The following is a 47,222-nucleotide window of genomic DNA, read 5'->3' as shown; positions in this document are numbered from 1 at the left end:
TACGAGCTTTTTGCGTCCTGAAGTCACTTTGAATTCGCTTTTCTCTTCCAACTCGCTCACAAAAGCCGAAGCATCTTCTAAAACTTCTTTTTCCAGCAAAGAATCCATACTCGCATTGGCTTTTATAAAGGCCGAGTCTACCGCCTGACGTTTTCCTTGAACCATGCCTTTCGCTACACAAAGCGACAATATTTTCCTGAAAAGTTCCAGAAAAACTTCTTCTCCGTACAACTGGCGGGTTCTGCTGATGGTACTGTGCCAAGGCAAAGTCTCGTCAATGTCATAACGGATAAACAATCGTACATCCAGACAATTGGAACAATATTCGATCAATTTGCGGTCCGAATTAATATTGTTCAGATAACCCACCAGGCAGATTTTGAAGAAAACCACCGGGTCAATACTCTCCTGACCTTCTGCTCCGTAATAGGGTGACGTGGCTTTGTATAAAAAATGAAAATCGATGGATTTGTCGAGTAATCTGTAAAAATTATCTTCTGCAATCAGATCCTGAAGTTGTACCTGATACAATATTTTTGGGCTGAGTTCCTTTCTTCCTTGCATACTTAAAAATACCAAAAATCATATTTTTAAACAACGTTTTTTATATATTTGAACAGTTGTGCAACAAGCACACACGCTACAAGCAATTTGGGTTTTAGGCTTAATTTTAAGTTAGTCTTGTGTCGGATAAATTTATGTTTATCCGAAGATTTGGCTTCCTTAATCCCAAACTGCTTGTAGCGCCGGAACGTTAGCAACCATAAAAAAATGGAAGATAAACCTGAGTATATAGAATTTTCTATTGGGAACGAAGTAAAATTCAATGACATGAAAAATGTTTATGAATTAATTGCTCAAGCTAAAAATTCTGGGCAGCCAAAACCTGAAGGATACTGGCTGAAAGTCTTTCCTGAATATTCATTAAAGCATTTTTACTTTCTTGATAGTGACATTAAGCCAGAATTTGTTACCGCTAAGAGGGATAATAATAATTGGCATTTTGCTGCAATGATTAATCTGCTACAGACCGATTTAGAAGTTGAACTAATTGAATGTAAAAGAATTGGAAATAAAGGACGAATCGAATTTTCAGCATATTCATATCCTTATGGTGGAATTACCGGATTGACCATGTTTCTTAACTCCTTTGATTGCAAAGCCTTTGAGATTGATGAAGGTGGAGGTGTATATTCAGTGCATTGGAATTCAGATTGTGATTTCAAATTGAATGAAATCGTTACACCTGTTAATAGCAGCTTGCCAAAATCGGGGCGGATTTGGTGGCAGAAACTTTTCGGTGTCAATAAACTTTAAATAATTATAGCTTGACAAGTGGTAATTTGAAAGGGCGCCTTGGCATTATTAGTACTCCCTTCATTAATGACAATCAGGTCATTCAATGACAATCAGGATTCCCCTGTACAAACAAACTCATATTCGATGGAGAAACATACGGAATTCCTAATCCTAAACCTCTTAGGATAAACAAAACCCCCTCTGGTACTCGTTTGCAACGAGTGCTTACATAAATTAAAAAGATAAATTGTAGCATTTGTAATGCGGTTATTAAAACAAAAGTTCATTATAAATTTGTAGGGAATTGATGTAAACAGCCGCGTTGCAAACGCTTTATTTAGTTTCTATAAGTAAACAGGTACTCGTTACAAACGAGCACCAGATTGAGAAATTTAACAAAGCATCTCAAGAAACCTCTTAACTATTTTGTACTTTTGAATATTAAAATTTCAGACTATGAAACTTGAATTAAACATACAGAACAAAAAATTGGAATTAATACAATGGCTTTCTACACTGGAGGATTCAACGATTATAGAAAAAATTATTGCTTTGAGAAATAATGAATCCAAAGATTGGTGGGATTCTATTTCGGAGACTGAAAAAGAATCTATCGAGAAGGGTCTGAATGATGCTAATTCCGGAAAATTAAATTCTCATTCAAGCGCAAGAAAGCTATATGAAAAATGGCTATAAAATACTTTGGACAGACTTTGCTCTAAAGGAATTAGAAAAAACAATTGAATACTTAGAAGAGAACTGGACCGAGAAAGAATTACATCAACTCGCTATTAAAATTGAGGAAACATTAAGTTTCATTTCAGAAAATCCAAATTTATTCCAAATCTCTGATGTCAAAAAAAGTATTCGCAGGGTTATAATATTAAATCATAATACACTTTATTATAGATTTCAGAATAATCAAGTTGAAATAATCTCATTTTTTTCTAATAGACAAAGCCCTAAGAAAAGAAGGTTGAAATAACCTTAACCCAGAAACAAGTAACTGTGGAACAAATTCATATAAATTCAACATTTGCCTAATGACAATCAGGATTCCCCTGTACAAACAAACTCATATTAGATGGAGAAACATACGGAATTCCTAATCCTAAACCTCTTAGGATAAACAAAATTCCAATCACAACAGCTACATAAGGAATTGCTTTTTGAATTTTATTTCGAAAGGGCAATTTTAGTAAAGAATGAAGGTAAACCACAATTGTCATTAAAGGCATAGTTCCCAATCCGAACAAAAGCATGTATAAAATGCCAAAAGAAGCACTTTGCATCGCTATGGCTCCAAATAAAGCCACATAGACCATTCCGCAGGGCAGGAAACCGTTTAATAAACCAATTGTGAAAAGAGATTTGTAGCTTTTCTTTTTAAACTGGCTTCCTAAAGTCGATTTTATATTTGAAATAATTTTATAAACTGGTTTTGAGAAATTGTATTTTGAAAAGATTCTTTCCGGAATCAAAACTGCAGCAATCATGGCCAGTCCAATAAAAATGGACATGCTCTGTTGTAATCCGGCCAGGAAAAAGCCTCTTCCCAATAATCCGAAAATAAGTCCGATGGTGGCGTAAGCAGTTAATCTGCCTAAGTGATAGGTAATGATTTGCGTTACTTTTTTAGCTTCATTCTGATGATCTACAGGAAGCATCATAGCAATTGGACCACACATCCCAACGCAATGCAAACTGCTGATAAGTCCTAATATGAAAGCGGAATAGAGCATTTATTTTTTATTTTTTGCCACAGATTTAACAATTAAAATGTTTTTTAAAATCTGCTGAATCTGCCAAATCTGCGTGAAAATTTTGGCACGCAGATTTTGCAGATTTTGCAGATTCAAAAACTAAAAACAACTTCCGTTTTGACCTGCTTATCTTTTTAATTAACATAAATCACTTCTTTCGAAAGGTATTTTTTGCCTTCGTACTGCCATTCCATATTGACATCCCAGCGTCCTTTTACCAATTTCTTTTGCGGAATAAGCAAAGATGAATTAGTCAGGACAATCTGAGTATTAAAATCAAACTTTTTGTTTGAAGGGCGATACAGCAAAACGTTTCCTTTTAGTTTATCATTTTCAAAAGTGTCAGGGAAAGTGATTTTTACTCCGTCTTCCACATACTTAATTGAAGGTTTATACTGTAAATCATGTGCATTCTGAATCCGAGCCATTTCTTCCTGAAAATGCGAATCGTGTTTGTAATATTCTTCTACAACCAAATCGTTGTCGTATTTACTGTTTGACTGCACTTCAAAAACAAAATATAATATGAATGTCATAAACAATCCGAATGCAATAACAATTCCTGTTCCCCAATTGATTTTCATATTTGTAGATTTTTTAATTAAAACTTCTCGGCCCTAAAAAGTTGGTAGTAGTAGTTTCCAGCAATTCATTACCGTTGTACACACCAATTTTAACTTTGGTTTTATCGCTTTCCAAAAGGACTTCATTGATTTCTATGAATAATGTTCCCTGCGAAATTCCTTCTTTTGCTACTTTAAAATGCTGTTCTCCAACTTTACTGATTTCACCTTTCTGATCAATTAGCTCAAAATGAATATCGCTGTAATCTTTCATTGTTTTGTTTACGATTTTATAGGTGTAAACATTACTGATTTTATCGCCTTTATGCTGGAAAAGCTGTCCCGGGAGACGTAAAATAATGGCTTCGACATTGGTTCTTAAAAATAACATTCCGACAAAAACACTCAACAAAATGAATAAGACTGCCGTATATCCTTTCATTCGGGCTGTGAATTTAAAAGGCTCTTTTTTCTCTATTTCATCTTCAGACGCATATCGAATCAATCCTTTTGGCAGACCTACTGAATCCATTATCGAATCGCATTCATCGATACAGGCGGTACAATTGGTACATTCTAACTGCGTTCCGTTTCGAATGTCGATTCCCATCGGGCAAACATACACACATTGATGGCAATCGATACAATCGCCTTTTCCGGTTAAAGCCCTGTCTTCTTTTTTATTGAATTTGGCACGACCTTCCTTTTTTTCACCGCGAACAAAATCATAGGCTACATTTATCGATTTATTATCTAAAAGTACCCCCTGCAATCTGCCGTAAGGACAGGCAATAATACAAACCTGCTCGCGAAACCATACAAAAACAAAATAGAAAACACCTGTAAAAATCAACAGTGCCGTAAAATTACCTGCTTGTTCAATCGGTCCCTGCTCTATCATTAAAAACAAAGTATCACTGCCCACTAAATAGGCCAGAAAAACATTGGCAATTCCGAAAGAAATCAGGAAGAAAACAAACCATTTTGTGAGCCTTTTTCGGATTTTCTCCGCATTCCATTCCTGCCTTGCCAAGCGTGATTGCGCGCCACGGTCACCGTCAATCCAATATTCGATCCGGCGAAAAACCATTTCGAGAAATATAGTTTGAGGACAAATCCATCCGCAAAATATCCTTCCGAAAACAACGGTAAACAGAATGATAAACACAACACCAACGATCATTGAAATCACAAAAAGATAAAAATCCTGCGGCCAGAAAGGGAAACCAAAAATATTAAAACGACGTTCCATAATATTGAACATCATAAATTGGTTTCCGTTGACTTTTATAAACGGATTTGCAATCAGTATCCCCAATAAAACATAACTGACTATTTTGCGATACTCATAAAACTTACCAGACGGTTTTTTAGGGAAAATAAACTTTCGTTTTCCGCCTTCATCAATAGTTCCGATGGTATCTCTAAAAGCTTCGTCTGGTAAATTTGACATGGTAATTATTTTTTAACTGCTGTACTATCTGTTGTTTTATTGGCTGGGGCATCATTTTTTGGAGCACTTTCATCTACCCAAATTTCTCCTTCAGCTTCTTTGGCGTCTTTTGGATTACTTCCCTGTAAAGACAAAATGTAACTTGCTACTTTTTGAATTTCTTTTGGTTTCATCCCGTTCGTTTTCCAGGAAACCATTCCTTTTCCGTCACGTCCTCCATTGGTTATCGTGTGGAAGATTTCCTTAATTCCGCCACCTAAAATCCAATGATTATCTGTTAAGTTCGGTCCAATTTGTCCACCTCCGTCTGCTCTGTGACAGGCTGCGCAATTCGTCATGAAAATTTCTTTTCCGGCAGCTAAACTTGGTTCATCAGTAAGTAAAACCACTGTTTTTTCATCCATCAGATCCGGAGCTGTTTTCAGGTATTCTTCTACCTCAATTTTTGCCTGAGCCATTTCTTTCTTCAATTCCATTTCCTGATTGTCTCCGCCAAAAACATCAAAATAAAAGACATAAGCAACACCAAAAACAATACAGATATAGAATAAATATACCCACCATGGCGGTAAATTGTTATCCAATTCTTTGATTCCGTCATAATCATGATCCATCAACAGGTCACCTTCTTTTTCAATTGGTTCTGTTTTGGTAAGCTTGTGCATCAGGTTTTTAAACCAGGTACTTTCCTTTAAACTCAGACTTTCTTCGTATGCCAGTTTTTCTTTTTCTTCAGGAGATAATAATTGATACATCACCCTATTGACGGCACTAAGTGTAATTTCGATAGCAATCAGAATAAACAAAAAGACAAACAAAAAGACAGAAACCATCGGGTATTTGATAAAAGCAGGTTTGTCGCCTGAGTCAATAAAATACTCCATTAAAGCAAATCCGAAGAAGAAAATCAACGGTACTCTTACATATACTGGAAAAAACTTTTTCATTTTAGCTATCTTTTGAAATTATACCTTGTCCTTCATTTAAAGGAATCTCACTCATTTCCTTAATTTTATCTTTTGTGTATGAAAACACCCAAAAACCTAACCCCACAAAAAAGATGAAGAAAATCAGGAGGGAAAGAATCGGGTAAATTTCTATACCCGATATCGTTTCCATATTGTGTTTTATCTGTTCAAACATAATGCTGTTATTTTGAAGTTTCTTTTACTTTAATATCAGTTCCGAGTCTTTGTATGTAAGCGATTAATGCTACAATTTCCCTTTCGTTCATCGGAACAAATTTTTCCCCTTTTGCTGCTGCTCTCTTTTTGCTTTCCTCATAACTTTTCACATAATCAGGATCGTTTTCTAAGCTTTTTTCAATAGTAAGAGCCTGATTTCTCAAGGTTTTCTGCGCATTGGCAACTTCTGCCTCTGAATAAGGAACACCTAACGACTGCATTGCCTTCATTTTCTTTTCAAGCAATGAAATATCCAGTGGTTTATTATCAAACAACCATTTATAACCCGGCATAATAGATCCTGCTGATGTACTTTGCGGATTCCACATGTGATTAAAGTGCCAGTTGTCATTGTACTTTCCTCCTACTCGCTGCAAATCAGGACCTGTACGTTTTGACCCCCACAAAAATGGATGATCGTATACAAACTCTCCTGCTTTGGCCTGAGACCCATAACGCTCTACTTCGCTTCTAAACGGACGAACCGATTGTGAGTGACAGCCCACACAGCCTTCACGAATGTACAAATCACGTCCCTCCAATTCTAACGGCGTGTATGGTTTTACACTTGAAATGGTTGGAATATTCGATTTCACCATAATCGTTGGAACAATCTGAATAATACCTCCAATTAAAATAGCAATTGTAGCCAAAATTGATAATTGGATCGGTTTTCTCTCCAACCATGAATGAAATTTTTCACCGCTAATTCTGCCGCTTTTAATTGTCTGCAATGCAGGAGCCTGAGCCAACTCGTCTTCTACCGGTTCACCAGCTCTGACAGTCATGATGATATTATAAACTAATGTCAACATTCCGATAAGGTATAAACTACCTCCGATAGCTCTCATCCAATACATTGGCATAATGGCCGTAACGGTTTCAAGGAAGTTTCCATAAGTCAAAGTACCATCAGGATTAAATTGTTTCCACATCGACGCTTGTTGAAAACCTGCCACATACATTGGTAAAGCGTATAATATGATTCCTAAAGTTCCAATCCAGAAATGAAAATTGGCTAATTTGGTTGAGAATAATGTGCTTTTTGTCATTCGAGGAATCAGCCAGTAAATGATACCAAAAGACATGAATCCGTTCCAGGCCAAAGCTCCTACGTGTACGTGTGCTACGATCCAGTCTGTATAATGTGCAATAGCGTTTACGTTTTTAAAAGAAAGCATTGGACCTTCAAAAGTCGCCATTCCGTAACCTGTAATCGCTACCACAAAGAATTTCAACACCGGTTCTACACGCACTTTATCCCATGCTCCTCTTAAGGTCAACAATCCGTTGATCATACCTCCCCAGGACGGCGCTATCAGCATAACTGAAAATGCTACACCTAAATTCTGTGCCCAGTTTGGCAAAGCAGAATATAATAAGTGGTGTGGTCCGGCCCAGATATAAATAAAGATTAAAGACCAAAAGTGAATAATCGATAATCGATAAGAATAAACTGGTCGGTTGGCCACTTTAGGAATAAAGTAATACATCAATCCTAAGAATGGAGTCGTTAAGAAAAATGCCACCGCATTATGTCCGTACCACCATTGTACCAGGGCATCCTGAACACCTGCGTAAACAGAATAACTTTTTAATCCTGAAACCGGAATTTCGATGTTATTAAAAATATGCAAAACCGCCACCGTAACAAATGTCGCAATGTAAAACCAGATAGCCACATACAAATGACGCTCTCTTCTTCGCAGCATTGTACCTATCATATTGATTCCCATTACTACCCAGATTAATGCAATGGCAATATCAATAGGCCATTCTAATTCTGCATACTCTTTTGAGGAAGTATATCCTAACGGTAATGTAATGGCTGCGGCGACAATAATAAGCTGCCATCCCCAGAAATGAAGGTTACTCAAAAAGTCACTGAACATTCTGGCTTTCAGCAATCTTTGCAGCGAATAATACATTCCCGCGAAAAAAGCATTCCCTACAAAGGCAAAAATTACCGCATTGGTATGCAAAGGTCTCAAACGGCCGTAACTAAGCCACGAAATCCCATCGGTCATGTTGGGAAAAAGGTACATAACCGCCAGGGTCAGTCCCACTAACATACCTACCACTCCAAAAAGAATGGTGGCATAAATGAATTTTTTTACGATTTTGTTGTCGTAGTAAAATTGTTCCATTTCCATAATTAAACTTGTTTTTCTTCTGTTGGTGAATTATTATTTTGAGAGGTAATTTTGGTTTCATCATCGAAGAGGATTCTGACCGAGGGTGTATAATCGTCGTCGTACTGTCCGGATTTAACAGCAACTATAAAAGCGATAAAGAAGCAGATTGCGACGAAAATACTGACTGAAATTAATAGATAAATGACACTCATACCTTAAATTTATATTATCAAAATTACTCGGTTGCAACCTATTAAAACATGATATTTATCATAGTCAAAGACTTATGTTAAATTTATAAAAAAATTACCATAAAACTTACATAAAATTATTTTAAATCACTGCTACTAAAATAGTTAGACATAATTGTAACAAAACTCACAATTGTTATTGTACTCAATGGCATAATGATCGCAGCGACCAGCGGAAGTAAATTGCCAGTAACAGCAAATGCAAGCCCAACAACATTATAAAGGAGCGATAAACCAAAACTCATTTTGATAATTGAAATTGCCTTATGAGAAAGTTTCAAAAAGTAATTTAAACGAGAAAAATCTGTTGCGTCTAAAATTGCGTCACAAGCTGGAGAAAAGACATTGACATTTTCAGAAATTGAAACCCCAACGTTGCTTTGTGCAAGCGCACCGGCATCATTTAAACCATCGCCAACCATCATTACATTTTGTCCTTTTTCCTGTAGCTTTTTTATAAATTCCAGTTTCTGTTCTGGTTTCTGATTAAAGACAAGTTCTGTCCCTTTCGGCAGAATGGCTTCCAGATTGGCTCTTTCCCCATCATTGTCTCCGGAAAGCACTTTTATTTCGTAGTTTTTATTCAGCGTGTTAAATAACGTAGCAAGACCATCTCTGTACTGATTTTGAAAACTAAAACGGCCAAAATAAACGTTATCAATCTTAATATGAAGCGCAGTTTTTTCTATCTCCTCAGTATAATTAGTTTCAATAAAAGATCCCGAACCAATTTTGATCGTTTTATTTTCAAAAGAAGCCAAAATACCTTTTCCGGTAATTTCTTCAAATTCATCAATTTTGATTCTCTTCACTTCAGGTAGAAAATCATATAACATACGGCTTAAAGGATGATTTGATGCCCGAAGTACATTTTTAATGAGTACATAATCTTCATCAGAAAGCATACTTCCTTCATAAACGATATTCGATTTTTTATTGGTCGTAATCGTTCCCGTTTTATCGAAAACTATGGTATCTACTTTTGCCAGCTGCTCAATCACCAAAGCATTTTTAAGATACATTTTTTGTTTCCCCATTATTCTGAGAATGTTACCAAAAGTAAACGGTGCCGTAAGCGCCAATGCACAAGGACAGGCAACGATTAAAACTGCTGTAAAAACATTAAAAGCGGTATTGGCATCAATAAATATCCAGTAACCAAAACCAGCAAATGCAATAAGCAGCAAGATTGGGGTGAAATACCGGCTTATTGCATCTGTTATGGTTTTGTGTTTTTGATCTACTTTTTTCTGAAAAATTTCATTACTCCAAAGCTGCGTTAAGTAACTTTGTGAAACTGAATGCAAAACTTCCATTTCGATTACTTTCCCAATCTGTTTTCCTCCTGCAAATACTTTGTCTCCTGATTTTTTAGTAATCGGAACAGCTTCTCCGGTAACAAAACTATAGTCAATTTCGGCTTTTTCGCTAATCAGAATTCCATCTACCGGAATTAATTCCTGATTTCGAATTAATAATCTGTCTCCTTTTAAAACATCATAAATCGGTACACTTTCTTCAGATGTATTCAAATTAACTTTAGTAACTGCGATAGGGAAATACGATTTAAAATCCCTTTCGAAACTCAGGAAACTATAGGTTTTGGTCTGAAACATTTTTCCGAGCAGCATGAAGAAAACCAAACTCGCCAGGCTATCAAAAAAACCAGGACCATGATCCATAAGCATGTCATAAGTACTTCGAATAAACATTACGATAATTCCCAAAGCGATTGGGATATCAATATTCAGCATCTTCGTTTTGATACTGTGATAAGCCGAAATATAATAACCACTGGCTGAATAAAGAAAACTTGGCAATGCCAAAAGAAAAATTAAAAGTCTGAAAAACGGTTTGTAACTATCTAACCAAAATTCCTTCAGTTCAAAATATTCCGGAAACGACAATAACATGATGTTTCCAAAACAGAAAAAAGCAACCCCTAATTTATAAGTCAGACTTCGGTCTACTTTTGTTTTTCCCGTTTCATAATTTTCTAAACTTATATAAGGTTCATAACCAATTGACCCCAGTAAATACACAATTGATTTGAGGGAAACCGTTTCGGAATTAAAAGTAATACGAACTTTTTTCTCCGGAAAATTAACCTGAGAAGCACTTATTCCGGGTTGTAAACGATTAAGATTCTCAAGAATCCAGATACATGAACTGCAATGAATATGCGGAATATTTAAAGAAACAATTGAAGTATTTCCTTCCTGAAATTCTAAAACTTTTGAAAGAATGGCTTCATTGTCCAAAAAATCATATTTGCCCTGAATGTCCTGAGGAGTAGTTCCCGGGGCTTTTTCAAAATCATAATAGCAGGTCAAATCATTAAGACTAAAAATTTCGTAAACGGTTTTACAGCCGGCACAACAAAACTTTTTTTCATCAAAATTGATTACTTCATTTTTAGGAATTGTAAGTCCACAATGAAAACAACTCTGCTCACTCATAATTTGTTTCTTTTTTAATGTAACAAATATTCAAAATAATAAGCCACTATAAATATGACATTTATCATATGAAAATGAAATAGGATTTTAAATTTAAGAAAATAAAACAGCTAAATTACTACAACTGATTTTCCAGATGTTTTTTCGAAATATTTTAACCTAACAAAGCGATTATTGGTTAATTTTGCAGCAAATACTTTTGCTATGAATAAATGTGACCAATGTATCGTACGCCAGCTTTCTTCTTTAAAAGCCCTTAATAAAGAAGAAGTTATAAAATTAGCAAATAGTAAAACTACTCACAAAATAAAAAAAGGAGAAGCTATTTTTGAGGAAGGAGAAGTTACCAATGGTGTTTTTTGTGTAAAAGACGGTATCGGAAAACTTTCCAAATTAAGCTCCAATGGAAAAGACCAGATTATAAAACTGGTAAAATCGGGAGAACTTTTAGGACAGCGCTCCATGATTAGCAATGAACCTGCAAATTTATCGGCAAAAGCAATTGCAGATATGGAAGTTTGTTTTATTCCAAAATCTGAAATCATAAACTTCTTTAATAATAACAATCAGTTTTCATTAAATCTGATGCAATCAGTTTGTGAAGATTTGAAAGAATCTGAAAACGATAAAATTGCACTGGTACAAAAAACCGTAAAGCAAAGACTTGCAGAAACTTTACTGCATTTGCACGAAGAATTTGGCGAAAACACAGATAAAACACTGAAAGTTCAGCTCACCAGAGAAGAGCTGGCCGGTATGATCGGTACAGCCACAGAAAGCTGTATTCGCTTACTATCTGATTTTAACAAACTGGAATTAATAGAGTTAGTAGGTAAAAAAATCGTACTTAAAAACGTAAAAGCCTTAAAAAAAATGGCGGAACAATTATAGTTTTTTGGCTTCGTTCCAAAACACATCCATTTCTGCCAGGGTCATATCCATTAACGGTTTTCCTAATTCATTTGCTTTATTTTCTAAATACTGAAAGCGTTTAATGAATTTTTTATTGGTACGCTCTAAAGCATCTTCAGGATTCACATTTAAGAATCTTGCATAATTTATCATCGAGAATAAAACATCTCCAAATTCGGCTTCAATTTTATCCTGATCGCCTGATTTAATTTCGTCCTGAAGTTCCTCAAGTTCTTCCTGTACTTTATCCCAAACCTGATGTGGTTCTTCCCAGTCAAAACCAACTCCCTTTACTTTGTCCTGAATTCGGCTTGCTTTTACCAACGCAGGCAAACTTCTAGGAACCCCTTCCAAAACCGATTTTTTACCTTCTTTAAGTTTTAATTTTTCCCAGTTTTGTTTGACTTCCTCTTCATCTTTCACAACAGTATCACTATAAATGTGAGGATGACGGTGAATTAGTTTCTCACAGATTTCATTACACACATCGGCTATATCAAAATCATTTGTTTCTGAACCTATTTTGGCATAAAAGACAATATGAAGTAATAAATCACCAAGTTCTTTTTTAATTTCACTTAAATCATTATCTAAAATAGCATCTCCTAATTCGTAAGTTTCTTCTATAGTCAGATGCCTCAATGTCTGCAAAGTTTGTTTTTTATCCCAAGGGCATTGCTCACGAAGCTCATCCATGATAATTAATAATCTTTCGAAAGCTTTAAGCTGAAGTTCTTTGCTCATTTTGTAATGTTTTTTTGTGATAATGGAATACTGTAAAAGTAAAAAATCCTGCCAAGAATGTCTTAACAGGATTAATATATTTTGGAAGTAAAAATTACTATTCTTCTTTTTTAACTTTTGCTTTTTTTGCAGGAGCTTTTTTTACAGGCTCTTCTACAGCAATTTCTTCTGATGTTGAAGTTGCAGCCGGAGCTTCATCAGTTACCAGACCTTTTGCCTGAAGGATATTGTACCAGTTTAATACTTTTTTAATATCAGAAGGATATACTCTTTCTTCATCATATTCAGGTAAAATTTCTTTAAAATAAGCTGTCAATGTTGCATTATCTTCTTTGTGAGAGATTGCCTGACCTTTGTTTTCTTTAACAGCAATGCGCTGCATAACTTCTGTTAAAGGTTTTTCACCTTCGTAAGTATAAATTGAGATTTCAGATAGTAAACTTACATTACTTTTTAAGTTTACAGTGATTTTTTTTCCGTCTAATAATGATTCTGCCACAAAACCTGTACGCGTTTGTACTTTCAATACATATAAACCAGGTTTTCCTGAAATGGCTAAAATTTTGTCTAAATTCATGTTTATTAAATTAGTATTAAGAATTTTGGGTGTATTATATTATCTTGCTTTTTTAGGAGATGCAAATTTCATTCTATACTCTTGTGATGTCTTCCCTTCAGTAATATTTTTTAATTTTTTCTGAATCAGACGTTTCTTCAAAGAGGATATTTTATCCGTAAAAAGGATTCCTTCAATATGATCGTATTCATGCTGAATTACCCTTGCTACCAAACCCTCAAAAACTTCTGTTTTCATTACAAAATCCTCTTCACAATATTCAATTGTAACAGTAGGTTTTCTGTATACATCCTCACGTACATCAGGAATACTAAGACATCCTTCGTTAAAACTCCACTCCTCGCCTTCTTCTTTTACAATTTTAGCATTGATAAAAGTTTTTTTGAAACCTTTTAATTCTTTCTGCTCATTAGAAGACAAATCTTCATCATCGCTAAACGGTGCCGTATCAATCACAAATAATCTCAAAGCCAAACCAACCTGCGGTGCAGCAAGTCCTACGCCGTAGGCATTGTACATGGTCTCGTACATGTTTGCAATTGTTTCTTTTAAATTTGGATAATCTGGTGTCACTGACTCTCCCACTTTTCTTAAAACAGGATCCCCATATCCTACAATTGGTAAAATCATTTATTGTTTTTTTTATATTTTTTTTATGTTTTAAAGCCTCTTCCGATTCATCGAAAATCAGGACGCAAAAATAGTAAAAATTAGTCAATGACAGTTTGAAAATATATATTAATGTCATTTTGCCGGCTCATCAAAATCTCAGCTATAATTATGCCAAATTAACTCTTACAATTCTTACCTTTGTCTGTAAACCAGTTTCTATGCTAGACCGTATTGTAAAATTCACCAATAGTACTTCATTTTTAAATGCCACAAAAGTAACGATAGCCTCAGTTATTCCTGTATTAATTTTGAATTTTTTAGACCTTTTTGAAATTGGTTTTACCATAGCGCTGGGTGCCTTTTACACGTATCCAAGTGATATTCCAAGTACACTGAGCCATAAAATAAAAGGATTAATCGTTGCTTCATTTATTGTATCTGGGGTCAACCTTTTAGTCAATCTTGCTTATCCATACCCTGTTCTATTTTATCCTTTTTTAGTTTTTTTGCTTTTTGTATGTTCCATGATCTCGGTCTATGGGCAAAGAGCCACTTTAGTTTCTTTTTCTGCCTTAATCTCAATTTCATTATCATTCGGACACATACATGAAGGCTGGGAAGCTTTTGCTTATTCCGGTTATATTTTCATCGGAGGGATTCTATATTTAATTGTTTCCCTTGTCTTTCATTTTATACAGCCTTATAAATATATTGAACTTGAAATTGCCCAGGGAATTAAATTAACTGCAAAGTATTTAAAACTAAGAGGCGATTTATGGAGTCCTGAAGCCAACCGAAAAACAATTATTGAAAAGCAGTTAAATATTCAGGTAGAACTCAATCAGATTCACGAAGATTTGAGGAAAGTACTTATTGGAAACCAGAGCAGTTCTGCAACCAGCCAAAACCGAAAGATGTTATTGGTATTTATTACGCTGGTTGAAATTCAGGAGCTGGCTTTGTATACTTCTTTTGACCACAGTAAAATTCATGAAAAATTTGCCAAACATCCTGATGTAATAAGAACTTATCAGAATGTAGCATATAAGCTTGCGTCGACCTTAAAAAAACTTTCTAAAAACGTACATCATATCGCAGTGTATGTGGATAAGAATGATTTGAAAAATGAGCTCGATGCTCTTGAATTTGCTATTTTTGACTACGAAAAAACTTTAGGAAAGGAAGAAGCCGCTGAAGGTGTCCTGATGCTGACAAATATGCTGAAATATGCTAAAAATCAGGTTGGAAAAATTAAGATTATACAAAGGGCATTTTCATTGGCAATGCAGTCTTACAAGCTCAAGGATAAAGATAAGGAACTCGAAAAATTCCTTACGCCACAATATTATCCTTTACGCACACTTATTGAAAACCTAAGTTTTTCATCATCAATTTTCAGACATTCCGTACGATTAACAATTACTATTTTGATCGGATTTATAGTCGGAAAATTTCTTCCTTTTCAAAATGTATACTGGATTTTATTAACCATTGTTGTTATCATGCGTCCTGGCTACGGTTTAACAAAAGAACGTTCCTATAATCGTATTTTTGGAACAATTCTGGGTGGCTTACTGGCTTTTGGAATCGTCTCTTTGGTACAAAACCACGTGATTTTGAGTGTTTTTTCAATTATCTGCATGCTTTTGGGGATTTCTTTCGCACAAAGCAATTATAAAATCAGTGCGACTTTCGTTACAATGTATGTTGTTTTTATTTACGGAATTTTAGTTCCGAATGTTGTAGAGGTAATTCAGTTCAGAATACTTGATTCACTTGTAGGAGCAATTTTAGCCTTTCTTGCCAATCAGTTTTTATGGCCGGCCTGGGAATTTATCAACACCCCCATACATATCGAAAATTCGATTCATGCCAATCGGACATATCTCAAGGAAATTGCAGATTTTTATAACAAAAAAGGAGAAGTCCCAACTTCTTACCGACTGGCGAGAAAAAATGTTTTTATCGAAATCGGTAATTTAATGACATCTTTCCAGCGTATGATGCAGGAACCTAAATCAAAGCAAAAAACACTTCCATTGGTCAACAAACTGGTGGTTTTGAATCACTCTCTGCTTTCAGCTTTAGCTTCTTTATCAACTTATATTCAGTCCCATCAAACCACATCAGCATCAGAATCATTCAATTACATCATCAAAACTATTTTGCTGAATTTAGACCATTCTATTTCAATTTTAAAAAATGAAGCCATCTTAACCGATACTTTTTTTGACAAAGAAGATGTGACTTTGCAATTTGAAGAACTGAAACGCAAAAACTTTACTCGTCTGGCAACTGATGAAGATCTGGATAAAGAAACCCGACAAGCCAAAATGCAGGAAGCTCAATTGGTTATTGAACAATTAATCTGGATGAGTAATCTGTCCGAAAAAATATTAAAAATCACAAAAGACTTTAAAGCAACAAATCCGGATTAATTCATCCGGATTTGTTTTATATAATGAAGATTACTTCTAAATATTAATTTCTGTTCAGTTTTAAAACTTCAGCAGTCTGTTTTCTAAGATCTTCCAAAAGTTCTGGTTTATCATTTAAAGTCTGTTTATAAGAAGGAATCATATTTTTCAGTTTCGCTTCCCATTCAGGTGTATTAATCTGATCTTTAAAACATCTTCCAATCAAATCAACCATAATTGAAACCGCTGTAGAAGCTCCCGGAGATGCTCCTAATAAAACAGCCAGAGTTCCGTCTTGTGTATTAATTACTTCGGTACCAAATTCTAAAACACCACCTCCGTTTTCACCTTTTTTGATTACCTGAACACGCTGACCTGCTTTCTCTAAAACCCAGTCTTTAGATCTAGCACTTGGTAAATATTCACGTAAAGCTTTTATTCTGTCTTTTGGAGACTGACGAACCTGCTCTATTAAATATTTGGTTAACGGAATATTGTTATATCCGGCAGATAACATCGGGATAAGGTTGTTTGCTTTTATAGATAACGGTAAATCTAAATATGATCCATTTTTTAGGAATCGGGTTGAGAAACCTGCAAAAGGTCCAAAAAGTAATGCTTTTTCACCATCAATAACACGGGTATCAATATGAGGAACCGACATTGGCGGAGCTCCAACACTCGCTTTTCCGTATACTTTCGCCTGATGTTTAGCAATAACCTCCGGATTTGTACATTTTAACCACTGACCACTTACCGGAAACCCTCCATAGCCATGCCCTTCCGGTACATTTGCTTTTTCTAACAATGGCAATGAACCTCCTCCAGCACCAATAAATACAAACTTAGTATAAGCCTTTCTTTTTTGACCAGTCTCTAAATCTGTAATTTTAATTCTCCATGATTTATCATCACGCTGTCTTAATTTCTTAACCTCATGATTAAAATATAAAGACACACCGTCTAATTTTTGTAAATAATTAAACATACTTCTGGTCAAAGCGCCAAAATTTACATCCGTACCAATTGCCATTGTGGTTGCTGCGAGTTTTTCGTCAGGCTGTCTTCCTTCCATCACAAGAGGCATCCACTGCTTTAATTGTTCAAAATCAGAACTAAAAAGCATATCTGCAAATAATGGATTGGCTTGTAAAGCTTCAAAACGGGTTTTAAGGTACTGAACATTTTTATCACCCCAAACAAAACTCATGTGAGGTACGCTTTTAATAAAATTTTCAGGCGAAGGAACCTTATTTTCTTTTACTAAATAAGACCAAAACTGGCGTGAAACCTCAAAAGCTTCAGCAATATTGATGGCTTTTTTAATTTCTACTGAACCATCCGCTTTTTCAGGAGTGTAGTTTAATTCGCAAAAAGCAGAATGTCCTGTTCCTGCGTTATTCCATGCATCAGAACTTTCGGCTGCTGCAACATCTAATCTTTCGTAAATTTCAATCTTGATATCAGGTTGTAATTCTTTCAAAATTACTCCGAGTGTAGCACTCATAATTCCAGCTCCAATAAGCACTACTTCACTATTGGAACGTATTGTATTGTCAGGCATAACAGTATTTTATTTTAAAATGCAAAGGTACTTTTTATAATCCCAAAAAAAAACTAATTTTTGAAAGATAATAGTTAGATAATTACATTTTTTTCTAAATAAAGTGAAATTTATAAGCGTAAAACCTAAAAACGATTAGAAGAAAGATAGTCCTGAAGCATAATCGTTGCGGAAATTTCATCAATCAGTCCTTTGTTCTGACGTTGCTTTTTGCTCAGTCCGCTGTCGATCATGGTCTGAAAAGCCATTTTTGAAGTAAAACGTTCGTCTACACGAACGACTTTCATTTCCGGAAAAATATTAGAAAAATGAGTTACGAAACCTTTAATCACAGAAGCACTTTCAGATGGCTGTCCATTCATTTGTTTAGGCTCACCAATCAACACAGCTTCGACTTTTTCTTTGGCAAAATAATCCTTCAGAAAATCAATTAAAGTATTGGTTGGAATTGTCGTTAAACCAGAAGCTATAATTTGCATTTCGTCGGTAACAGCAATTCCGGTACGTTTTTGTCCGTAGTCTATAGAGAGAATTCTGGGCATTTTTATTTTTCTTTCAAATATAAAAAACTTAAAGGGAATCCTTGTATTTTACAAACCCAAAAATAGAAATGAAATTTTCTGACTCATTAACAAAATAAACACACACATAACCTTTAAACACATAATCTCTTATCATTTCATTGTTGAAATATTGAGATTTCTTAAAGTGGAAAGGATTTTTAAGATCTTTTCTAATATTTCGCAGTAAATCATTTTTAAATTTTCTGGCTGCTACTGGTTTATCTTTTGAAATATAGTCAACTTGTAAATCTAAGGCAAACAAAAATTCTTCCTGCAGCCTAATTTTCATATTTTGAAATCGTTTCTTCGAGCATAGCGTCTACTTCTTCCAAAGTATAGAATTTTGCCGTTCCATTTTTAATCTTCGCATACGCAACATCTAATTTCTTTTTGTTTTCTTCAAAATTAGGATCAGAAAAGATATCTTCTTCAACAATTTTTAACTCATCAGAAGAAAACGAACTCAAGAGTTTTAAAATTTTCTCTTTAATTTCAGGCTGAAATTCTAATCTAATTGTTTCCATAATACTTTCATTTACAATACAAATATAAAACTTTTCAAACTTTATTCCCTTTATTTAATCTCCCAATTCTTAGTAATAATGGAAATGTAACTTTCTTATCACTATTTCCCCAGGAAAATTTCAATTCATCATAAATCAGGTCAATTGGATTTTGATTGTTCTTTGAAATATAATGCTGTACAGACGACCAGGTTTGGAGATATCCGATAAGTGCTTCAAAAGACCAAATAAATTGATTTTGAAATTTCTCTGTCGGAATTTCTTCAAACGGAAAAGGAATTGTTTCGTAATTTTCATCCAGATACTTTCGTTCCGCATCCCAGTAAGGATCTACAATATCATAATAAAATTGACGCAAAATTTTATCTGAATCCGGATTGGTAGAAAATAATCCGTAACCCATGGCAGCAAAAATACCTTCTGGTTTTAATATTCTGTAAATTTCTTTATAAAACGCTTCAAAATCAAACCAGTGTACAGCTTGTGCCACAACAATCAAATCAAATTGCTGGTTTTTGAAAGAAGTTTTCTCTGCAGATTCTTTACTGTAAATTATATTTGTAGCCCGAATTGCGTTATCCAGTTGCTTTTGACTTATATCTGTTGCAAATACTTTTTTAAAATGAGCAGAAAGTTTATGGGCGACCTGACCGTTTCCTGTAGCCAGATCCAGAGCTGTCGATTTGTTATCAACAAATGAAATCAGATATTGAATCATTTCTTCCGGATATTGCGGACGAAATTTAGAATAGTCAGCTGCCTGTTTTGAAAAATTGTCTTTCATGATACCTCTTTTAAATGAATATTTTAAAGGTATGACTTTTTATTTTTAATCATCCTTTACCAAATATCTAAACAGCAAAAAAAATCCGCTCTGAAAAATTCAAAACGGATTTTTAACCAAATTTAAAACAACTAAAAAACTTTTTACTAAAAGTATTATTATCTACCGAATAGCCTGCTAAAGAAGCCTTTCTCTACTTCTTCATCTTCTGCCTTCATTTCGTAATTGGCAAATTTTGACTGTGCTTTTTCATGCTCATAAATCAGTTCCTTGATATACTCGATATAACTTCTCTTTTTTTCTTCGAGAAATCCGATTAAATATTTTTCACTAAACTCAACACCGCTGGCAGCTTCAATTTGCAGTAACTTTTTATAAAGAGGCTCAATATGCAATGAAACAACTTCCTGCGGTACAGCCTGTCTTCTGGCAAAATAATTTACAATTACACCGTTTTCATCCCTTGCAATATCAAAATCGGTAATTACCCAGTAATATCTTCCGGATTTTGCTAAGTTTTTTACAATCGCATGAAAGTTTTTTCCTTGTTTCAGATTTTCCCAAAGTACTTTAAAAATCACTTTTGGCATATCCGGATGGCGAATAATATTATGTGGCTGCCCCATTAGTTCATAATCTTCATAACCACAAACGTCAACAAAAACTTCATTGGCATATTCTATAATACCAAAAGCATTTGTTTTACTCATAATTACTTGTGTTTTGTCCCACGTGACTTCTTTATCAACGATTGGTACTCGGGTTTGAAACTGATTGTCCTGATTCATTTTTGGCTTGATTAATTTAATACGTTCAATTCCTTAATTATTGCAGGAATTATGAAGCAAAATTAATTCGAATAAAAATCATGAAATCTGATTTTTATCATGAAATAATAGTAAAGAAATTACATTTTTCAGAAATATTGAAATTGATTATAATTTCTCAAATTAAAAACAAAAAGTTATATTTATAACATTTTCAAATTGATTTGCCTTTTTGATTTTACTCAAATGCGCTATCTTTGCCAAAAATTTAAACATATGAGTTCTTTACAAACTATAATTGAACAAGCTTGGGAAAACAGAGCTTTATTACAGGAAACAGCAACTACTGATGCTATCAGAGAAGTTATCGAATTACTGGATGCCGGAAAACTTCGTGTTGCCGAGCCAAAAGGTGACGGATGGCAGGTAAACGAATGGGTAAAAAAAGCGGTTGTAATGTACTTCCCTATTCAAAAAATGGAAACTTGGGAAGCAGGAGTTTTTGAATACCATGACAAAATGGAATTGAAAAAAGACTATGCTGCCAAAGGAGTTCGTGTAGTTCCCGGAGCTTCTGCTCGTTACGGTTCATTTATTTCAAGTGGTGTAATCATGATGCCTAGCTACGTAAATATCGGGGCTTATGTTGATGCCGGAACTATGGTTGATACCTGGGCTACTGTTGGTAGTTGTGCTCAGATTGGTAAAGACGTTCACTTAAGCGGTGGTGTTGGTATCGGAGGTGTTTTAGAGCCATTACAAGCTGCTCCGGTTATCATCGAAGACGGTGCCTTTATCGGTTCTCGTTGTATTGTCGTAGAAGGAGTTCACGTAGGTAAAGAAGCTGTTTTGGGAGCAAATGTATGTTTGACTGCTTCAACAAAAATTATCGATGTTACAGGTGACGAGCCAGTTGAAATGAAAGGTTTTGTTCCTGCACGTTCAGTAGTAATTCCTGGAAGTTATACAAAAAAATTCGCTGCAGGTGAATATCAGGTTCCATGTGCCTTAATTATCGGTACACGTAAACCATCTACAGATTTGAAAACTTCATTAAATAATGCGTTACGCGAGTACGACGTAGCAGTATAATTTATATTTCAATATTTTAAATTCCAAATTCCAAATTATCCTGGAATTTGGAATTTTTTATTTTAAAACTAATCTTAATTGATTTTTTTTCCTTCAATTTGTACACTCTTAAAAGATTCGATTTCTATATGAAGATACTTGTAATTCAACAAAAAATGATTGGCGATGTGCTGGCGAGTTCAACAATTTGTAATACTTTGAAAAATGAGTATCCAACTGCACAAATAGATTACTTAATTTATCCATTTACGAGTCCGGTTGTTGAAAATAATCCCAATATTGATAATCTTATCCTTTTTACTGATGAGGCCAAAAAAAGTAAAATCGAACTTTTAAAGTTTTGTCTTAAGATTAGAAAATCAAAATACGATATTATTGTAGATGCTTACGGAAAGCTAGAAAGTAATATGATTGTTGCTTTTTCGGGAGCTAAGACTAAAATCGGATTTTATAAATCGTATACCAATTTATTTTATACTCATACTGTTAAAGAACTTTCTGTACCTAAAACAACAGCAGGGTTAGCTCTCGAAAACAGAATGCTTTTATTAGAGTCATTTGGCCTGAAAAAACCGCTAAAAATTAAACCTGAAATTTTCCTCAAAGAATCTGAAATTGAAAATGGAAAACAAGTTTTGATTCAAAACCAAATTGATTTTTCTAAAAAAATATATATGATTGGAGTTTTAGGAAGCGGAAAAACGAAAACCTATCCAAACAAATATATGGCTGAACTTTTGGATAAAATTGTTTTGGATACGAATGCTACATTATTATTCAATTACATTCCATCTCAATTAAAAGAAGCACAGGAAATTTTTGATTTATGTAAGCCTGAGACACAAAAAAACATCAAAATTGATATTGTACCTAAATCCATCAGGGAGTTTTTATCGATTACCTATCATTGTGATGCCTTGATTGGTAATGAAGGTGGAGCCGTAAATATGGCAAAAGCATTAAACAAGCCTACATTTACTATATTTTCGACCTGGATTAAAAAAGAAGCCTGGAATAGTTTTGATGACGGAATAAAAAACGTTTCAGTACATTTAAAAGACTTAAAACCTGAATTATACGGCGAAAAATCTGCTAAAGAAATGAAAAGCCAGGCTATGGATTTGTATCAGGCTTTTACACCTGATTTAATTATTCCGAGTTTAGAAGAATATCTGAAAACTAATTAGAATCGATACCAATTGTAGTTTTTACAACTTTATTCTTTTTTGTGTTTTCTCTGATTGCGAAGTTTTTCTTCCAGGTTGCCTCATTCACATAACCTCTTGCATGGTCTAAATGTACGACTATGGCGCTATAGCGAATTTGTTTCGATTTCAGTCCTTTATTAAAAAGTCTTTCACCCAATTCCCTGTCTTGTCCTCCGTATTGCATTTCCTGATTAAAGCCATTGATAAAAACCAGATCATCTTTCCAGCCTGATGCATTATGTCCGTTCCAGGTTGCTTTTGTAGGAGTTACAGCATTTAGAAATTTAGCTAAAAATCCTGAAGCTGATAATTTAGAATTTTTAAATGATTTTTTTAAACCGTGCTGAATAAGCCATTTTACATCAAAACAATTTTGTGATAAAATATCGTTTTTGGTAATTGCTTTTGAAATATCCATCGGAAGCATAAAATACCCTCCTGATAGAAAATATCCTTTTTCTCTATAATCCAGATGTGTTGCTACAAAATCTTTTCTCGGAATGCAGTCACCATCCGTAAAAATAAGATAATCCGAATTGGAAGCCATAATTGCTTTATTCAGAATCTGAGATTTCTGGAAACCATTGTCTTCCTGCCAAACATGTATCAAAGGCATAGAAATTTGAGTTCTTAGAGAATCCAGTAATTCTTTAGTTTTAGGCTTTGATCCATCATCCGCAATAATAATTTCGAAATCAGTTTCGGTTTGAACACTCAATCCCCAAATAACTTTTTCAAGCCATTCTTCGGCATTATAGGTACTCATTATTACAGATGCTTTTATATTTTTAGTAGTATCGGCCATTATTTTTTCCAAAATTTTAATGCTTTTTTAATGCGCTTTTTGCGATGAAACTTATCTCTGAAAGCTTCAGCTCCTGTTATCATTATTTTTAAAACCTCGTTGTAAGAAGCACCGTAAAGTTTAGCATATTCGTCACTCATCACTTCAACAATCTTTCTGTTTGGAGTCAATTTGGAGAAGTTCAGAATTCTTTGGTTCAGACTCATTTCTTTATGAAATTTCATTCTGTTCAAGTCAACCAGAAAAAAGGAATAAGAACCTGCAGGATTTTTTTTAATTAACGTATTTCCGGGAGTGTGATCTAGAAACTCAATTCCGTTTTGATGCAGGTTAAATGTAAATTTGGTAAACTGCCTTAAAATAATTTCATGATCGGGATAATCAAAATCATTGGTCAGTTCCCTAAAAGTCAAATCCGGATAAATTTGTTCACAAACATAATAGCTATCGAGCAGAACCCCCTTAAAATTTTCAAAATACGCAATAGGTACCGGAGTGCCTATTTCTTTTTCGACAAGAATATTTGCGAATTCATAAGAACGGCGCGCTTTGGAAGGTCTGAAAAAAGCATAAACTATTTTATTGATAAAATTCGGAACCTTAAACGATTTTACATTTAGTGTTATTTCCCCTAAATCAAATGTTTTGATTTTGTTCCTTTTCCCATCAACAAACAGCGTTCCTTTTGTTTCATAATTTTCAATCGCATCCTTTATTTCTTCCTTTTTGCTTAGAAAATTATGATGATAAACTTCATGCATTTGATCCCTTTTTATGATTTTTACAAAAGTAGCGATTTGAATTTTACCCTTCAAATAATTAATTTAATTTTACAGACAAAGTTATTTAGTATCTCATAAAAATTCACAGATGTTCGAACACTATCTCATTACCCGATTTAATCTTAAAAATCCTAATTGGGATGTAACCAAAAACAACGAAGAACTCCTTACAGACGCATGGATGGAAGACAGAATGTGGCTCTTTGAAAATTTTTGCCTGCCATCGATTAAATCACAAACTAACAAAAATTTTACATGGTTAATTTATCTCGATACTACAACTGCAGAAAAGTATAAAAACAAAATGACCGATTTGACTTCGGATTCAGATAATATCAAACTGTTTTTCATTAACGGAATGAATGCATTTTATCCTGAGATTCAAAAAGCGGTTTCCAACGATAAACCTTACCTCATTTCTACCCGAATAGACAATGACGATGTTATCAGCCGTTTTTTTATTGATGAAATTCAGAAAAAATTTGCTTCTCAGGATTTCCTTGCCATCGATGTTATCAAAGGATATTCGCTTCAAATAAAACCAACTTATATTTTAGGCAAAAAAGAACATGTTTTCAATCCTTTTATCAGTTTAATTGAAAAAAATGAAAATCCAAAAACAGTCTGGTTTAACGACCATACCCAATGGAAAAAAGAAAGCAGAATTATTCAGGTAACTGATAAAAGACTTTGGATGTCCATCATTCATGAAAAAAACAAAGTCAATGAATTTGATGGTTATGATAATGTAAAATGGCCGGATGTAAAAAATGAATTTATTGTTTCTAAAGAATTAGATCATTTGATAACCCAAAAAATCATCCCCTACAAAGACTGGTATTTTTTGAGTTTAAAGAATATGCTGTATGTTAAAATGGTTTTATTTAGTAAAACATTAAAGAAATCAATTGGGCTCTATAAAGTAAAGTAAAAGATTTAATTACTTGCTCTATAACCTATTTTTCAACAAAAAGCCATTGCTAAATGCAATGGCTTTTTGTTGAAAATCAATTTCATAAAATTATTACTTTATAACAATTTGGAAATTATATTATTTAATCCGACTACTATCAAATTTGGTAAAGACAGCTTAAAATGAATTTCTAAATCTCTTTCTGGTCAGACATATAAAACTGTGTAATTCTATAATTAAGCTTATCAAAAAAATGAGTCCTAAAATAAAGTTCCAACCGTATATCTTTATTTTTCCATAAAAACTTAAACCATTGACCGAAATTTTTGCACATCAAATATTGTTTTGAGATTTGAAGGTTAGATTTTAGATTAACATTCATTTTTATATCTTCAAATCTTTTGGTAGGCAAATAATTTAATTTTTTCCAACGTTTTGGATTTATATAATAAAAGTCTTCAAGCTGATGATAATTTGTTTCATTTACCATCAACCACTTATTTAGAAAATTCTCATTTACTTCGTGATTGTGTCCCCAATTCTTGAGTTTACAAACAAGTTGTTCTTCGGTTCGGGCAATGGATTCATGCAAAACTAAATTATCAAAATAAATTGTCCTTTCATTAGTTCGTCTGGCGCATTTATAATTAGGATAATTAGTCGCAAAAACAGATTTCATTGGTTTGTCTACAAAAAGGGTTCCTTCTTTGGTATATTTATAAATAATCAGCCAAAAACAAGCGAATTGAACCTTCTTTTTTTCGGGTTCATCAAGATAGTGATCGTACTTTCTTAGATTCGAAACAAAACCCTTAAAATCAATAAAATATTCGTCACTATCAATCTGAATTAGCCAATTTCCAATTCCCATTTTTAAAGAAAGTAAATGTCGTTCTCTTGTGTCATTTTCTATTGCTGTTAATTCCGGAACATAGAAATTATCTCTATAAAACTCAATTTTATTATCTACATCAAATTCTTTTAACCACTCATAGAAAGAATCATCAACAACAAATTCATTTCCAGACCAAGTCTTTTTATTACTATCTTCTGCAATAAAAATCTTATCAGCGGAATTGTAAACAGGCGGAATTGATAGTTTTAGCTTTTCATAATCATAAGACAACAAAAAACCTACATGAATTTTCTTCATATTAGTTATTTTTTTTATACACAAATTGAGAATATCAAAAAATTATTTCACAACTCTAAATTATAAATTTGTAAATAACAACTTGCAATCTAATTTAACTAAACGTTCTTTTAATCAAATTTGTTGTAATATGCATGTTATAATTAACAGTAATTGCTGATAATTTAATTGACCTTAACAAAATTATTAATATTTGCACTACAAACGACTTAAACAACAAAATTTCTTTTTAAAAAGAAGGACGTGTTTTATATAAGAGCCTTATTTGTCTAAATGGTTGCGCAAATAATATTATTTTTTTTGCTAATCAATATCGTATTTATTTTTTTGTTAAGAGTGCGAAGAAATTAATAATCCCTTTAAATAATTTCCATGGAATTCGGAATGTTTTGATGTAAAGAATCTGCTGCATTCTTTTTGATTTGATCATACTTACTAATTTATAATCTTCGACAAAGAGAGAGAAATACTCATCAAACACTATTTGTTTTTCTGAATCAGCAATAGATTTATTATCTTTTTTGGATGAAATACCTGTAAAATCATAATTACAAATAGTCATTTTCAAATACTTAGTGGGTCTGTTTTCTACGCAAATAGTATAGATAAAAAACTCCCAATCTGCTACTATTTTGAATTTTTCATTATAAAAGAAATAATCAAAAAAAAGCTGTCTTCTTATAAAGGTTGCCTGATGATTTATACAGCTATTGTAAAAAAAAGAAAAAGATAATTTTTCGGGATATGTTTTCTTTCTCTTAGAGTTTTGTTTTACCTTATAATTATCCCCGTAATAAATATCAAAGTCGTCTATCAATAAAGGATTTACTTTTTCTAAAACCGTATTTTCATAAAAAGTATCGCCACTATTCATAAAAATAATAAAATCCCCTGTTGCAGCTTTTATACCTTTATTCATGGCATTATAAACTCCAGAATCCGGTTCTGACACCCAATAATTTATTTTATCAGAATATGTTTCAATTAATTCTTTACCGCCATCTGTACTTCCGCCATCAATAACAATAAATTCATAATTGCGTTGAGTTTGATGTATAATACTATTAATGGTTTTTTCTAAACCTTTTGTGTTATTATAATTTATTGTAATTATGGAAATTTTTGGAGGCATTGCTTAAGGTGATTTTATTTAAACAAGTTTTTTTTTAGGCAGGATAAAAATAAAAACTGAGATAAAAAACTTCATGACACTCCATAATACTTTATTGTTCTGTATTCTTAAAACTTTTCGTATTCTTCTGTCAATTACAGTATTGTAATATCCTAAATCTTCATAAAAACATGAAAAATGTTTTTTCATTATTGCATCTCTTTCCTCGTGATATATATGCAAATTTTCAGGCACTGCTGATATTCCGGAGAAATCATAATAACAAATCGTTTTTTGCAAATGTTCATATGGTTCATTTTTTTTACATAACACATAAATAAAAAATTCCCAGTCTGAAGAAATTTTATATTCCACGTTGTACATAAAATACTTAAAAAACAAATCCCGTTTAATAAAGCTTGCCTGATGATTGATTCCTGAATTAACAAAATGCGAAAATGTTAATTTTGAAGGTGTTTTCTCTATACTTTCATGACCTGTTTCATTAAAATAAAATGAATCCCCATACAATATCCCTATATCGCTTTTAAATTTATGATGAATTTCTTTAAGAATTGTATTGCTGTAAAAATAAGAACCACTATTCATGAAATTCACAAAGCTTCCTTTAGCTAATTGAATGCCTTTATTCATAGCATCATAAACTCCTTCATCCTTTTCTAAAACCCAATGGGTAATATATTTTTCGTATTTTTTTATGGTTGAAAGGCTTTCATCAGTACTTTTCCTATCAATAACAATAAATTCAAATTCAGTCCACGTTTGATTAATAATGCTTTCAATAGTTTTAATCAATCCTAGGTTATTGTTATAATTTACAGTAATGATAGTCAGCTTAACCATTTATTGCTTTTTTATAAAGTTCAAGACACTGTGATGCAGCAATTTCCCAATCAAATTTTTTCGCCTGTTCTATTCCTTTTAAAATATGCTTATTCCTTAATTTTTCATCATTTAGTACCAAAACAATCTTGTTCATTAAATCTTCTTTGCTAGAAACATCAAAATAAATCCCGGCATCACCAGCTACTTCAGGAAAAGAACTACTATTAGACAACACAATTGGACACCCACAGGCCATGGATTCTAAAACCGGAATTCCAAAACCTTCATACATGGAAGGAAAAACAAAACATCTGGCATTTTTATAAAACAAACCTAATTGCTCCTCTTCAAAATATTTTTGCTCAACCTTATCCAGAACACCATTTTTCGTTAAAAACTCAATTTCTTCATCTTTAAACCGACCACCACCTGCACAGATTATTTTTAATGTAGTATCCTTAATTAATAAATCTTTTATTGATTCGACTAAAAAATAAAAATTTTTATAATAATCCCTGGAACCAACAAATAAGATATAATTTTCCGGTAAATCTACCACTACATTTTCATTTACCTGAATTGAATTTCCGTGGTAAATGACTTCTATTTTGGATTCATCTATATTAGGATAAAATTTAATAATATCTTTTTTAGTGTTTTTTGAAACAGCAATGATTTTTGTGGCTTTTTCTAATAATTCCTTTTTATTTTCAATCACATTCCAGGGATCATCAGTAAAATATTGAGGCATTAACTCATGAACCATATCATAAACAGTCAAAACAAAAGGCGTATCATCAATAGCTGCTAAAAAATAGGGATCGTAATAAGTAGGTATCACCAAATCATATTTGGCATTCTTCAAAGACTCTTTGATTTTTTTTTTGTTGATTTTTCTATTTAACGAACGAGTACTAATTCCTAAAGCATTTAAAGTACTTATAAAATATGTAATAAGTTCCTTTTGTTTCAACAAACCGCTATTGATAATATAAAAATTGTTTGTAGTATGGATAGGGAGTATAATAGAAAGCTCTTTATTTGTTTTAAGACGACTAAAAATTTCAGTATAATATCTTGAAATTCCGCCATAAGTTTGCATATTAAAAATCTGGGGATCAATAAGTATTTTAATCATAAATAATGTTTAACAATCCGTAACCTTAAAATCTAATGTTAATACTCTATAAGATCAGCTATATTTGTTTTAAAGTTAGACAAGTTTTAAGAGAATTTCTTTTTTGAATTAAAAAAGAGAGAAATAGTTATAAATGCTTTTATTATTTTGTAAGAAAACCTATTGTTTTGACTAATAAATAACAATTGATTTAATCTCTTTTCACTTACATATCCTTTATTAGTAATTGAAGCGCTTTTTTTAAGATCTTTTATCAGCGGCTTATTATGTTCTGCTAATTTTTCAATAGTTTTTTCGTAATCATCAATAAATGCTCCAAAGTGTTTTTCCAGAACAATCTTCCTTTCGTTATGATCGGATTCTTTTTGATGATGCGAAACTCCATCTAAATAATAATCACAAATAATTACATTAATATGCTTATAACTTTTGTTTTTTAAGCATATATTCCTAATATTAAATTCCCAATCTGACACAATCTTTAAATCTTCATTATATAAATTACCATCAAAAATTTCTCTTTTATAAAAAGTAGACTGATGGCACAATGAATTTGTATAAAAAAACGAAAAATTTAATTTATCCGGGTATTCAACTTCAAATCTTTTATTTGTAGTTACAAAAAAAGCATTTCCGAATAATATATCAATATTATTATCAAATTCGTTCTTTATAGTATCTAAAACATTTATAGAATAAAAGCAATCACCACTGTTCATGAAAATTATATAGTCACCTGTAGCTGCCTTAATACCTTTGTTCATTGCATTATAGATTCCTGAATCTTTTTCCGAAATCCAATAATCAACTCTATCACAATTTTCTATTATTTGTTTTGAACCATCTGTACTTCCTCCATCAACAATAATAAATTCAAAATCCTGAAATTTTTGGTCTAAGACACTATATATCGTTTTTTGTAAACCTTCACGATTGTTATAATTAACAGTAATTATTGTAATCTTCTTCGCAACCATAATTCCGATTATTTTTTTTATCTAATTGATCTACTATACAATTCGAGCGTTATAATACTTTTAGCTTAACTTAAAAAGACTTTATCCAACTTATCATATGTTTTATTTTTCTCGTGATTATCTAAAAAATAATCCTTTGCTAAAACCGAATGATAATTATAAAACTCTTTATCGGAAATCAATTTTTCAATATGTGAAGCAAATGTCTTTTCATCATTAGTAACTAAACATCCGTTATTAGTCTTATTCAACAAACCGTCAACACCTCTTTCATTACATACAATTGGTAACCCATAAGACAAAGCTTCAATTACTTTGATTTTAACACCTGTACCTGACAACATCGGGCAAATAGCTATTTTAGAAACACTATATACATCTTCAAGATTATCTACATAATCAATATTGTAAACATTTTCTAAAGCTGCCGGCACATTATCATTTATTTTTCCGACAACACAAATTTTAATATCCTTCGATAATAATGGATAAACTTTTTGAAAAAACCATTTTACAGACTTCACATTATGTACGTTATTACTAGCGACGTAAATCACATCATAAAGTTCTTTTTCCGATTTCTGTTTAATTTCTTCAGGATGGCTGATTAGATGTATTTCTTTGTCTAAGAACTGATCAAAAATATATTTCTCTTCAATTGAAACAACTAAAATTTTATCAAAAAAAGATAAACTTCTAATCTCTTCTTCAAAATACTTTCCTAATTTAAATTCCTTATCATTCTTAAAATGAGGCGTAATAAAATCATGTGTGTCAATAATTAATTTTGCATTTTTTATATGCTTATTATTTTCAACAAGTCTTGTCCAAAAAACATATGATATTACAATATAATCGTATTCATTATTTTTAAGAATTTCATCAAAACTTTCCTGATGATTAGCTCTCAATCTGTCTAAAACTTTAGTCTTTTCAATTATTTTGAGCAAACCTAACTTTTTAAATATTTTTTGGATTTTCTTTTTCTTTTTACGAAGTTCTTTTAATAAAAAACCATTCGTAATAAGTTTTTGATTTTTTAATTCATCAAAATGCAAATTATTAATATAAATAGGATCCCCTACAAAATCTACTGAAATATCTTTACTCTTAAAATACTTCAACAAACCCATAGCACGAGTATTATTTCCCTGCGTCAGAAACAAAGGGTTTTCGGAATAAAAATAAAGTACTTTTGTCATTCTGCTATTGTGTTATAATATTTATTCTAATTCACCTCCAAAGACTGCAAACTCACTAAATTAGCATAATTCCCATTCATATTCAATAGTTCTTCATGAGTTCCCTGTTCTACAATTCGTCCTTTACTCATTACCACAATCAAATCGGCATTTTGGATAGTAGACAAACGGTGCGCAATAACTATTGAAGTTCTGTTCTCCATCATGTTTTCTAATCCAACCTGTACTAATTTTTCAGATTCAGTATCTAATGCAGATGTTGCCTCGTCCAAAATCATGATAGGAGGATTTTTCATCACAGCACGAGCAATAGCCACCCTCTGTCGTTGCCCTCCTGACAGCATTCCTCCGCCATCTCCTACCGGACTGTTATATTGCTCCGGAAATTCTGAAATAAAATTATGCGCATTAGCCACTTTTGCTGCACTTATAATGGCATCCATATTTGGATTATCTATGCTTAAAGAAATATTATTTGCAATAGAATCATTAAATAAAATAGAATCCTGAGCAACAATTCCCATTTGTTTTCTTAGCGAATTTGAAGTAACATCCTTGATATTCACACCATCAAAAGTGATACTTCCCTCTGTAACATCATACAGTCTGGTAATCAAATTTGCTAAAGTTGATTTTCCGCTTCCGGATTCTCCAACCAATGCTACTCTTTTTCCTTTTGGAACTGTTAGATTAAAATCTTTCAAAACATATTCAGAATCATATTTAAACGAAACATTGGTAAACTTAATTTCATTTTTAAATTCAGTAAGCTCTATAGCATCAAGATTGTCTTTTAGCGGATTGGTTGCGTCTAAAATAAAGGCAACTCTTTCATAAGCTGCATTTCCTCCCATTAAGGCCTGATTTGCTTTTGTTATCGCTTTTGCCGGTGTTAATATTTGATATGCCAATCCCATATAAGCAATAAAGGCACTTCCGCTCATAGACCCGTCAATGAGCACCAGTGATCCACCATAAACTAATAAAATAGAGATTACCAAAATCCCTAAAAACTCACTCATAGGACCCGCCAAACTCATTCTAACCCCAATTCTGTTATTCAGATTATTGATAAACTCTGTTGAATTGAAATAGCGTCGTATGAAAAAATTCTCTGATGTAAAGTTTTTAATTACTTTAATTCCGCCCAGTGTTTCTTCTATATCAGACAACAAATGTCCTTCTAATGAAAAAATATCTCCCGATTGACTTTTGATCGATTTACTCATTCTTGATATTAAAACCCCAGAAACAGGAAGAAAAAGAAACACAAAAATGGTTAGTTTCCAACTTATCAAAACCATTGATATCAAAGTAAATACAATAGTCAGTGGTTCACTTACCATCATTAAAATACTCATAAAAGCAGTTTTTATTGTATTAATATCTGAAGTCATTCTTGATATTAAATCACCTTTTCTTTCGTTGGAGAAAAAAGAAACCGGCAGGCTAATTACTTTTTGATAAACGTCATTTCTCAAATCTTTCAAAATTCCATTATTCAAATACGTCATATATACAATTGAAATAAAGTTGAAAAGGTTTTTCAGCAAGAAAGTAGTCAAAACAAATACAACCATCCATATTAATGTACTTAAAGCGCCTTTTGTTTCCGTATTATGAGTTATAAAGTAATTTAAAGAATCTTCTAAATAACGTTTATCGATACTTTTGAATCCTTCGTATACTGGCCTAACATGTACTTTTTCTCCATCGGAAAACAGTACTTTCATTAATGGAAAAAGGGAAAGCATTGAGATAGCCGAAAAAAGCGCATACAAAACATTGAAGATGATACTTATTATTAAATTTTTCTTATGAGGGGTTAAATACTTTAAAAAACGCTTAAAATTTTTCATTGAATGACTTTAAAATAAAGGCTAAATTATAATTAATACTGTTATTTTTTTGCAAAGTTAAAACTAAAATAGTTTTAAAACTAACAAACAAAAAATGAGTAAACTTACAAAAAACTACACCAGAGTGCTATTATTTAATAATATCAAATGCATACTATTAAAATTCTTTTTAAAAGAAAGTAAACCCAAAAAAATCGAAAGGAAACGATAAAAAATTGATCAAAGTACTTGAAACAGATAACACGAAATTAACCTGAGGGAATTTTACCCGTCAATAAGCTTAATAGTTACTTTAATAAGAAAAAATATTTTGGTAAAAACCTTATCCAAAAAAAATTACATTGAATATTAAGGTTCGAAGATTAGTATTTTTATAGTTGATACATTATCTATTTAAAGGAAAATTTAAACCATTGTCCAAAATTCCTAAAAAGTAATCTTTTTTTAGAAATATTTAAGCTCTTAGATATTTCGACAATTTCTTTAATCTTATTCATATCTTTTGTTGGAAAATAATCCAGTTTTTTCCATCTTTCGGGTTCAATATAATAGAAATCGCTATACTCTTTATAGTTATTTTGATTGACCTTAATCCACTTTTTCAGGAAATCATTGTTTATATCTGTATTATGTCCCCAGTTTTCAAATTTAAAACGCAATTCTTCTTCTGTTCTCGACAATGATTCATGCAAAACTATATTATTAGTGTAAATGACTTGTCCTTTTATCCTTCTCCCTCCTACATACTGAGGATTGTTTGTTGCAAAAATGGCTTTGGCTGGCTGATCCACATACAAAATTCCATCTGGAGTATACTTATATAAAATAAGCCAAAAAGCAGCAATCTGAATAGGTTTTTTCAGCGGGTTCTCAATATAGAAATTGTACTTACGTAAATCTTTTACAAATTTTTTAAAATCAACGAAATATTCATCACAATCAATTTGAATAAGCCAGTTTCCAATGCCCATTTTCTCAGAAAGCATTTTTCGTTCTCTAATTTCACATTGCATTGTTGTTAGCCCCTTAATATAAAAACAATCTTCATAAAGTACTACTTTTTTATCAACATCAAAATCCCTTAGCCATTTAAAAAAACAATCCTTGATTGTAAAATTACCCCCATTCCATGTATTTCTGTTTATATCAATGGCCAAAAAAACCGTATCAGCATGATTATATATTGTTGGTAATGAAATTTTTAACATTTCATAATCATACGAAACCAAATAACCAACCTGAATTTTTCCTGTCATGATGCTTTATAAATTTATTGCAGCTTATTTATTTAACAGATTTTAACAATTATTAAACACAAATTTAAGTTTTTATTAAGAGCAAATATAGTATAATAGAAGAAGAAACCTAAAAGATTATAGTTAATTAAAAAGCTGATGACAGTAAATTATTTTAGACACAGATAAAGCACTGGAATTTCACTTTTTTTATTCGTTTATTTGCACTTTAAAATATTCAATTCTAATATAAAATGGAAAATCTTAACGAAGAAGTACATAAAGCTTTCGAAGTAATCAAAGACGGCGGCATCATTCTTTATCCTACGGACACAGTTTGGGGAATTGGCTGTGATGCTACAAATCCGGAAGCGGTTTCCAAAATATATAAACTAAAACAACGTGCAGAAACACAAAGCATGATTGTATTGATGAATGGCGAAAAAATGATGTACAATGTTTTTAAAAACATTCCCGAAGTAGCCTGGCAAATTCTCGATTTGTCTGAAAAACCAACAACTTTAATACTAGATGAACCACGCAATGTAGCTCCAAATATTGTGGCCTCGGATAATTCTTTAGCAATACGCCTGGTAAAGGAACCTTTTTGTTTTAAATTACTGGAAAGAATGAAAAAACCATTGGTTTCTACTTCTGCTAATATTTCAGGACAACCTACACCACTTGCTTTCAAAGACATTAATCCTGAAATTGTAAAAGGAGTCGACTATGTCGTAAACTTATATCACGATAAAATTGCCGGAAAACCGTCTACAATTATAAAACTAACAAATGATTCACAGGTAAAAGTAATTCGCAAATAGTTTTTTTGTTTCAGGTTTCAGGTTTCAAGTTTTCGGGTTAAACCCTTAAACAAAAACTTATGACCTCACCAACTTAGTATCTTAGCAGCTTTTAAATAGTTTTCAAACTCTCAATCATCCAGTCAATATCTTCCTGATTATTGTAATGACTAAATGAAATTCGGAGATTCGGTAATTTCAAATCGGTCTCCGAAAGCATTTCTTTCAACACATGCGAAGGCTTTATACTTCCTGACTGACAAGCACTCCCTCTGGAAACAGCAATTCCTTTCATATCCAGACTAAAGAGCAGCATGGAGGTTTTATCCTTCGAAAAAGGAAGAATGATATTGATAATATTATAAAAATCATCCTTTTTCCCCACAATCCTGAAGTCAGGAAAATGAACTTCCAGCTGATTTATCAGATATTTTTTTAAACCGGAAATATACTCTCTTTCTGTTTCTAAATTTTCATACGATACACTCAAAGCTTTTGCCATTCCGGCAATTTGATGTACAGCTTCAGTTCCGGCACGCAATCCTTTTTCCTGCTCTCCCCCAAAAAGCAAAGGCTGCAGTCCTGAATTTTTTCGAACAAATGCAAAGCCAATTCCTTTAGGACCATGAAATTTATGAGCACTGGCAACAATAAAATCAGGAGATATTTTTTGCAGATCAATTTCAGTTTTTCCGACAGACTGCACTGTATCCGAATGAAACAAAGCATTATATTGTTTACAAATAACACCAACTCTGTCCAAACTTAAAATTGTTCCTGTTTCATTATTTACATGCATCAGGCTTACCAGAGTCTTTTTTTCATCGGATAACAAATTAGACAAATGTGTCAAATCGATACTCCCATCGGTATTGATTTTAACATAATCTACCTGAATATTATAATCTGACTGTAAGGCCAAAACGGTATACAAAACGGCGTGGTGTTCTGTTTTGGAAGTAATAATTCGTTCCACTTTCAAATCTTCAACAGCCGAACGAAGGATCCAGTTATTTGCCTCGGTTCCTCCTGAAACAAAAATAATTTCCTGTGCAGAGCAATTTAAATGTTTAGCGATGTTTTTTCTGGAAAGCTCAATAATAGTTTTTGCATTTCTCCCAAAACTATGCGTTGATGACGGATTCCCAAAATCATCAGTCATCGTTTTTATCATTTCCTGAATAACTTCAGGTCTCATGGCTGTTGTAGAAGCGTTATCGAGGTATACTTTTTTCATTGTGGCAAAGTTATGAAATATCGATTGTCTAAATATCATTTGCGAAATTTTTCACTATTTTTGACGCAAATAAAATTACGATGAAAAAATATGCATGCCTGCTTTTATTCGCACTTTTGCTAAATGGATGCGACGATGGTGATTTAACTCCTGAAATAATTGATTTTAGTGACCCTAGTATAAAAATACAAAACTGCACAGATACCTACGAATTGCTTTATAAGTTAAAGAATCAGGAAAGTTTATTGCTGCAAATGCCTGAAAACACTCTTAAAAACGAAGTTGGAGAACAGGTATTCGACATTAACAATACTACTTTCAAATTAGTGTACAGGGCTTATGACGGACCGGTTGCTACGGCCAACATTTGTGATGCTATCCGACCTTCGACTCCAAACACAACCAATGAATGGTATGCTCTGGGAGGAAAAATTACAATAAGCACAAAAACAGTAACTAATCTTAACCAGACAGATAACAGTACCAGAATAACAGCCTATGCCCACACGATCACTATTACGGGTATTACCTATTCTAAACCAGCTGGCGATCAAGTGCAGCAAGAAATTGTTTTTGGTACTTTTGAAACAGATGCTACCGACTTAAATCTTACTTTTACCGAAGCTCCTAAACAATGCCCTGTTTCTAAACAAATCTACACGTATAACAGTGGAAACATGACCTCTCTTACAATAGACAACATAGACTCTGGTCTTATTGTAAACGAAGCCACACCTGTAGGTCAGCCAAGAACAGGATTAATTAATGCACCTACCAGCAATTCTGTAACCTATACTGTTTATGGTGGTTTTATTAATGACGCTTATTTCTGCAATACAACTGCTCCGACCACACCTACTATTAAGGAAACGTGGAAAGGTGTGAATGGTGTTGCCGATAAAAGTGGTATAATTGAAGTAACAACAACAACATTAGGAAATGCGTTCAAACATGTTATTGTACTTAAAAATGTAGAATTAACCAATGGAAATGCAAGTTTCAATTTAGGAAACGGGTTTGTCTTTGGAGAGCTGATTACTACAAATAACTAATCTGTAAAAAATATTTTTTCTTACAAATTTATCGTCCTGCTTTACTACTAATTCAACAAATAGTCAATAGTAAAGCAGGACGATTTTTTATGCAGTTATAAACCTGATTTTTATAATTCACAACAAATTATCTATTCTGTCTAAAATAAACTTCGGTAGCTCCAAGCCCGTATTTTTGATAATTGGCATCCTGAAAATCTAAGCCCTCGTATCGGCCTAATAAAAAATCAAGTTCTGCTTTTAGTATTCCTTCGCCAACTCCATGAATAAAAACAATCTTCGGAATACGATTTTTAATAGCAAATTCAATATGTCTTTTTGCCGTTTCTGTTTGCAGCGTCAAAATATCATAATTCGACATTCCGCGCTTATTTGGAACCAGTTTTTCGATGTGCAAATCAAATTCCGGAACCCCAATTTCGCGTTTATCTTTTTTTTCTTTTACAAAACTCCTTGGTTTAGGTTCTTCCTTTTGTTTTGAAACAGTATCTAAATCAACTCTTTTAATAGAATTCATTAAGTTACTGGAATCCTGAATTTTAATTAATTCATTAACAAAAAATGTCATCATAAATCCGTCTTCAGTTTCTATCAAAATTTCATTATTATTAACCGAAACCACTGTACCGTTTATGGCTTCATCCAAAACCGAAACCTTATCTCCTTTACTCAGCATCTTCTTCTTCTTTTTCCTGATTTTTACTTGGTGTTTTTGCGCTCAGCTGCATCATACCATACATAAATACAGCAATAGCAATTACCATTATATAGATATTTTTCTCTTCAGAAACCTGTTCATATAAGGCAACTGAAATTGCGGCTGCCATTATTAAAATTTTAAAAGTTTTCATAATTTTATATAAGACATCAAAAATAAGAAACTTTAAAATACCACTCTGCGTATTTAAAGCATATTCGATAATTTTGTAAAATTATAATTAAAGAAAAACCATGGGATTAGAAAAATACATGCTACCCTGTTTATTCAAAACATTGTTTGGTTTTGAATGTTTGGGCTGTGGTTTTCAGCGGTCTTTATTCTTACTTTTTGAAGGGCGTTTTTTTGATGCTTTTAAAATGTATCCGGCCATTTACACTACTCTTTTTTTTCTTTTTTTCGGACTACTCTACTTTTTGAAAAAATCAGAAAACCATAAAAAATTACTGTGGTTTTTTGCTATTGCAAATGGCTTTTTTATGATTGGCGGATATTATTATAAACATTTTAATTTGTAATTTTTTACCCGCAATTACTTTTTAATCTGGTTTAAAATATCATTCATCATTTCAATTTGTACTTTTTGAATCTCAATTAATTCCTGTTGCTGATGCATAATCAGATGATCAATTTTATCATGAATCATTCTGATTTCAAGTTCCGATTTCAGATTAATCATATAATCTTTTTTCGCACGGTTTCGGTCTTTTTCCTCCTGACGGTTCTGGCTCATCATAATTACAGGAGCCTGCAAAGCTGCAATACAGGATAAAATCAGATTCAGTAAAATAAAAGGATACGGATCGAAACCTTTGTTCATTAAAACATAAACATTAGAGCCAATCCAAAAGATGATAAAAAGCAAAAACGAGATGATAAAAGTCCAGCTTCCTCCAAAATCTGCTACCTTATCGGCTATTTTTTGCCCAAAATTCCGAGTCTCATCTTCATCTTCAACGATACTTACAATAGACTTATCCTCTTTTAAAGATGAAATAACACTTTTTTCAAGATCTGAAAGTGCTCCAATTTCAGTAGACAAATAATTTGATATATATTTTTGACGGTAGGTGTTTAATTCACTAAAAGAAATAAAATCACTATCACAAAACGAAGGATGGTCTTCGACAATCAGCCCTAAAACAGGATCGTGTATGGATTTTGCTGATACTCTTTCGGATATAGGAAATGACTGGTTGGAGACAGCACTCTTAAAAGTGTGGGCATTTTTCATTTTTACGTTGTTTTACCTGCTAATTTACGCATTTAACTTCTTAATAGGTTTATAAATTATCCGCCTTAAAAAACTCTTTTAATTATCACAAATAGGATGCTCAGCTGAAAAATTCTTTAAAGAATTCATACCTATATTTACAAAAAACACCTTACTTTTAACGTTTCAAATTATCCTTTCAATTTTACAACTGTGTCAAAAGATCTCATCATACAGAACATCAAAGCTTTGAAAAGCCATTCAAATATAAATTACGGTATTAAAACCAAAACAGAAGAGTTTACCGAAAAGCTTTTTTATACCCTTTTTGATTCAAATGCCGCATTAGATCAAAGCCTTTATGAACTTGAATTTCGTTTTAAGGAAATTGCTGTTCTTGCCTGTAAAAAGCCTGAAAAATTATGCGGATCAATGTGGGACCTTTTTCTGGAAAAACTACCCGAAGTTTTAGAAAAGCTAAATCAGGATGCCGAATATATTTTAGAAAACGACCCTGCATCAAACAGTATCGATGAAGTTTATTTAGGCTATCCTGGCTTCTATGCGATTGCGATTTACAGATTAAGCCATGAATTATACAAACTTGATTTATTATTATTTTCAAGATTGATGAGCGAATATGCGCATCGCATCACAGGAACGGATATTCATGCCGGAGCCGAAATTGCTTCTCCGTTTTTTATTGATCACGCTACCGGAATTGTTATCGGAGAAACAGCCGTAATCGAAAAACATGTCAAAATTTACCAGGGAGTTACCCTGGGCGCCTTAAGCGTAAGCAAAGAAATGAAAAACGCCAAACGACATCCTACTGTCGAAAAAAACGTGTGTATTTATGCAAATGCGACTATTTTGGGAGGCGAAACTGTTATTGGCAAAAATAGTGTCGTGGGAGGAAATGCGTGGGTAACCAAATCTATTCCGGCAGATTCTGTCGTTCTGAACACCACTACAACCGAAGTTAAAATAAAAGAAAAAAAATAGAATGAAACCACAGAAATTAATCAACCTGATTGGCAACACTCCTTTAATGGAAACAGTCAATCTGGTCAAAAATAAAAAAGTAAAACTTTTATTAAAACTAGAAGGAAACAATCCGGGCGGAAGTGTAAAAGACCGAGCGGCTTATAACATGATTGCATCTGCTCTGGAAAGAGGCGACATTAAAAAAGGAGACAAACTAATTGAAGCAACGAGCGGTAATACAGGAATTGCCCTTGCGATGATTGCACAATTATTTCAGGTTGAAATAGAATTAGTCTTACCCGAAGATTCTACAAAAGAACGCACACAAACCATGCGGGCTTATGGCGCAACTGTTATCCTGACCCCTGCCAGTGAAGGCATCATAGGTTCACGTGATTACGCCGACAAAAAAGTAGCCGAAGGTGGCTATGTAATGTTAAATCAGTTTGCGAATGATGACAACTGGAAAGCGCATTATAAAACCACCGGTCCGGAAATTTGGGAGGACACTGAGGGTACTGTAACTCATTTCGTATCTGCAATGGGAACAACCGGAACCATTATCGGTACCTCTTCTTATTTGAAAGAAAAAAATCCAAATATTCAGATTATAGGAGCCCAGCCTAGCGATGGATCTCAGATCCCGGGAATCCGTAAATGGCCACAGGAATATTTACCAAAGATTTTTGATGCATCAAAAGTTGATACGGTTGTGGATGTAAGTGAAGAAGAAGCAAGGGAAATGACCAAAAGATTAGCGCTTGAGGAAGGCGTTTTTGCCGGAATGAGCAGCGGAGGTTCTGTAGCTGTTGCTGTAAAAATAGCAGAACAGTTAGAATCTGGTGTTATTGTAGCAATTATCTGCGATCGTGGCGACCGCTATTTATCTTCTGATTTATTTGATTAATCTAAAAAAGGTTCAAAGTTGCAGAGGCTCAGAGGTACAAAGTTTTAAAAAAAACTTCTCTAAGAAACCTTTGCTTCTTTGAACCTCTGAAACTTTGAAACTAAAAAAAATGAACTATCGTAAATTAGGCAAAACCAATTTTAATATATCTGAAATTTCACTAGGAACCTGGCAGGTTGGAGGAAAATGGGGATCGGCTTTTGACAACAAAACTGCCGACGAACTTTTAAACACTGCAATCGACAATGGAGTCAACTTCATTGATACTGCAGATGTTTATGAAAATGGTCTAAGTGAAACCGCTGTTGGAAGAGTTGTTCGTTCGAGATCGGAACGTATTTATGTAGCCACAAAATGCGGACGGCATATTAATCCGCATGTTAGTGAAGGATACCAGCCAAAAGTACTTCAAAAATATGTTGAAGACAGTTTGAAAAGACTGGGATTAGAAACACTCGATTTAATTCAGTTACACTGTCCTCCTACTGAAGTTTTTTATCGCCCTGAAATTTTTGAATTATTTGACCGTCTGAAAGAGCAGGGGAAAATTTTAAATCTTGGCGTTAGTGTAGAAAAAGTCGAAGAAGCCTTAAAAGCTATCGAATATTCGAATGTTACAACGGTTCAGATTATTTTTAATTTGTTCCGTCAGCGTCCTTCACAATTATTTTTCTCTGAAGCAAGGAAAAAAGATATCGGTATTATTGCAAGAGTTCCTTTGGCAAGTGGACTTTTAACCGGTAAGTTTGATTCAAAAACCACTTTTGAACCACAAGACCACAGAAATTTCAACAGAAACGGTGATGCTTTTGATAAAGGAGAAACTTTCTCAGGCATTGATTACGAATTAGGACTTAAAGCTGTTGAGGAATTAAAAGCATTATTTCCGGAAGCGGCAAATTTGGCTCCTTATGCTTTGCAATGGATTTTGAGTTTTGAAGACATAAGCTGCATTATTCCGGGAGCTTCAAAAGAAAGTCATGTATTATCCAATTTATCAGTTTATAATTTACCTAAATTATCTTCTGAAAAATTTGAAGCTATGAATAAAATTTACGAAGAATATATAAAACCTTCTGTACATCAACTTTGGTAACTTCTAAACAAGTTGCTGAAAATTGTGGATATTAAAATTCTAAGATACTTAAAATCTCTTTTTAGTATCTTAGTTTTTTCTTAGAACACTAAATATAATGCTTACAAAATCAAATTTTAAAGAATGGTTTGACCGATACAAATATGCTGAATTAGCCAGTACAAGTGCCGCACTTACAACATCACTTTTCAGCAAAGTTTATAGCGGACTCACGACTGCCTATTTGATTACTTTTGCGGAATACCTGGCTTTTTACAGTGTGATTTTATTTTCTTCGTATAAAAAATTACAAAAACAAAACAGCCTTTTAAACAAAAAAACTTCTACACACGAAATTTTCAGGCTTGTAAAAAATCTGATTTTGGAATTTGGTTATCCTGCCTTTCTGGATTTTTTGGTAATCCGCCCTTTTTGTATGTACTGGATGCCGATACTTTTTGGGAATTATTTCTTCGGAATTATTTTTGGTAAAATTACAGCCGATTTGTGTTTTTACTTTTTTACAATTGTCAATTATGAATTGATAAAAAGAAATTAATCAGCAGTTTTCAAATACTATTTTAAACTCAGCCCCTTTGTTTGTGCCTTCGCTGGAAGCCGTTAGTTTTCCCTTATTTCTTTCAATAATTTTTTTACACAAGTACAAACCTATTCCGGTTGAAGATTCGTTGGCAGTTCCCAGTCGGCTCATTTTGGTAAATTTCTTAAATAATTCCTCAATCTGATGCTGACTGAAACCAATCCCATTATCAGAAACGGTTATGACCAGAGAAGTGTTTTCAGTAAAAATCCTAAGTTTAATTTCGCTGTCAAAATAAGAGAACTTAACCGCATTACTGATTAAATTGACTAAAACCTGAATCAATAAACCTTCATCAATTTTAAGTTTGGCTTCTTCGGTTTCTATATTGACATTCAGGCTAATCTTTTTATCAATAAGACGCTGTTCAACCTGTTCATTGACAAAATCCAGCACATCAGGAAACGAAATTTTTCGGGCTTCCTGATTTATTTTCACAACCTGATCCTGTTCTTTGAGCAATTTTATAAAATTTTCAATATAGCGAAATTGGAGATTGGTGGACTCGCAAATTAGCTCAGCCAGGTCCTTAATTGACTCAGAGGGTTTTTCTTCCATAATAAGTTTCGCAAGCCCCTGAGGATTTCCTGCGAAGTTTTTCAAATCATGCGACAACATGTAAATGAGGTCCTGCTTTTCGTTAATAAAACTTTCAGCCTCAAAGATAGATTCCTGAATGTTGCTCATCAGCAAACCCGCTTCATCACTATATTCTGTAGGCAAAACCGATAATTTTCTTTCATTTCTGTAGTCATCTAATGATTTTGAGGCTACAGCAATCGGCTTAATCAACTGATTTAAAACCAAAAGTGTAACGGCCGTTGCCAACAGAGTCATAATTAAAGAAAAAATTAAAATTGACGATGCCGGAATTGTGCTATCAAAATACAACACAAAAAATAAAATTCCGATCAAAGGAATATGAATACCTATAAAAGCAACAAAAAGAAATTTGAATGCATAACTTTTTTTTAAAAAGCCAATTTTCGAAAGATTATGGTACAGCTTCATACATCAGAACAATTACTTAGACTTAAAATGGGGCTATCGAAGCATTTGATAAAACAAAGTTAGCTTTTAAAGCGAATTAAACGATGTTATTTATAGAATTTGATAAAATATTTTAAAAATTAAATTTATAAACCCTTATTTTTGCGCTATGGGAAGAAAAAATACAGACAAAGTTGTCTTTCATCAAATACAAGTCTTAGATGCCGGTGCAAAAGGCGTATCAGTTGCAAAAGCTCCTGATGGAAAAGTAATCTTTATTCCGAATGTGGTTCCGGGTGATGTAGTAGATGTACAGACTTTTAAAAAAAGAAAAGCTTATTACGAAGGAAAAGCCGTTAAATTTCATGAATTATCACAACACCGTGTAGATCCAATTTGCGAGCATTTTGGTGTTTGCGGAGGATGCAAATGGCAAAACATGAAATACAGCCAGCAGCTTTTTTTTAAACAAAATGAAGTAAAAAACCATCTGCAAAGAATTGGGAAAATTGAATTGCCGGAATTTGAAGATATTTTAGGCTCTGAAAAACAATTTTTTTACAGAAATAAAATGGAATTTTCTTTTTCGAACAGCCGCTGGTTAACCGAAAAAGAAATTGGAAGCACAGAAGATCTTGGCAACAGAAATGCCTTAGGTTTTCATATTCCGAAAATGTGGGACAAAATTCTGGACATCACCAAATGCCATTTACAGGAAGATCCTTCAAATGCAATCCGCAACGAAATCAGAGATTTTGCAAACGAAAATAATTTAGCTTTCTTTAATCCCAGAGAACATTCAGGATTATTGAGAACTTTTATGATCCGTACGGCTTCAACAGGCGAAATTATGGTTTTAATTCAGTTTTTTGAAAATGATAAAGCCGGACGCGAATTGATTTTAGATCATCTTTACGAAAAATTTCCACAAATAACATCGTTACAATATGTCGTAAATTCAAAACAAAATGATACGATTTACGATCAGGATATAAAACTTTACAAAGGAAGAGATTATATCCTGGAAGAAATGGAAGGTTTAAAATTTAGCATCAATGCCAAATCATTTTACCAGACCAACTCAGACCAGGCATACGAATTGTACAAAATAACACGCGATTTTGCCGGACTTACAGGTAACGAAACTGTATACGACTTATATACAGGAACCGGAACAATAGCGCAGTTTGTTTCTAAAAAAGCTAAAAAAGTAATTGGTGTAGAAAGCGTACCGGAAGCAATTTTGGATGCTAAAGCCAATGCTGAACGCAATAACATTACAAATTGTGAGTTTTTTGTTGGAGACATGAAAGTTGTTTTCAACGAAGCTTTTATTGCACAACATGGAAAACCGGATGTTATTATTACGGATCCTCCAAGAGACGGAATGCATAAGGATGTTGTTGAACAAATTTTAAAAATTGCTCCTGAAAAAGTAGTTTATGTAAGCTGCAACTCAGCAACACAGGCACGAGATCTGGCTTTAATGGACGAAAAATACAAAGTTACACGTGTTCGCCCTGTAGATATGTTCCCTCAGACGCACCATGTAGAAAATGTTGTACTTTTAGAACTTCGATAATAAATTATAAATGAAAAAAATACTGTGTTTTTTACTGGTCTTTACTTTTGGATTATCCAGTTGTGAAAAAGATGATATTTGTGATGCAAATACACCGACAACTCCGCGGCTGATAATATCTTTTTATGATATCACAAACCCTACGGTTAAGAAAAGTGTAACCCGTTTGAAAGTAATTGGTGAAGGACAGGATGAAGGTATTATCTTTAACGAAGCAGGCGATGAAACAACAAAATACCTGACAAGTGGTGATTCTATTGCTATTCCGTTGAAAACATTTGAGAATACCTCAACTTTTACCTTTATACTGAATGCCGATAGTAGTAATCCTGCACTTACCAATACCGATCAGGTGAAGTTCAATTACACCCGAGAAAATGTATATGTTTCACGAGCTTGTGGTTTTAAAACTCTTTTTCAGCTACTTACCCAGCTTCCTATTGAGAGCACAGATTCTGGCTCAGACAGCTTCTGGATGCAAAATATTCAGGTAAATAATCCTAACATTGAATTTGAAAATGAAACACATGTCAAAGTATTTTTTTAGTATTTGTTTATTGTTTTCATTCATTTGCATTCAGGCACAGGAAACATCTACAACCACGACCCTAAAAGAACCCGCCAAGGGAAAAAAGAAATCTGAAACCAGTAAAACTGTAACAGAAACCATAACAGACAGTGTCCCGGTAAAAAAAGACCGCTACGGCTTGCGTGTAGGTGTTGATTTATTCAAACTTACCAAAGGCTTATATGACAAAGATTACAAAGGGATAGAATTTGTTGGGGATTTTCGACTTACCAAAAATTATTATCTGGCGGCAGAACTTGGTATAGAAGACAAAACCACTGATGATGACCGATTAAATTCGACCGCAACAGGAACATATATAAAAGGAGGTTTTGACTATAATATGTACGAAAACTGGCTGGATATGGAAAACCTTATAACAGTAGGCTTACGTGCCGGTTTCAGTACTTATAGCCAGCAATTAAACAGTTACAAAATTTACAATTCCAATCCCTACTGGGGAGAACAGCCACCAATTGCCGACGGTCAAAAATATACCGGTTTAACGGCTGCATGGACTGAGGTTACAGCAGGAATGAAAGCCAAAGTTTTTAACAATGTTTTTGTTGGATTTGGTGTTCAGTTAAAATTACTTTT

At 33.1% G+C, this 47,222-nt stretch carries 51 protein-coding genes and 1 pseudogene (1 of these 52 only partly in view); 18 read left to right on the top strand and 34 right to left on the bottom strand.

Translation table 11 applies throughout. The features are described from left to right. The coding region (locus AAEO57_RS17265) for a transposase (RefSeq protein WP_341694280.1) at positions 1-564 on the bottom strand (564 nt) is incomplete at its 3' end. A 207-nt stretch (positions 565-771) separates the two neighbouring features. Between AAEO57_RS17265 and AAEO57_RS17260 the strand changes: the two genes are divergently transcribed. Continuing rightward, the gene (locus AAEO57_RS17260) at positions 772-1,317 is read left to right on the top strand and encodes a hypothetical protein (RefSeq protein WP_341694279.1); all 546 of its coding nucleotides are present in this window, start codon (positions 772-774) and stop codon (positions 1,315-1,317) included. Positions 1,318-1,399: 82 nt separating this feature from the next. Here AAEO57_RS17260 and AAEO57_RS17255 read toward each other — a convergent pair. After that, positions 1,400-1,498: pseudogene (locus tag AAEO57_RS17255) on the bottom strand (sulfite exporter TauE/SafE family protein); the annotation flags it as partial. A gap of 257 nt (positions 1,499-1,755) precedes the next feature. On the opposite strand from AAEO57_RS17255, the gene AAEO57_RS17250 reads away from it, so the two are divergent. Together AAEO57_RS17250 and AAEO57_RS17245 are read left to right on the top strand one after the other, a co-directional pair. Continuing rightward, complete coding sequence (locus AAEO57_RS17250; protein ID WP_341694278.1) at positions 1,756-1,995, top strand: hypothetical protein; 240 nt, start codon at positions 1,756-1,758, stop codon at positions 1,993-1,995. Then, positions 1,979-2,284, top strand: a complete 306-nt coding sequence (locus AAEO57_RS17245; protein ID WP_341694277.1) for a type II toxin-antitoxin system RelE/ParE family toxin — start codon at positions 1,979-1,981, stop codon at positions 2,282-2,284. The genes AAEO57_RS17250 and AAEO57_RS17245 overlap by 17 nt, the downstream gene beginning before the upstream one ends. 55 nt (positions 2,285-2,339) lie before the next feature. Here the strand turns inward: AAEO57_RS17245 and AAEO57_RS17240 are convergent, their stop codons facing one another. The 8 genes from AAEO57_RS17240 to AAEO57_RS17205 form a co-directional block, all read right to left on the bottom strand. Further along, the gene (locus AAEO57_RS17240) at positions 2,340-3,041 is read right to left on the bottom strand and encodes a sulfite exporter TauE/SafE family protein (protein WP_341694276.1); all 702 of its coding nucleotides are present in this window, start codon (positions 3,039-3,041) and stop codon (positions 2,340-2,342) included. Positions 3,042-3,196: 155 nt separating this feature from the next. Beyond that, on the bottom strand, positions 3,197-3,646 hold the full coding sequence (locus tag AAEO57_RS17235) for a FixH family protein (protein ID WP_341694275.1): 450 nt from the start codon (positions 3,644-3,646) through the stop codon (positions 3,197-3,199). A gap of 13 nt (positions 3,647-3,659) precedes the next feature. Further along, the gene (gene ccoG, locus AAEO57_RS17230; protein ID WP_341694274.1) at positions 3,660-5,078 is read right to left on the bottom strand and encodes a cytochrome c oxidase accessory protein CcoG; all 1,419 of its coding nucleotides are present in this window, start codon (positions 5,076-5,078) and stop codon (positions 3,660-3,662) included. Between the two features lie 5 nt (positions 5,079-5,083). Beyond that, complete coding sequence (locus AAEO57_RS17225) at positions 5,084-6,025, bottom strand: cbb3-type cytochrome c oxidase N-terminal domain-containing protein (RefSeq protein WP_341694273.1); 942 nt, start codon at positions 6,023-6,025, stop codon at positions 5,084-5,086. 1 nt (position 6,026) lies between these two features. After that, positions 6,027-6,221: a CcoQ/FixQ family Cbb3-type cytochrome c oxidase assembly chaperone gene (locus tag AAEO57_RS17220; protein ID WP_341694272.1), complete on the bottom strand. Its 195-nt coding sequence runs from the start codon at positions 6,219-6,221 to the stop codon at positions 6,027-6,029. A gap of 7 nt (positions 6,222-6,228) precedes the next feature. Next, entirely contained in the window at positions 6,229-8,415 is a 2,187-nt protein-coding gene (gene ccoN, locus AAEO57_RS17215) for a cytochrome-c oxidase, cbb3-type subunit I (RefSeq protein WP_341694271.1), read from the bottom strand. Positions 8,416-8,417: 2 nt separating this feature from the next. Beyond that, on the bottom strand, positions 8,418-8,609 hold the full coding sequence (gene ccoS / locus AAEO57_RS17210) for a cbb3-type cytochrome oxidase assembly protein CcoS (RefSeq protein WP_341694270.1): 192 nt from the start codon (positions 8,607-8,609) through the stop codon (positions 8,418-8,420). A gap of 116 nt (positions 8,610-8,725) precedes the next feature. Next, entirely contained in the window at positions 8,726-11,107 is a 2,382-nt protein-coding gene (locus tag AAEO57_RS17205; protein WP_341694269.1) for a heavy metal translocating P-type ATPase, read from the bottom strand. Positions 11,108-11,311: 204 nt separating this feature from the next. Here AAEO57_RS17205 and AAEO57_RS17200 point away from each other — a divergent pair, with 204 nt between their 5' ends. Then, positions 11,312-11,998: a Crp/Fnr family transcriptional regulator gene (locus AAEO57_RS17200; RefSeq protein ID WP_341694268.1), complete on the top strand. Its 687-nt coding sequence runs from the start codon at positions 11,312-11,314 to the stop codon at positions 11,996-11,998. Here the strand turns inward: AAEO57_RS17200 and mazG are convergent. The 3 genes from mazG to def form a co-directional block, all read right to left on the bottom strand. Then, a complete protein-coding gene (mazG, locus tag AAEO57_RS17195) occupies positions 11,993-12,763 on the bottom strand; it encodes a nucleoside triphosphate pyrophosphohydrolase (RefSeq protein WP_341694267.1) in 771 nt (256 codons plus the stop codon). The genes AAEO57_RS17200 and mazG overlap by 6 nt on opposite strands. Before the next feature lie 97 nt (positions 12,764-12,860). Next, positions 12,861-13,340 (bottom strand): DUF5606 family protein, encoded by a 480-nt coding sequence (locus AAEO57_RS17190; RefSeq protein ID WP_341694266.1) that lies wholly within the window; start codon positions 13,338-13,340, stop codon positions 12,861-12,863. A gap of 39 nt (positions 13,341-13,379) precedes the next feature. Further along, a complete protein-coding gene (def, locus tag AAEO57_RS17185; RefSeq protein WP_341694265.1) occupies positions 13,380-13,970 on the bottom strand; it encodes a peptide deformylase in 591 nt (196 codons plus the stop codon). Positions 13,971-14,170: 200 nt separating this feature from the next. On the opposite strand from def, the gene AAEO57_RS17180 reads away from it, so the two are divergent. Continuing rightward, on the top strand, positions 14,171-16,390 hold the full coding sequence (locus AAEO57_RS17180) for an FUSC family protein (protein ID WP_341694264.1): 2,220 nt from the start codon (positions 14,171-14,173) through the stop codon (positions 16,388-16,390). Between the two features lie 43 nt (positions 16,391-16,433). Here the strand turns inward: AAEO57_RS17180 and AAEO57_RS17175 are convergent, their stop codons facing one another. The 6 genes from AAEO57_RS17175 to AAEO57_RS17150 form a co-directional block, all read right to left on the bottom strand. Next, entirely contained in the window at positions 16,434-17,933 is a 1,500-nt protein-coding gene (locus AAEO57_RS17175; protein ID WP_341694263.1) for a malate:quinone oxidoreductase, read from the bottom strand. Positions 17,934-18,058: 125 nt separating this feature from the next. After that, positions 18,059-18,475, bottom strand: coding sequence for a Holliday junction resolvase RuvX (gene ruvX / locus AAEO57_RS17170; protein WP_341694262.1), 417 nt, complete (start codon positions 18,473-18,475; stop codon positions 18,059-18,061). 28 nt (positions 18,476-18,503) lie between these two features. Further along, positions 18,504-18,785: a type II toxin-antitoxin system RelE/ParE family toxin gene (locus AAEO57_RS17165; RefSeq protein WP_341694261.1), complete on the bottom strand. Its 282-nt coding sequence runs from the start codon at positions 18,783-18,785 to the stop codon at positions 18,504-18,506. Then, complete coding sequence (locus tag AAEO57_RS17160; protein ID WP_341694260.1) at positions 18,775-19,020, bottom strand: hypothetical protein; 246 nt, start codon at positions 19,018-19,020, stop codon at positions 18,775-18,777. The genes AAEO57_RS17165 and AAEO57_RS17160 overlap by 11 nt, the downstream gene beginning before the upstream one ends. A gap of 34 nt (positions 19,021-19,054) precedes the next feature. Next, a complete protein-coding gene (locus tag AAEO57_RS17155) occupies positions 19,055-19,804 on the bottom strand; it encodes a class I SAM-dependent methyltransferase (protein ID WP_341694259.1) in 750 nt (249 codons plus the stop codon). A 158-nt stretch (positions 19,805-19,962) separates the two neighbouring features. Beyond that, the gene (locus AAEO57_RS17150) at positions 19,963-20,592 is read right to left on the bottom strand and encodes a PAS domain-containing protein (protein WP_341694258.1); all 630 of its coding nucleotides are present in this window, start codon (positions 20,590-20,592) and stop codon (positions 19,963-19,965) included. 255 nt (positions 20,593-20,847) lie between these two features. Between AAEO57_RS17150 and AAEO57_RS17145 the strand changes: the two genes are divergently transcribed. Both AAEO57_RS17145 and AAEO57_RS17140 read left to right on the top strand, forming a co-directional pair. Further along, positions 20,848-21,663 (top strand): 2,3,4,5-tetrahydropyridine-2,6-dicarboxylate N-succinyltransferase, encoded by an 816-nt coding sequence (locus AAEO57_RS17145; protein WP_223681478.1) that lies wholly within the window; start codon positions 20,848-20,850, stop codon positions 21,661-21,663. A 128-nt stretch (positions 21,664-21,791) separates the two neighbouring features. After that, complete coding sequence (locus AAEO57_RS17140) at positions 21,792-22,850, top strand: glycosyltransferase family 9 protein (RefSeq protein ID WP_341694257.1); 1,059 nt, start codon at positions 21,792-21,794, stop codon at positions 22,848-22,850. Here the strand turns inward: AAEO57_RS17140 and AAEO57_RS17135 are convergent. Together AAEO57_RS17135 and AAEO57_RS17130 are read right to left on the bottom strand one after the other, a co-directional pair. Then, positions 22,843-23,676: a glycosyltransferase family 2 protein gene (locus AAEO57_RS17135; RefSeq protein ID WP_341694281.1), complete on the bottom strand. Its 834-nt coding sequence runs from the start codon at positions 23,674-23,676 to the stop codon at positions 22,843-22,845. The genes AAEO57_RS17140 and AAEO57_RS17135 overlap by 8 nt on opposite strands. Then, the gene (locus tag AAEO57_RS17130; RefSeq protein WP_341694256.1) at positions 23,676-24,437 is read right to left on the bottom strand and encodes a Kdo domain containing protein; all 762 of its coding nucleotides are present in this window, start codon (positions 24,435-24,437) and stop codon (positions 23,676-23,678) included. The genes AAEO57_RS17135 and AAEO57_RS17130 overlap by 1 nt, the downstream gene beginning before the upstream one ends. Positions 24,438-24,546: 109 nt before the next feature. Between AAEO57_RS17130 and AAEO57_RS17125 the strand changes: the two genes are divergently transcribed. Next, complete coding sequence (locus AAEO57_RS17125) at positions 24,547-25,389, top strand: glycosyltransferase (protein ID WP_341694255.1); 843 nt, start codon at positions 24,547-24,549, stop codon at positions 25,387-25,389. Positions 25,390-25,561: 172 nt separating this feature from the next. On the opposite strand, the gene AAEO57_RS17120 is transcribed toward AAEO57_RS17125, so the two are convergent. The 8 genes from AAEO57_RS17120 to AAEO57_RS17085 all read right to left on the bottom strand — a co-directional run bounded on the left by AAEO57_RS17120 (position 25,562) and on the right by AAEO57_RS17085 (position 34,913). Next, on the bottom strand, positions 25,562-26,524 hold the full coding sequence (locus AAEO57_RS17120) for a hypothetical protein (RefSeq protein WP_341694254.1): 963 nt from the start codon (positions 26,522-26,524) through the stop codon (positions 25,562-25,564). 319 nt (positions 26,525-26,843) lie between these two features. Then, on the bottom strand, positions 26,844-27,656 hold the full coding sequence (locus AAEO57_RS17115; protein ID WP_341694253.1) for a glycosyltransferase family 2 protein: 813 nt from the start codon (positions 27,654-27,656) through the stop codon (positions 26,844-26,846). Positions 27,657-27,674: 18 nt separating this feature from the next. Next, positions 27,675-28,499, bottom strand: a complete 825-nt coding sequence (locus AAEO57_RS17110) for a glycosyltransferase family 2 protein (protein WP_341694252.1) — start codon at positions 28,497-28,499, stop codon at positions 27,675-27,677. Further along, the gene (locus tag AAEO57_RS17105) at positions 28,492-29,619 is read right to left on the bottom strand and encodes a glycosyltransferase family 4 protein (RefSeq protein ID WP_341694251.1); all 1,128 of its coding nucleotides are present in this window, start codon (positions 29,617-29,619) and stop codon (positions 28,492-28,494) included. Before AAEO57_RS17105 ends, AAEO57_RS17110 begins: the two co-directional genes overlap by 8 nt. A gap of 86 nt (positions 29,620-29,705) precedes the next feature. Then, on the bottom strand, positions 29,706-30,596 hold the full coding sequence (locus AAEO57_RS17100; RefSeq protein WP_341694250.1) for a glycosyltransferase family 2 protein: 891 nt from the start codon (positions 30,594-30,596) through the stop codon (positions 29,706-29,708). A 65-nt stretch (positions 30,597-30,661) separates the two neighbouring features. Continuing rightward, positions 30,662-31,798, bottom strand: a complete 1,137-nt coding sequence (locus tag AAEO57_RS17095; protein ID WP_341694249.1) for a glycosyltransferase — start codon at positions 31,796-31,798, stop codon at positions 30,662-30,664. A 26-nt stretch (positions 31,799-31,824) separates the two neighbouring features. After that, a complete protein-coding gene (locus AAEO57_RS17090) occupies positions 31,825-33,657 on the bottom strand; it encodes an ABC transporter ATP-binding protein (RefSeq protein WP_341694248.1) in 1,833 nt (610 codons plus the stop codon). Positions 33,658-34,046: 389 nt separating this feature from the next. After that, complete coding sequence (locus AAEO57_RS17085; protein ID WP_341694247.1) at positions 34,047-34,913, bottom strand: hypothetical protein; 867 nt, start codon at positions 34,911-34,913, stop codon at positions 34,047-34,049. A gap of 233 nt (positions 34,914-35,146) precedes the next feature. Here AAEO57_RS17085 and AAEO57_RS17080 point away from each other — a divergent pair, with 233 nt between their 5' ends. Continuing rightward, entirely contained in the window at positions 35,147-35,716 is a 570-nt protein-coding gene (locus AAEO57_RS17080) for an L-threonylcarbamoyladenylate synthase (RefSeq protein WP_341694246.1), read from the top strand. A 91-nt stretch (positions 35,717-35,807) separates the two neighbouring features. Here AAEO57_RS17080 and AAEO57_RS17075 read toward each other — a convergent pair whose 3' ends face one another. Beyond that, complete coding sequence (locus AAEO57_RS17075) at positions 35,808-36,932, bottom strand: cysteine desulfurase family protein (RefSeq protein WP_341694245.1); 1,125 nt, start codon at positions 36,930-36,932, stop codon at positions 35,808-35,810. Positions 36,933-37,012: 80 nt separating this feature from the next. On the opposite strand from AAEO57_RS17075, the gene AAEO57_RS17070 reads away from it, so the two are divergent. Then, complete coding sequence (locus tag AAEO57_RS17070) at positions 37,013-37,984, top strand: hypothetical protein (protein ID WP_341694244.1); 972 nt, start codon at positions 37,013-37,015, stop codon at positions 37,982-37,984. Between the two features lie 127 nt (positions 37,985-38,111). On the opposite strand, the gene AAEO57_RS17065 is transcribed toward AAEO57_RS17070, so the two are convergent. Together AAEO57_RS17065 and AAEO57_RS17060 are read right to left on the bottom strand one after the other, a co-directional pair. Continuing rightward, positions 38,112-38,660 (bottom strand): Smr/MutS family protein, encoded by a 549-nt coding sequence (locus AAEO57_RS17065; RefSeq protein WP_341694243.1) that lies wholly within the window; start codon positions 38,658-38,660, stop codon positions 38,112-38,114. Continuing rightward, positions 38,650-38,835 carry a hypothetical protein gene (locus AAEO57_RS17060; RefSeq protein ID WP_341694242.1) on the bottom strand — a complete coding sequence of 62 codons (186 nt, stop codon included), beginning with the start codon at positions 38,833-38,835 and terminating at the stop codon, positions 38,650-38,652. The genes AAEO57_RS17065 and AAEO57_RS17060 overlap by 11 nt, the downstream gene beginning before the upstream one ends. A 100-nt stretch (positions 38,836-38,935) precedes the next feature. Here AAEO57_RS17060 and AAEO57_RS17055 point away from each other — a divergent pair, with 100 nt between their 5' ends. Further along, positions 38,936-39,220, top strand: a complete 285-nt coding sequence (locus AAEO57_RS17055; RefSeq protein WP_341694241.1) for a DUF2752 domain-containing protein — start codon at positions 38,936-38,938, stop codon at positions 39,218-39,220. A 14-nt stretch (positions 39,221-39,234) separates the two neighbouring features. Here the strand turns inward: AAEO57_RS17055 and AAEO57_RS17050 are convergent, their stop codons facing one another. Continuing rightward, entirely contained in the window at positions 39,235-39,936 is a 702-nt protein-coding gene (locus tag AAEO57_RS17050; protein WP_341694240.1) for a DUF1003 domain-containing protein, read from the bottom strand. A gap of 192 nt (positions 39,937-40,128) precedes the next feature. Between AAEO57_RS17050 and epsC the strand changes: the two genes are divergently transcribed. From epsC to AAEO57_RS17030, 4 genes are all read left to right on the top strand, one after another. Then, positions 40,129-40,920: a serine O-acetyltransferase EpsC gene (epsC, locus tag AAEO57_RS17045; RefSeq protein WP_341694239.1), complete on the top strand. Its 792-nt coding sequence runs from the start codon at positions 40,129-40,131 to the stop codon at positions 40,918-40,920. Between the two features lies 1 nt (position 40,921). Next, positions 40,922-41,809, top strand: a complete 888-nt coding sequence (gene cysM, locus AAEO57_RS17040; RefSeq protein ID WP_341694238.1) for a cysteine synthase CysM — start codon at positions 40,922-40,924, stop codon at positions 41,807-41,809. A 109-nt stretch (positions 41,810-41,918) separates the two neighbouring features. Next, complete coding sequence (locus AAEO57_RS17035) at positions 41,919-42,905, top strand: aldo/keto reductase (RefSeq protein ID WP_341694237.1); 987 nt, start codon at positions 41,919-41,921, stop codon at positions 42,903-42,905. Between the two features lie 97 nt (positions 42,906-43,002). Next, the gene (locus AAEO57_RS17030) at positions 43,003-43,443 is read left to right on the top strand and encodes a hypothetical protein (protein WP_341694236.1); all 441 of its coding nucleotides are present in this window, start codon (positions 43,003-43,005) and stop codon (positions 43,441-43,443) included. On the opposite strand, the gene AAEO57_RS17025 is transcribed toward AAEO57_RS17030, so the two are convergent. Beyond that, entirely contained in the window at positions 43,444-44,496 is a 1,053-nt protein-coding gene (locus AAEO57_RS17025) for a sensor histidine kinase (protein WP_341694235.1), read from the bottom strand. Positions 44,497-44,644: 148 nt separating this feature from the next. Between AAEO57_RS17025 and rlmD the strand changes: the two genes are divergently transcribed. The 3 genes in view from rlmD to AAEO57_RS17010 are tightly spaced (at most 10 nt apart) and all read left to right on the top strand, a layout consistent with a single transcriptional unit that may run on beyond the window. Beyond that, positions 44,645-46,057 (top strand): 23S rRNA (uracil(1939)-C(5))-methyltransferase RlmD, encoded by a 1,413-nt coding sequence (gene rlmD / locus AAEO57_RS17020; protein WP_341694234.1) that lies wholly within the window; start codon positions 44,645-44,647, stop codon positions 46,055-46,057. Positions 46,058-46,067: 10 nt separating this feature from the next. After that, positions 46,068-46,604 (top strand): DUF6452 family protein, encoded by a 537-nt coding sequence (locus AAEO57_RS17015; protein ID WP_341694233.1) that lies wholly within the window; start codon positions 46,068-46,070, stop codon positions 46,602-46,604. Further along, positions 46,585-47,222, top strand: the 5' portion of a protein-coding gene (locus AAEO57_RS17010; protein ID WP_423972153.1) for a DUF6048 family protein. The gene runs 163 nt beyond the window's last position; the window shows 638 of its 801 coding nt (coding positions 1-638); it begins with the start codon at positions 46,585-46,587; the stop codon falls past the right edge of the window. The genes AAEO57_RS17015 and AAEO57_RS17010 overlap by 20 nt, the downstream gene beginning before the upstream one ends.

The organism is Flavobacterium calami (assembly GCF_038290035.1).
In the GTDB taxonomy this organism is placed as follows: domain Bacteria; phylum Bacteroidota; class Bacteroidia; order Flavobacteriales; family Flavobacteriaceae; genus Flavobacterium; species Flavobacterium calami.
This window is presented reverse-complemented; position numbering and strand designations above follow the sequence as displayed.

Excerpts from the sequence above, each read along its gene's own strand:
- AAEO57_RS17205 (WP_341694269.1), bottom strand. The coding sequence starts at position 11,107 with ATGAGTGAGCAGAGTTGTTTTCATTGTGGACTTACAATTCCTAAAAAT.
- AAEO57_RS17070 (WP_341694244.1), top strand. The coding sequence starts at position 37,013 with ATGAAAAAATATGCATGCCTGCTTTTATTCGCACTTTTGCTAAATGGA.
- AAEO57_RS17190 (WP_341694266.1), bottom strand. The coding sequence starts at position 13,340 with ATGAATTTAGACAAAATTTTAGCCATTTCAGGAAAACCTGGTTTATAT.
- AAEO57_RS17090 (WP_341694248.1), bottom strand. The coding sequence starts at position 33,657 with ATGAAAAATTTTAAGCGTTTTTTAAAGTATTTAACCCCTCATAAGAAA.
- AAEO57_RS17240 (WP_341694276.1), bottom strand. The coding sequence starts at position 3,041 with ATGCTCTATTCCGCTTTCATATTAGGACTTATCAGCAGTTTGCATTGC.
- ccoS (WP_341694270.1), bottom strand. The coding sequence starts at position 8,609 with ATGAGTGTCATTTATCTATTAATTTCAGTCAGTATTTTCGTCGCAATC.
- ccoG (WP_341694274.1), bottom strand. The coding sequence starts at position 5,078 with ATGTCAAATTTACCAGACGAAGCTTTTAGAGATACCATCGGAACTATT.
- AAEO57_RS17135 (WP_341694281.1), bottom strand. The coding sequence starts at position 23,676 with ATGGCCGATACTACTAAAAATATAAAAGCATCTGTAATAATGAGTACC.
- AAEO57_RS17180 (WP_341694264.1), top strand. The coding sequence starts at position 14,171 with ATGCTAGACCGTATTGTAAAATTCACCAATAGTACTTCATTTTTAAAT.
- AAEO57_RS17150 (WP_341694258.1), bottom strand. The coding sequence starts at position 20,592 with ATGAATCAGGACAATCAGTTTCAAACCCGAGTACCAATCGTTGATAAA.
- AAEO57_RS17140 (WP_341694257.1), top strand. The coding sequence starts at position 21,792 with ATGAAGATACTTGTAATTCAACAAAAAATGATTGGCGATGTGCTGGCG.
- AAEO57_RS17105 (WP_341694251.1), bottom strand. The coding sequence starts at position 29,619 with ATGATTAAAATACTTATTGATCCCCAGATTTTTAATATGCAAACTTAT.
- AAEO57_RS17100 (WP_341694250.1), bottom strand. The coding sequence starts at position 30,596 with ATGGTTGCGAAGAAGATTACAATAATTACTGTTAATTATAACAATCGT.
- AAEO57_RS17145 (WP_223681478.1), top strand. The coding sequence starts at position 20,848 with ATGAGTTCTTTACAAACTATAATTGAACAAGCTTGGGAAAACAGAGCT.
- AAEO57_RS17130 (WP_341694256.1), bottom strand. The coding sequence starts at position 24,437 with ATGCATGAAGTTTATCATCATAATTTTCTAAGCAAAAAGGAAGAAATA.
- AAEO57_RS17165 (WP_341694261.1), bottom strand. The coding sequence starts at position 18,785 with ATGAAAATTAGGCTGCAGGAAGAATTTTTGTTTGCCTTAGATTTACAA.
- AAEO57_RS17035 (WP_341694237.1), top strand. The coding sequence starts at position 41,919 with ATGAACTATCGTAAATTAGGCAAAACCAATTTTAATATATCTGAAATT.
- AAEO57_RS17085 (WP_341694247.1), bottom strand. The coding sequence starts at position 34,913 with ATGACAGGAAAAATTCAGGTTGGTTATTTGGTTTCGTATGATTATGAA.
- AAEO57_RS17050 (WP_341694240.1), bottom strand. The coding sequence starts at position 39,936 with ATGAAAAATGCCCACACTTTTAAGAGTGCTGTCTCCAACCAGTCATTT.
- AAEO57_RS17055 (WP_341694241.1), top strand. The coding sequence starts at position 38,936 with ATGGGATTAGAAAAATACATGCTACCCTGTTTATTCAAAACATTGTTT.
- AAEO57_RS17075 (WP_341694245.1), bottom strand. The coding sequence starts at position 36,932 with ATGAAAAAAGTATACCTCGATAACGCTTCTACAACAGCCATGAGACCT.
- mazG (WP_341694267.1), bottom strand. The coding sequence starts at position 12,763 with ATGAGCAAAGAACTTCAGCTTAAAGCTTTCGAAAGATTATTAATTATC.
- AAEO57_RS17235 (WP_341694275.1), bottom strand. The coding sequence starts at position 3,646 with ATGAAAATCAATTGGGGAACAGGAATTGTTATTGCATTCGGATTGTTT.
- AAEO57_RS17110 (WP_341694252.1), bottom strand. The coding sequence starts at position 28,499 with ATGGTTAAGCTGACTATCATTACTGTAAATTATAACAATAACCTAGGA.
- AAEO57_RS17260 (WP_341694279.1), top strand. The coding sequence starts at position 772 with ATGGAAGATAAACCTGAGTATATAGAATTTTCTATTGGGAACGAAGTA.
- AAEO57_RS17160 (WP_341694260.1), bottom strand. The coding sequence starts at position 19,020 with ATGGAAACAATTAGATTAGAATTTCAGCCTGAAATTAAAGAGAAAATT.
- rlmD (WP_341694234.1), top strand. The coding sequence starts at position 44,645 with ATGGGAAGAAAAAATACAGACAAAGTTGTCTTTCATCAAATACAAGTC.
- AAEO57_RS17030 (WP_341694236.1), top strand. The coding sequence starts at position 43,003 with ATGCTTACAAAATCAAATTTTAAAGAATGGTTTGACCGATACAAATAT.
- ruvX (WP_341694262.1), bottom strand. The coding sequence starts at position 18,475 with ATGCCCAGAATTCTCTCTATAGACTACGGACAAAAACGTACCGGAATT.
- AAEO57_RS17245 (WP_341694277.1), top strand. The coding sequence starts at position 1,979 with ATGAAAAATGGCTATAAAATACTTTGGACAGACTTTGCTCTAAAGGAA.
- AAEO57_RS17175 (WP_341694263.1), bottom strand. The coding sequence starts at position 17,933 with ATGCCTGACAATACAATACGTTCCAATAGTGAAGTAGTGCTTATTGGA.
- AAEO57_RS17080 (WP_341694246.1), top strand. The coding sequence starts at position 35,147 with ATGGAAAATCTTAACGAAGAAGTACATAAAGCTTTCGAAGTAATCAAA.
- AAEO57_RS17250 (WP_341694278.1), top strand. The coding sequence starts at position 1,756 with ATGAAACTTGAATTAAACATACAGAACAAAAAATTGGAATTAATACAA.
- AAEO57_RS17015 (WP_341694233.1), top strand. The coding sequence starts at position 46,068 with ATGAAAAAAATACTGTGTTTTTTACTGGTCTTTACTTTTGGATTATCC.
- AAEO57_RS17155 (WP_341694259.1), bottom strand. The coding sequence starts at position 19,804 with ATGAAAGACAATTTTTCAAAACAGGCAGCTGACTATTCTAAATTTCGT.
- AAEO57_RS17065 (WP_341694243.1), bottom strand. The coding sequence starts at position 38,660 with ATGCTGAGTAAAGGAGATAAGGTTTCGGTTTTGGATGAAGCCATAAAC.
- AAEO57_RS17220 (WP_341694272.1), bottom strand. The coding sequence starts at position 6,221 with ATGTTTGAACAGATAAAACACAATATGGAAACGATATCGGGTATAGAA.
- def (WP_341694265.1), bottom strand. The coding sequence starts at position 13,970 with ATGATTTTACCAATTGTAGGATATGGGGATCCTGTTTTAAGAAAAGTG.
- AAEO57_RS17115 (WP_341694253.1), bottom strand. The coding sequence starts at position 27,656 with ATGCCTCCAAAAATTTCCATAATTACAATAAATTATAATAACACAAAA.
- AAEO57_RS17060 (WP_341694242.1), bottom strand. The coding sequence starts at position 38,835 with ATGAAAACTTTTAAAATTTTAATAATGGCAGCCGCAATTTCAGTTGCC.
- AAEO57_RS17095 (WP_341694249.1), bottom strand. The coding sequence starts at position 31,798 with ATGACAAAAGTACTTTATTTTTATTCCGAAAACCCTTTGTTTCTGACG.
- cysM (WP_341694238.1), top strand. The coding sequence starts at position 40,922 with ATGAAACCACAGAAATTAATCAACCTGATTGGCAACACTCCTTTAATG.
- ccoN (WP_341694271.1), bottom strand. The coding sequence starts at position 8,415 with ATGGAAATGGAACAATTTTACTACGACAACAAAATCGTAAAAAAATTC.
- AAEO57_RS17120 (WP_341694254.1), bottom strand. The coding sequence starts at position 26,524 with ATGAAGAAAATTCATGTAGGTTTTTTGTTGTCTTATGATTATGAAAAG.
- AAEO57_RS17025 (WP_341694235.1), bottom strand. The coding sequence starts at position 44,496 with ATGAAGCTGTACCATAATCTTTCGAAAATTGGCTTTTTAAAAAAAAGT.
- AAEO57_RS17200 (WP_341694268.1), top strand. The coding sequence starts at position 11,312 with ATGAATAAATGTGACCAATGTATCGTACGCCAGCTTTCTTCTTTAAAA.
- AAEO57_RS17125 (WP_341694255.1), top strand. The coding sequence starts at position 24,547 with ATGTTCGAACACTATCTCATTACCCGATTTAATCTTAAAAATCCTAAT.
- AAEO57_RS17225 (WP_341694273.1), bottom strand. The coding sequence starts at position 6,025 with ATGAAAAAGTTTTTTCCAGTATATGTAAGAGTACCGTTGATTTTCTTC.